The following is a 56,292-nucleotide window of genomic DNA, read 5'->3' as shown; positions in this document are numbered from 1 at the left end:
GCGCTGGAGGCATTGGGCTATGGCGGCCGCAAGATCGCGACGGCGGTGAATGGCCGCTTCGTGGCGGCGCCTGCGCGGCCGGTCACGCCGCTCAGCGACGGCGACCGCGTCGAAGTCGTGGCGCCCATGCAGGGAGGTTGAGATGTCCTTCTACGGCGTCGAACTTTCGTCGCGCCTGCTGCTCGGAACGGCTCGCTATCTGTCGCCCGCGATCCTCGCCGAGGCGATCAAGGCCTCGGGCGCCGAAGTCGTGACGGTGTCGCTCAGGCGCGAGAGCGGCGGCGAGCGCGCCGGCCAGAGCTTCTGGTCGCTGGTGCGCGCGCTGGGCGTGCGCGTCCTGCCCAACACGGCCGGCTGCCATTCGGTGAAGGAAGCGGTGACCACCGCCCACATGGCGCGCGAGCTGTTCGACACGACCTGGATCAAGCTCGAGGTGATCGGTGATGCCGACACCCTGCAGCCCGATGTCTTCGGGCTGGTCGAGGCGGCGCGGATCCTGTCCGAGGATGGCTTCGAGGTGTTTCCCTACACCACCGAGGATCTCGTGGTCGCCGACCGCCTGGTCGAGGCAGGCTGCCGCGTCCTGATGCCATGGGGCGCCCCGATCGGCTCGGCGCGCGGGCTCAACAATGTCTACGGCCTGAAGTCGCTCCGGGCGCACTTTCCCGACATTCCGCTGGTGGTCGATGCCGGGCTTGGCGTGCCCTCGCACGCGGCGGCGGCCATGGAGCTGGGCTACGACGCGGTGCTGCTCAACACGGCGGTCGCCGAAGCGGGCGATCCCGTGGCCATGGCACGGGCCTTTGCCCTCGCGGTCGAGGCCGGACGTACGGCCTATCTCGCCCAGCCGCTGGAGCCGCGGGACATGGCGGCGCCGTCCACCCCGACGATCGGCAAAGCGGCGCTCGGAGATTGATATGCTTGATCCGTTCTATCCCATCGTGCCCGATGCTGAGTGGGTGGCGCGTCTCGTTCCGGCAGGGGTCAAGCTGGTGCAGCTGCGCATCAAGGATCGACCCGACGACGAGGTGCGCCGTCAGGTCCGTGAAGCCAAGGCGGCTTGTGCCATACACGGCGCGCAGCTCATCGTGAACGACTACTGGCAGGCGGCCATCGACGAGGGCTGCGCCTGGGTCCATCTCGGCCAGGAAGACCTGGTCGATGCCGACATCAAGGCGCTGCGCCGCGCCAGCATCCGCATCGGCGTCAGCACGCACGACCATGCGGAGCTCGAGAAGGGGATGGCGATCGACCCCGATTATGTGGCGCTGGGGCCGATCTATCCCACCAAGCTCAAGCAGATGCCGTGGGCGCCGCAGGGCACGGCCCGGCTCGCCGAATGGAAGAAGCTGATTGGTGCCAGACCGCTGGTGGCGATCGGCGGGTTGACGCTGGAGCGGGCGCTGCTTTGCCTGAAGTCCGGCGCCGATGTCGCCGCCGTGGTCGGCGACATCGTCAACCATGCCGACCCGATCGCCCAGACACGGGCCTGGCTGGTGGCAACGCGGAGGGCGGCATGAACGATCGCTACGTCCGCCAGACCGTACTGCCGGAAGTGGGTGACGCCGGGCAGGCCCGCCTTGCCGGCGCTTCAGTGCTGATCGTGGGCGCCGGCGGCCTCGGCTGTCCGGTGATGCAGTATCTCGCCGGCGCCGGCGTGGGCCGCCTCGCCATCGTCGATCACGACGTGGTCGAGGAGACCAATCTCCACCGCCAGCCCCTCTACACCATGAGCGATATCGGCAAGCCCAAGGTCGAGGTGGCGCGCGTGGCGCTGCAGCGGTTCAATCCCGGCCTGCAGATCGAGGTCCACGCCGAGCGCCTGACGCCGCAGAACGCTGCCCGGCTCGTGGCCGGTGCCGACGTCGCAATCGATGCCGCCGACAGTTTCGCTGTCACCTACATCCTGAGCGACGCCTGCCAGGCCGCGGCCAAGCCACTGGTCAGCGCCTCGGTGATCGGCATGACGGGCTATGCCGGGGCCTTCTGCGGCGGCGGTCCGAGCTATCGCGCCGTTTTCCCCGAGGTGTCGGTCGATGGCAGCACTTGCGCTACCGTGGGCGTGCTGGGCACGGCCGTGGCGGTGCTGGGCGGGCTGCAGGCACACCTCGCGCTGCATCTGCTTCTTGGTCTCGTGCCCACGGTGCTGGGACGGGTCGTCACCTTCGACGCTCGCCGCCTGGCGTTCGGCGGCTTCGGCTTTGCCGGCAGCCCGGAGCCCGATGCCTTCGTGCCCTTCATCGCGCCCGATGCCGTGACGACCGACGATCTCGTGGTCGACCTGCGCAGCCTGGAGGAGGCACCGGCATCGCCGTTCGCCCGCGCCAGGCGGTTGGACGTGGAGACGGTCACCTCGCTTGCGACGCCATTGCCGTCGCGGCGTGTCGTGCTGTGCTGCCGCAGTGGCCAGCGCGCGCTGATGGCGGCGGACCGGCTGCGCGAACGGGGGATTGCGAATTTGGCCCTGGTGGCGTTGGGCTAGCAGAAAGAGTGTTGGCAAATCACCAAGTTGCAAGTTCAGCAGGTTTTGGGCTATATTTCTGGCAGGCTGGCGAGGATTGCGCCGGCCTCTTTCGTTCGTTCCGGCAAGACCTGCCCGCGGCCGTCCGCGGGTTCGCGCTTAGGCGCTTGGTGCAGCCGCCGCGATGTCCTTACTCGCGGGTCCAACAACCTCTGACCCCCTCCGCCCGCTACGCGGGCACCTCCCCCGCAGACGGGGGAGGCGTTAAATCGACCTCTTCCTCCTCCCCCGTCTGCGGGGGAGGTGCCCCGTCTTTCGGGGCGGAGGGGGTCGGACTCCGGGCCCAACTTCGGGCCCAACACTCCCACGTTTCAGGTGGGCCCGTTGAGCGGGGAAAAACCCCGGACCTATTGACTTTCCGGCGGTTTGGAGAGCCAATTTCTGACAGTCGAATTGGGCCAAATTTGAAAAGTTGGGCCCGTAAGGGCGACGCTACTTCTTGGCCCAGCGGGCGGCGGCGGCGTCGTCGCCCTCGTGGGCCTCGACCCATTTCTCACCGCCTCCTGTCTCCTCGAGCTTCCAGAACGGCGCCTTGGTCTTGAGCCAGTCGACGAGGAACTCGCAGGCCTCGAAGGCGGCGTCGCGATGCGGCGAGCCGACGGCCACCAGGACGATGCGATCGCCGGCTTCCAGGCGGCCGTAGCGATGCACGATCAGTGTCGCTTCCAGCGTCCAGCGCCGGCAGGCCTCGGCCTCGATCTCCTCTAGCGCCTTCTCGGTCATGCCCGGGTAGTGCTCGAGGGTGAGGGCGTCGATGCGCTCGCGGTGCAGGCCGTCACGCATGTGCATCTCGCGCACCAGGCCCACGAACACCGCCAGCCCGCCGATCCGCCGGTTGCCGGCGGTCAGGCCGTCGAGCTCGGCGCCGATGTCGAAGTCGGCTTCCTGGACGCGGACGGTCATTGCAGGGCCATGGGGATCTAGCCGCCGGTGAAGGGAGGAAAGAACGCGACCTCGCGGACGCCGGCGAGCGGCGCATCGAAGGATGCGGTGCGCTGGTCGACGGCGGCACCGAAGGCAGCACCTGCGGCCAGCGCTTCGGCGTGGCCGGCACTGCGGGTGCGCAGCCAGATCACCAGGTCGCCGACGGTCCTGACGTCTTCCGGCGGGGCGACCTCTTCTTCGGGCAGGCCAACGGTCCGCTTCATCCAGGCGAAGTAGCGCACTTTCATTTCTGGCCCCCGGACGGCGGGGCATCCTCGGCCATGTGCTTGAGGCCGGTGCGCAGGTAGTCGTAGCCGGTGATCAGGGTCAGCGCGGCGGCGATCCAGATCAGCACGATCCCGATCTGCGTGACGTAGGGCGAGGCGGCGTCGCCCACCAGCAGGGCGGCGATCGCCACCATCTGGGCGCCGGTCTTCCATTTGGCGAGCTGGCTGACCGGCAGGCCGACCCGGAGTTCGGCCAGGAACTCGCGCAGGCCGGAGACCAGGATCTCGCGCGCCAGGATGATCAGCGCCGCCAGCACGTTGACGCCGCGCAGCGTGCCGCTGTCGACCAGCATCACCAGGGCGGCGGCGACCAGCAGCTTGTCGGCGATGGGATCGAGGAAGCGGCCGAGGCGGGAGATCTGGTGGTAGCGGCGGGCGAAATAGCCGTCGAACCAGTCGGTCACGGCGGCGATCACGAACAGGATCATCGACAGCCACTGTGCCCAGCCGCGGTCGAGCCAGAAGCATGCGATGACCAGCGGAATGGCGGCGATCCGCGACAGTGTCAGCAGATTGGGGAGGTTGAACAACATGGATTGAGCCTGTGAGGCCACCTTAACGACCGCCCCTGAAGTGGTCATGGATTTTCTGGGCGATCGCGCCGGAGATGCCGGGCACCGACTTGATGTCCTCGAGCGTGGCGACGGCCACGGCACGGGCGCTACCGAAGTGGTTGAGCAGGGCGCGCTTGCGGCCGGCGCCGATGCCCGGCACCTCGTCGAGCGCCGAACGCGTGAGGTCAGTCGCACGGCGCGTGCGGTGAGTTCCAATCGCGAAGCGGTGCGCCTCGTCGCGGAGTCGCTGGAGGAAATAGAGAACCGGGTCGCGCGGCTCGAGCGAGAACGGCGGACGCCCGGGCATGAAGAAGCGCTCGCGTCCCGCATTGCGGTCCGGGCCCTTGGCGATGCCGACCATGACGATGTCCTCGAGGCCGAGTTCCACCGCCACCTGCCGCGCGGCCTCGAGTTGACCCTGGCCGCCGTCGATCAGCACAAGGTCCGGCCAATGTTCCTCGTCGCGTTCGGGATTTTCCTTGAGCGCGCGACCGAAGCGGCGGCTCATGACCTCGCGCATCATGGCGAAGTCGTCGCCCGCCGCGCCCTCGGTCTTGATGTTGAACTTGCGATAGGCGTTCTTCGTGAAGCCGTCGGGCCCCGCCACGATCATGGCGCCGATCGGGGCTGCGCCCTGGATGTGGCTGTTGTCGTAGACTTCGATGCGTTCGGGCGGCGACTCCAGCCCGAAGACGCGCGCCACGCCCTCCAGCAGCGTGCGCTGCGTGCCGCGCTCGGCCAGTCGCCGCGCCAGCGCCTCGCGGGCGTTCGAGACGGCCTGGTCGAGGGCGTCCTTCTGGTCGCCGCGCTTGGGATGGCGGATCTCGACCTTGTGTCCGGCGCCGATCGCCAGCGCGCTTTCCAGCAGCTCGCGTTCGGCGACGTCGTGGCTCGTCAGGATCAGCTTGGGCGCCGGCCGCGATTCGTAGAACTGGCCGATGAAGGCCGACAGCACGGCGGCTTCGTCGAGCTCGCGGGCATGACTCGGGAAGTAGGCGCGGTTGCCGAGATTCTGGCCGGCGCGCAGAAAGAACACCTGCACGCACACTTGGCCGCCGTCGGCATGGGCGGCGAAGATGTCGGCCTCCTCGATCGAGGGCAGGCTGATCGATTGATGCGACTGGATCTGGGTCAGCGCGCGGATACGGTCGCGCAGCACTGCGGCGCCCTCGAACTCGAGACTCGCCGAGGCCCGCTCCATGCGCTGCGAGAGCGCCTGCTGGATCTCGCGGTTGCGCCCGCCCAGGAAGCCGCGCACCTCGTCGACGATCGAGGCGTACTCGGCCTTCTCGATGCGGCCGACGCATGGCGCCGTGCAGCGCTTGATCTGGTATTGCAGGCAGGGCCGGGTGCGCGTCACGAAGACGCCGTCGGAGCAGGACCTGAGCGGGAAGGCGCGCTGCAGCGCGTAGAGCGTGCGGTTGACGGCGGTGGCCGAGGCAAAGGGGCCGAAATACTCGTTGCCGGCCTCGCGCGTGCCGCGGTGCTTGGCGAGCTGCGGCCATTCGGTGTCGCGGCGGATGACGATGTAGGGGAACGACTTGTCGTCGCGCAGCAGCACATTGAAGCGCGGCCGGAAGCGCTTGATCAGGTTGTTCTCGAGCAGCAGCGCCTCGGCTTCGCTGTCGGTGACCGAGAATTCCATGGTCGTGGTCGCCGAGACCATGCGCATCAGGCGCGTCGCCAGACGCGTCGGCTGGGTGTAGGCGGCAACGCGGCTGCGCAGCGACCTTGCCTTGCCGACGTAGAGGACCTCGCCGTCGCCCGCGATCATGCGGTAGACACCGGGCTTGCGCGGCAGGGTGCGCACGAACTCGGCGATGATCCGCATGCCGTCGGCAAGCGATCCCTCGCTGGATTTCTGGTCAGTGTCGGTTTCGGTGCTCACGGGGCGTGATCGCTCGGGCCGGATGGGCGCGCACAATGGGTCGGCCGGTGCCTGCCGACAAGACGGCAGAGGCATGTGGGGAAGTCTGTGAAGAAACCTGGCGTCTGCCTGGCGTTACGACAACGTCACTGTATTGACTCAATGGAAATGGGGTGGCAGTCGGCCATTATCTAGATCCTAACGCATTGAAATACATGATCTATTTACATTGTTTTCATTCCAAAATATCGCCTCGCGGCGGCAGACGTTCCTGATTCAGTCCGATCGTCTGCCGCGCTTCGATGTGTGGATAAGTTCAGTCGCTTTAGAGCACCGACAACATGCGACCGACCAGGGGGTGGCGGACGACGTCCTGGTCGGTGAGACGCACCACAGACACATCGTCGAGCCCATCCAGCTTCTTGCCGATCGACGCCAGGCCGGAGAGTTCCGGCAACAGGTCGGTCTGGTCGGGGTCGCCGGTCATGACCATGGTGGAGTGCCAGCCCAGACGCGTGAGCAGCATCTTGAGCTGGCCGTAGGTGCAGTTCTGCGCCTCGTCGATCAGGACGAAGCTGTTGTTGAGGGTGCGGCCGCGCATGAAGGCCACCGGCGCGATCTCGATCGTGCCGTCGTCGAGATGCTGGCGCAGGCGCTTGGCGCCCAGCCGGTCGTTCAGCGCGTCCCACAGCGGACGCAGGTAGGGATCGAGTTTTTCACGCATGTCGCCAGGCAGGAAGCCGAGGTTTTCGCCGGCCTCGACCGCCGGCCTCGACAGCACGATGCGCGACACGCTGCCTGAATCGAGCGCCTCGACGGCGGCGCAGATCGCCAGATAGGTCTTGCCGGTGCCCGCCGGGCCGAGGGCGACGGTGAGCGGTTTGGCCTCTATGGCCTCCATCAATATGCGTTGGTTGTCGCTGCGCGGTCGGACCTTGCGGATGTAGCTCTGATCCCTGTCGTTGGCCGGAGACTTGTCGAAGACGAGATTGTGAACACGGGCGCTATCGACGGCATGCAGCTTGGCGCGGCGTGTGGCTCGTTTTGCCATTTGCGTACTCCGGAGGCTGGGACAGAGGGACGGAACCGATCGCCGACAATAAAAAACGCCCCCGCAAGCGGAGGCGTCGACGATGGGCAGTACCGAAGGTGCGGCTCAGAGGGCACTCGGCGGATGTTCCACCGGTGATCCAGACTCCGTCGGGGCGCAAGCTCCTTGGACGGATAAACGACCTCCTTCAGCTACCGAGTAAATCGTACTCTGATCAAACCGCCCCGGCCACCATATTTATGGTGTGCCATCCAAATTTCACACTATGGGGAGGGGCTTGGGGGAGGGGCAGCGACCAGCTCCCTGGCATAAGCGAGGCGGCCGGCGACGTAGGTCGCCTGCACCGCGCGGTCGTCGCCCAGGGTCATCTGGATGAAGAGCTGCTCGGCGAAATCCTTGGCGCCGGCCATGCGGGCATCGATCAGCGGTGTCGATCGCATGTCGAGGACCACGAGATCGGCTTCCATGCCAGCGGCGAGGCTGCCGACCTTGTCGTCGAGATAGAGCGCCCGGGCGGAGCCTCGGGTGGCAAGGTAGTAGGCATGCGCGGCCGACAGGGACTGGCGGTTGAGCTGGCTGGCCTTGTAGGCGGCATCGAGCGTCGCCAGGATCGAGAACGACGTGCCGGCACCGATGTCGGTGCCCAGTCCGACCCGCACCGGCCGCTCCTTCCTGACGGCGCGCGTGAGGTCGAAAGCGCCGCTGCCGAGGAAAAAATTCGACGTCGGGCAATGGGCGATGGCGGCACCGCTCTCGTGCAGGCGCTGCATTTCGGGTTCGTCCAGCCAAATGCCGTGGCCGAACACCGCGCGCGCACCACACAGGCCGTGATGGTCGTAGACGTCGAGATAGTTCCGCCGCTCCGGGAACAGTTCCTTGATCCAGGCAACCTCGTCCCGCGACTCGGCGATGTGCGTTTGCATCAGGCAGTCGCTATGTTCCCGCCACAACGCGCCCGCAGCGGCGAGCTGCCCCGAGGTGCTGGTGCCGGCGAAGCGCGGGGTGATGGCATAGAGCAGCCGGCCGCGGCCGTGCCATTTTTGGATCAGCGCCTGCGACTCGTCGTAACCCGACTGCGCCGTATCGAGCAGCGCGTCGGGCGCGTTGCGGTCCATAAGCACCTTGCCCGCGGCAAGGCGCAGGCCGAGCGCTTCGGCTTCCTCGAACAGCGCATCGACCGACTGCGGATGGACCGTGCAGTAGACGCAACTCGTGGTGATGCCATTGCGCAGGTTCTCGCGCAGGAACAGTCGGGCGACGTCGCGCGCAAACACCTTGTCGGCGAATTTTAGTTCGGTCGGAAAAGTGTACTTGTTCAGCCAGTCGAGCAGCTGTGCGCCATGGCTCGCGATCATCGGCGTCTGCGGATAGTGGACGTGGGTGTCGATGAAGCCCGCCGAGATCAAGGCGTCGCGGCCGTAGTCGCGGACCTCGGTGCCGGCCGGCAGCAGCGGTGCGATCCGGCTCGCCGGTCCAAAATGGGTGATACGACCCTCGGCCATGGCGACGATGGCGTCGGGCTCGTGGACCATCGTGGCCTCGAGCCCGTCGTGGAAGGGATCGCCGGTGAAGCTGAGTGCCGGGCCGCGCACGGCGGCTGGTCGGGAAGTGGGAGCGGCCATCTGGCCTGCATCCTAGCGCGAACAGAGGACCGGCAGCTTCGAGATCAGGTCGATCGAGCAGGTCGCCTCGGGGAACAGGGCCCAGACGGCGCCGAAGGCGAACATCGCCAGCAGCACCGGCCGCAGGATCCGCACGACGGCGGGCACCGCCACGCGCAGCGCCCAATAGGCGAAGGCCAGGCCGACTGCGATCGCCAGAACCCGGTACTCGGGTGACCAAGCTTCCCAGGTGGCACCGAGGTTGGCCCGTCCGGCCAGTTCCTTCAGATAATCCATGCCGCTTTCATCTCGTCGCCTGCCGCAAAAATCGAAGGGCCCAGCCGTTGCCGGCCAGGCCCTTGATTTAGTTGGTGGAGCCAAACGGGATCGAACCGTTGACCTCTACAATGCCATCGTAGCGCTCTCCCAGCTGAGCTATGGCCCCGAAATCCTGGGTCGCGGCGCGAGGTATAATTCCTGCCCCCCCAACTGGCAACAGGGGACTGGCAATAGCCCTAGCGGTCGCCTTCGCCCTTGTCGTCCTCGACTTCCACCTCGACCTCGATGTCGTCGGTCTCATCGGCGAGATCGTCCGCCTCGAGCGCGTCGTCACCCTCCACATCGGGTATCTCGTCTCCGGCCAGCGCCGCGTCGTCGGCCTTCTTCTTGGCCGCCGCCTTAACGAGCGCCGCCGCTGCTGCGGTCGCCGCTGCCGCGGTCGCCGCCGCCGCCGCCGCCGCGCCGCGGCCACGGCGCACCTTCACGAAGTCCTCGCGATCATGCTCCCGGCCGCACTTGGGGCATTTGATCGGACTCTTGTTCAGGTCGTAGAAGCGCGCTGCACAGCTCTGGCAGGTGCGCTTGGTACCCCAGGTCGCCTTGACCACGCTGAATCTCCCGGAATTCCGCTAAATTCGGCCGAATCGGCCGCGAGGGAGCGCGTATGTCACGCGTCTTTCACCCTGTCAAAACCAAATTCCGGCATGCTACGAGGGCGCGCGCCGCATTTACGCCATCCCTCGTGGAGAGTGCCCTGTCCGCAAGAGCCGCAACGGCCCAACTGATCGCCCGCCCCGTCGCCCGATTGCACGGCCGGGTCCGTGCGCCCGGCGACAAATCGGTGTCGCACCGCGCTCTGATGTTCGGCGCCCTGGCACTGGGGGAGACCAATGTCAGTGGCCTGCTGGAGGGCGAGGACGTGCTGGCCACGGCGGCCGCGCTCCGGGCTTTGGGCGCCGTCGTCGAACATGTGGGTCCCGGACTGTGGCGGATCCGGGGCTTTGGCGTGGGCGGTGGTCGTGAACCGACTGACGTGCTCGATCTCGGCAATTCCGGCACCTCGGCGCGGCTGCTGTCGGGCATTCTCGCCAGCCATCCCTTCACCAGTTTCATGACCGGCGATGCCTCGCTCCGGTCGCGACCGATGCAGCGCGTCATCGAGCCGCTGTCGCGCATGGGTGCGCGCTTCCAGGGCCGCGAGGGCGGTCGCATGCCGCTTGCCGTGATCGGCACCGACGAGATGGTGCCGATCGAATACCGTCTGCCCGTTGCCTCGGCACAGGTGAAGAGTGCCATCCTGTTGGCCGGTCTCAACACGGCGGGCGAGACCACGGTGATCGAACCCGAGGCGACGCGCGATCACACCGAACGCATGCTGCGCCACTTCGGCGCCGAGGTGCGGGTGAGCGTTGCCGAGGGCGGCGGCAAGCGCATCACCGTCGTCGGCTGGCCGGAGCTGAAGGCGCGCGACATCGTGGTGCCGGGCGATCCTTCGTCGGCGGCATTCGCGGTGGTCGCGGCCGCGATCCGACCGGGCAGCGACGTCACGGTCGAGAATGTCGGCGTCAATCCGTTGCGGGCCGGCCTCTATCAAACGCTGCGCGAGATGGGCGCCGACATCGCCTTCGAGAATCCGCGCGAGGTCGGCGGCGAGCCGGTGGCTGATCTCCGCATCAAGGGCGGAGAGCTGAAAGGCATCGAGGTGCCGGCCGATCGCGCCCCGACGATGATCGACGAATATCCCATCCTCGCCGTCGCGGCCGCTTGCGCTGCCGGCACAACGCGCATGCTGGGCCTTGCCGAGTTGCGCGCCAAGGAAAGCGATCGGCTGGCGAGCGTGGCCGCCGGCCTCGCGGCAAATGGGGTACGCCACGAAATGGGCGCCGACACGCTGGCCGTGCACGGCACCGGCGCAGCGCCCGACGGCGGCGGCCTGGTCAAGACGCATCTCGACCATCGCATCGCCATGTCGTTCCTGGTGCTGGGACTGGCCGCACGCGAACCGGTCGCGGTCGACGACGGCTCGCCGATCGACACCAGCTTTCCCGGCTTCGCGGCCCTGATGAACGGCCTCGGTGCCAAGATCGAACCGGCGTGAACGGGGCGACATGAAAGGGCCGCTGGTCATTGCCATCGACGGGCCCTCGGCCGCGGGCAAGGGCACGCTCGCCCGCCGGCTTGCCGCCCATTTCCGGCTACCCCATCTCGATACCGGCCTGCTCTACCGGGCGGTCGGGCTTCTCGCCGAGAAAAGCGGTCGGCCGGCCGGCGAGGTCGCTGCCGGCCTTCAATCCTCTGACCTGGCCGATCCCGAGCTTAGGACCGACCGCGCCGGCCAGGCCGGCTCTAAGGTGGCAGCACTCCCGGAAATTCGAGACAAGCTCTTGAATTTACAGCGGAAATTCGCTTCCCAGGCCTCGGGGGCAGTGCTCGACGGGCGCGACATCGGCACGATCATTTGCCCCGACGCGCCGGTAAAACTGTTCGTGACGGCCAGCACTGACGCCCGGGCGGAGCGCCGGTACCAGGAGTTGCGCGAACGTGGGGTCGACACTATAAAACCGCGCGTTCTTGCCGAGATGGCGGAGCGGGACCGTCGCGACAGCGAACGGGCGGCTGCACCACTTAAAGCCGCACCCGATGCTTTCCTTCTCGATACCAGCGACATGGATGCCGACGCAGCTTTTGCTGCCGCCTTGGCGTTCATCGAGCGCAAGGGCTTTCGATCCTCCGGGCCGTAAGTCGCCGCCGGCGGATCGAAGACAACAAGCGGCGATTGCGAACGGGCGTGTCGCCCGGGCGTCGGTGTTTCAAAGGCAGTGGATCCGCCGGACTTAACCGGTTGGCCGACGGGCGCAGTGCAGCCCGGGATCGATGAAGGAGAGTACTACATGGCTAAGGGCAGCGCCCTTCGTAAACCCGCGAACGACACGTCTAGCGACGAGTTCGCAGCACTTCTCGACGAATCGCTGGGCGGTTCGACGAGCTTCGAAGGATCGGTCGTCAAAGGCACCGTCATTCGAATTGCCAACGATTTTGTCACCATCGATGTCGGTCTCAAGTCCGAGGGCCGAGTCGCTCTGCGCGAGTTCGCCAACGGGACGGGCGCGCCGGAGATCAAGGAAGGTGACGTGATCGACATCTTTGTCGATCGCATGGAGAACAAGGAAGGCGAGGCCGTCCTGTCGCGCGACAAGGCGCGCCGCGAGGAAGCCTGGACCGTCCTCGAGAAGGCTTTCACCGACCAGGAACGTGTCATGGGCACGATCTTCGGCCGCGTTAAGGGTGGCTTCACCGTCGATCTGAGTGGCGCCGTGGCGTTCCTGCCGGGCAGCCAGGTCGATGTCCGTCCGGTCCGCGACGTCGGCCCGCTGATGGGCCAGGCCCAGCAGTTCCAGATCCTCAAGATGGATCGCCGCCGCGGCAACATCGTGGTGTCGCGCCGTGCCGTCATGGAAGAGACCCGCGCCGAGGACCGCACGCGCCTGATGGGCGCGCTGTCGGAGGGCCAGGTTCTCGACGGCGTCGTGAAGAACATCACCGACTACGGCGCATTCGTCGATCTGGGCGGCGTCGATGGCCTGCTGCATGTCACCGACATCGCCTGGAAGCGGATCAACCATCCGTCCGAGGCGCTGACGATCGGCCAGCAGGTCAAGGTGCAGGTCATCCGCTTCAATGCCGAGACCCAGCGCATCTCGCTCGGCATGAAGCAGCTGATGAGCGATCCGTGGGATGGCGCCGGCGCCAAGTATCCGGTGGGCTTCAAGCTCAAGGGCCGCGTCACCAACATCACCGACTACGGCGCGTTCGTCGAACTGGAGCCGGGCGTCGAAGGTCTGGTCCACGTCAGCGAAATGAGCTGGACCAAGAAGAACGTGCATCCGGGCAAGATCGTCGCGACTTCCCAGGAAGTCGAAGTGATGGTGCTGGACGTCGACATGTCCAAGCGCCGCATCTCGCTCGGCCTCAAGCAGTGCATGGCCAACCCGTGGGAGAGCTTCGCCGAGAAGTATCCGGCGGGCACCGAGCTGGAAGGCGAAGTCCGCAACATCACCGAGTTCGGCCTGTTCGTCGGCCTGCCCGGCGACATCGACGGCATGGTCCACCTCAGCGACCTGTCGTGGGACAAGGCCGGCGACGAGGCGATCCGCGACTTCAAGAAGGGCGACCAGGCCAAGGTCAAGGTCCTTGACGTCGACATCGACAAGGAGCGCATCTCGCTCGGTATCAAGCAGCTCGCCAACGATCCGTTCGAGAAGGTGGGTGTCGTCGCCAAGAAGGGCGACGTGGTCACCGTCATCGTGGCCGGCATCCAGGACAACGGCATCGACGTCACGGTGCAGGACGGCATCCCGGGCTTCATCCGCAAGTCCGAGCTCAGCCGCGACCGCTCCGAGCAGCGCCCCGACCGCTACGCCATCGGTGACAAGCTCGACGCCAAGATCACCAACATCGACAAGGCCTCGCGCCGGGTCGTGCTGTCGGTCAAGGCGCGCGAAATGGACGAAGAAAAGAAGGCGATGGCCGATTTCGGCTCGTCCGACTCGGGCGCCAGCCTGGGCGACATCCTGGGAGCGGCGCTCAGCCGGGCCCAGAAGAAGGGCGACGACGACGAGAAATAGGTCGTTCGAGACATTCGCATAGAAGGCCGGCCCGCAAGGGCCGGCCTTTTCTTTTGCTTTCAAGGGCTTAGGCTTGACGATGCTGTTATTTAGTTTAATATCAACGACTTAAATACTTGATCCGGGGCCCTTGGGCTTCACCGTGGAACCGCGATGACCAAATCCGAGCTGATTGCCCGCCTGGCGGCCCGGAATCCGCATCTCTATCAAAGGGATGTCGAGCGGATCGTCGCGACCGTTTTCGACGAAATCTCCCAGGCGCTGGCCTCGGGCCACCGCGTCGAGCTGCGCGGCTTCGGCGCCTTCTCGGTGAAGAAGCGCGACCCGCGCACCGGCCGCAATCCGCGGACCGGCGAGCAGGTCGCGGTGGCATCCAAGCGCGTACCCTATTTCAAGACCGGCAAGGATCTGCGCGACCGGCTGAACAAGGAAGCGGCGCGCGCGGCGGGCCTGCTGCCGGCCGACGAAAAGGCGGGCGACAAGAAGTAGCCCTCTTCGGAGGTCGACTAACTCGCCTCCTGCCGTCGCGGTGTGCCATGCTGCCCTCCGCATGAAGATCCTTTCCCGCGCCCTGTTCCTGCTCTTCGTTCTGTTCGGCGTGCTGATCGCGGTCAGCAATTCGCAGCCGGTCGAACTCGCCCTGTGGCCGTTGCCGCATATCATCGCGATGCCGGTCTATCTGCTGGTCATCGGGTTGCTGTTGCTGGGCGTCCTGGCCGGGCTGGGGGTCGGTTGGTGGGCCGCCCGGCATCATCGCCGACGTGCGCGCGAGGCCGGCAGCGAGGCCGCACGGCTGGAGCGCGAGGCCGCCCGGCTGCGCAGCACTCTTGCCGCGCAGCCACCCGTGGCACCCGCCACGGGCCCGGCATCGCCGGGGCAGAAGGCGATCGAGCGCCAAAGCGCTCTGGTCGCGCCGGATCTTGCCGCCCCTGCCACGCGCGGCCCGTTTTCGTGAAAATTCTGTCGGCCGCCGAGGTCGATGCTGCTCTCGACGACCTGGCACTGATCTCCCGCCTCGAGGCACTCTTTCGCGCCGGCTGCGAGATGCCGCTGCGGCATCACCACGCGATCGAGGCGCCGCTCGGTCCGGGGTCGGCCGATGCCATGCTGCTCCTGATGCCGGCCTGGACCCGCGCGTCGCTCGCGTCCGATGTGGCGCCGCGGATCGGCGTCAAGATCGTGACGGTGTTCCCGGACAACGACCGTCGGGCGCTGCCGTCGATCTATGGCCAGTATCTGCTGCTCGACGGCACCACCGGCCAGACCCTGGCGATGCTGGACGGCACGATGCTGACCAAACGACGCACGGCCTGCGCCTCGGGGCTTGCCTCGCGTTATCTGTCGCGACCCGACTCGTCGAGGCTCCTGATGATCGGCACGGGGGCCTTGGCGCCCCAGCTCATCCGTGTCCATGCCAAGGTCCGGCCAATCCGCGAGGTCGCCATCTGGGGCCGAACCCCGGCCCGTGCCGAAGCACTGGCGGCGGAGCTTGCAGGCTCGCTGCCCGGGGCACTTGGCCGGCCGGTCGCGGTGCGCGCCGTGGCCGATCGCCGGGCGGCAGTCGCCGAGGCCGATATCGTCTCATGCGCGACGCTCTCGAAGACGCCGCTGGTCGAGGGCGCGTGGCTGCGCGAGGGCCAGCATCTCGATCTGGTCGGCGCCTACACGCCCGAGATGCGCGAAAGCGACGACACGGCCGCGTGGCGAGCGCGTCTCTACGTCGATACCCGCGCCGGTGCCCTCAAGGAGGCGGGCGACATCCTCCAGCCGCTGGCCAACGGCACCATCGAGGACGACGACATCATCGCCGACCTGTTCGAACTCGCCCGGGGTCAGCAGAGCGGCCGGCTGCCGGGCGATGCCACCACCGTCACGCTCTTCAAGTCGGTGGGTGCGGCGCTGGAGGATCTGGCGGCGGCGGAGCTTGCCGTCGGCCCCTAGTCTACGGACTGCAATCTTCAGTCGGGTTCGATCAAAGTGCCGGCCGCCTTCAGGGCTTCGATGTCGGCCGCGTCTACCCCCGCTTCGGCAAGAATGGCACGCGAATCGGCCCCTTGGAGCGGTGCCATCGAGCGGATCGCGGGTGGCGTCCGGCTCATCCGCATCGGTGGTTCGACCATCATGATCTCGCCCTCGCTGGGGTGCGGATATTTCTTGAAAAGCTGGCGCCAGACCAAGTGCGGGTCCTCGAACAGGTCGGCCGGGCGCGAGACCGGCGCGTTGGGGATCTGGCCCTCGTCGAGCAGCCTGACCCATTCGCCCGTGGTGCGGGTAGGGGCGAGCGCCTCGACCATCGCGTACATGTCCGAGATATGCATGGAACGGGCGTTCAGGGTCGAATAGCGCGGGTCCTTCAGGACCTCGGGCCGGCCGACGATCTCGAAGAAGTTCCGCCAATGCTTGTCGTTGTAGGGCAGGATCGCCATCCAGCCGTCCAGGGTGCGGTAGGGCTTGCGGCTGCGCGACAGCAGCCGGGTGTAGCCGACCTCGCCCTCGTCGCTGAAGGTGCGCTCCCACAGATGCTCGACCATCAGCCAGGCAGCCATGGTCTCGAACATCGGCACCTCGACGAACTGGCCCTCGCCGGTGCGCTGCCGGTGCATCAGGGCCGACAGGGTCGAGAAGGCGAAGGTGAGGCCCACGGTCTTGTCGGCGAGGATGGTGGGTGGATAGCGTGGCACGTCGTCGCCAGCGGCACGGCCCATCAGGTCGGCGATGCCGAAGCGGGCCTGGATGGCGTCGTCGTAGGCCGGCAGTTTTCCGTAAGGACCGTCGGCGGAATAGCCGTAGGCGCCAACATAGACGATGCTGGGGTTTACCTTCCGGATGTCCTCGTAGCCCAGCCCGAGGCCCTCGATGGCCTGCGGCCTGAGCGCGTGGACGAAGGCATCGGCCGTCGCCACAACCTTGAGCAGTGCTGCGCGCGCCGCCTTATCCTTGAGATCGAGGCAGAGCGAGCGCTTGTTGCGGTTCACGTAGAGATAGGTCGGCCCCATGCCGGGGTTCTTGCCCGGCTTGCCGATGTGGCGCACGGCGTCGCCCTCCGGTGCCTCGACCTTGATGACCTCGGCGCCCTGGTCGGCGAGCAACATCGTTCCATAGGGTCCGAGGATGATGTTGGTGAGGTCGACGATCTTGATGCCTTCGAGGGCGCCGGGCATTGAGCTGTCCTGTGATGGGGGAGGCGGGCGAGACTGCCACCGCCGTGGCGTCGCGTCACCGTCTGCGGCATGGCGACCGATCGAACTGCGGCTCCGGACGGCGTCACGCCGGGCTGGTGCGGTAGAAGGTTGCAGTCGATCGAGAGTCTCGCGCTGCCGCGCCCGCGCGAATGAGTCAAGAGCCCGCGATCATTCACCGCCGCAGCCGAGTGTTATGTGACCGTTGTGCGACGCGCGCGGCCGGTGTAGCCAAGGAACAACAGAGGCGGGGGCGATGCGAAGCAACGTCGCAAAAAAACAGCAAGAGCCAAAGTCGGCATCAAGTCCGGCATCGCGGCAGTACCGCATCGAAGAGCAAGTGGGTTACCTGCTGCGTCGCGCGCATCAACGCGCCAGCGCCATCTTCCAGGTCAGCATCGGCGATCCCAACATCACGCCGACCCAGTATTCGAGCATGGTGAAGCTGAACGAGTACACCGAGCTGTCGCAGAATCTGCTCGGCCGCCTCGTCGGCATGGACAAGGCCACGATGCAGGGCGTGGTGCGGCGGCTGAAGGAGCGCGGGCTCGTCGACTCGCGGCCCGATCCCGGCGACGCGCGGCGCACGCTGCTCAGCCTGACGACGGAAGGCCAGCGGCTGGTGAACAAGCTTCTGATCAACGGCCCCGCGGTGTCGCGCGAGACCATGAAGCCGCTCACCGCCCAGGAGCAGCGGCAGCTTTTAGAACTGCTCTCCAAGATCGTCTGAACCGGACTCAATTGTTTGACTCGCACGGCCTCTCTGGCCATCGTGCGTACACGAACGATATGGGTGATTACCTTCGTCCTCACCGCCTTGAGGAGGCGCTTCTCGCGTTGGCGCGGCCGCACGCCGTGCTGGCCGGCGGCACCGACTTCTATCCGGCGCGGGTTGGCCGGGCGATCGAGGAGGATGTCCTCGATATCGGTGCGATCCCCGTATTACGCGGTATTTCCAGTGTTTCCTCGGGCTGGCGGCTGGGCGCCACCACGACCTGGAGCGACCTTCTAGAGGCCGACCTGCCGCCCTTGTTCGATGGCCTGAAGCAGGCCGCGCGCGAGGTCGGCGGTCGGCAGATCCAGAACGCCGGTACCCTGGCCGGCAACCTCTGCAATGCCTCGCCGGCAGCCGATGGCGTGCCCTGCCTGCTGGCGCTCGACGCCGAAATCGAGATCGCCAGCAGCGCGGCGACGCGACGTTTGCCGCTCGACCAGTTCATCATCGGCGTTCGCCACACCGCGCTCGCTCCAGACGAACTGGTCGTCGCGATCCATATTCCGAAACCTGCGCATGAGGTGCGAAGCGCCTTCCTCAAGCTCGGCGCCCGACGCTACCTCGTGATCTCGATCGCGATGGCGGCCGCCACACTCGAGGTCGCCGACGGCCGCATCACCGCCGCCCGTATCGCCGTCGGCGCCTGCTCTGCCGTCGCCCGGCGATTGCCGGCGCTCGAAGCGGCCCTTGCGGGTACACGGGTCGATGGACATTTGGGCGACCGGGTCGACCGGGCCCATCTCGCGCCGCTCACGCCTATCGACGATGCGCGCGGCAGCGCTGGCTACCGCAGTGAGGCCGCCCTCGTGCTGCTGCGCCGCCTGTTGGCGGGGTTCGCGAGATGAAGGTGGCCTTCGTCCTGAACGGCGCGGCGGCGACCTGGACCGGCCCGCCGGTCACCCGGCTCGCCGCCGCCTTGCGCGACGATCTCGGCCTCACCGGCACCAAGGTCGGCTGCGACGCCGGTGACTGCGGCGCCTGCACCGTGCTGCTCGATGGCCGACAGGTCTGTGCCTGCCTGGTGGCGGTCGGGCAGGTCGAGGGCCGGGCCGTCGAAACGGTCGAAGGCCTCACCGGAGGCGACGGTACCTTGGCGCGTCTGCAAAAATCCTTCCTGGCGCATGGCGCCGCCCAGTGCGGCATCTGCACGCCCGGCATGTTGATGGCCGCCGAGGAGCTGTTGCGCCAGACGGCGCGGCCCGGCCGCGGCGAAGTCGAGGATGCGCTGGGTGGCGTACTTTGCCGGTGCACCGGCTACACCAAGATCGTCGATGCGGTCCTGGCTGCGACCGAGCCGGCGCCGATGGTGACGCCCGTGGTCGCGCCGGGGGCCGGTGCCGCCGTGGGCGCCCGCCTGCCGCGCGTCGACGGTCACGCCAAGGTCACGGGCGGTGACGTGTTCGGCGCCGACGGGATCCCGGCCGATGCGCTCTGGATCCGGGTGGTGCGCTCGCCGCATGCCCGCGCGCGATTCACGCTGGGCGACCTCGGGCCATTGCGCCGGCGGCTGGCCGCCGTACTGACGGCCGCCGACGTGCCGTTCAACGGCTTCGGCATCTATCCCGAGATCAAGGACCAGCCGGTGCTGGCCGATGGGATCGTGCGTTATCGCGGCGAGGCTGTGCTGGCGCTGGTCGGCGAGCGGGCGACAGTCCTTTCCATCCGCGACGACGAAGTGCCGATCGCCTGGACGGTGGAGCCACCGGTAACGGGCATCGATGCGGCAACGGCTGCCGAGGCGCCGCTGGTCCAGGCCGACCGGCCGAAAAACCTGCTGCTGGACGGCGGCGTCCGGCACGGGGATGCGGCGGCGGCTTTCGCCGGCTGCGCCGCGGTGGCCGACGGCGTGTTCGAGACGGCCTTTGTCGAGCATGCCTACATCGAGCCCGAGGCAGGTTGGGCCCAGCGGGTGGGCGACCGCATCGAAATCCACGTCTCCACCCAGACGCCCTATATGGACCGCGACGAGATCGCGAACGTCATGCAGCTCCGGCCCGAGAGCGTGCGCATCGTGCCGACTGCCTGCGGCGGCGGCTTCGGCGGCAAGCTCGATCTCTCGGTCCAGCCGCTGGTCGGGATCGCGGCGTGGCTGCTGAAGCGGCCCGTGGCCTGCGTCTACACCCGGCCCGAGAGCATGGCCGCCACCACCAAGCGCCATCCCGCCCGCATCTCGGCGAAGTTCGGCTGCGACGCCGACGGCAAGCTGGTGGCCTGCGATGTGTCGGCCAGCTTCGACACCGGCGCCTATGCCTCGTGGGGACCGACCGTCGCCAACCGCGTGCCGGTCCATGCCATGGGCCCCTATGCCGTGCCCCATGTGCGGACCTGGGGCGAAGCCTTCTTCACCAACGGCCCACCGGCCGGCGCCTTCCGCGGCTTCGGCGTGCCGCAAGCCGCCATCGCCCACGAAGCGATGATGGACGAACTGGCCGACAAGCTCGGCATCGACCGGCTGGAATTCCGGCACCGCAATGCGCTGCGGGCCGGCGACATGACGGCGACGGGTCAGGTACTGGCCCATTCCGCCGGCCTCGCCCAATGCCTTGATGCACTGCGGCCACACTGGCGCCGCGCCCACGAGGCGGCCGTGGCCTTCAACGACAAGGCGGGTGTCCGGCGGCGTGGCGTCGGCATCGGCTGCATGTGGTACGGCATCGGCAATACCTCGATGTCCAATCCCTCGCGCATCCGCGTCGGCCTGTCGCCCGCGGGAACGCTCACGCTCTACAACGGCGCCGTCGATATCGGTCAGGGCAGCAACACCATCCTGACCCAGATCGCGGCCGATGCGCTGGGCCTCCCCGCGGCGCAGTTCGCGCTGGTCCAAGGCGATACCGATCTCACCGCCGATGCCGGCAAGACCTCGGCGTCGCGGCAGACCTTCGTGTCGGGCCGGGCGGCCGAGGGCGCGGGCAAGGACCTCCGCCAGCAGATCCTGCGCCTGGCCAATGCTGGGTCCGACGCGGTGCTGTCGCTGGATGGCGGTAAGGTCATGGTGCGTGACGGCGCCGAGGTCCGCACCATCGACCTTGCGACGACCGGCGCATTGGTGGGCGAAGGCACGTTCGATCCGCCGACCACGCCGCTCGATGCCAACGGGCAGGGCATTCCCTACGCCACCTATGCCTTCGCCGCGCAAATGGCCGAGGTCGAGGTCGATATCGAGCTCGGCACCGTAAAGGTGCAGCGCATCGTGGCGGCCCACGACGTCGGCAAGGCGATCAACCCGACGTTGGTCGAAGGCCAGATCGAGGGCGGCATCGCCCAGGGGCTTGGCCTGGCCCTGATGGAGGAATTCCTGCCGGGTCGCACCGAGAACCTGCACGACTATCTGATTCCCACGATCGGTGATGTGCCCTTGATCGAGTGCATCCTGATCGAGGACCGCGAACCGCTCGGTCCGTCCGGCGCCAAGGGCGTCGGCGAGCCCGGGCTGGTGCCGACGGCGCCGGCCATCCTGGGCGCCGTCCATCATGCGACCGGCGTGCGCGCGCGGCGCGTTCCCCTGTTGCCGCACCGCCTGTACGAGGCCATCGTCTCCTTGAAGGGGACAGGGGCATGAGCGACGACATTTCGCTCACGGAGGCCGAACGCACCGCCGGCATCGTGCGTTGCGACGCCTGTCCCGTGCTCTGCCGCATCCGCCCCGGCCGCGCCGGCGCCTGCGACCGCTATGCCAACGAAAATGGCAAGCTGGTGCGGGTCGATCCGCTGGTGCTGCTGGCCAAGCCCGACGTGGCGCGGGTCGCCTTCGTCGAAGGCAGCGGCGCCTGGCGCGGCGAGCTCGGGCCCAATTTTCTCGGAGGGGGCGAGGGCGCGTTCGTCACCGGCATCGGCGCCACCACGACCTATCCCGACTACAAGCCGGCGCCCTTCATCGTCTCCTCGAAGCATGATGGCGTCGACATGGTCACGGTCGTGACCGAGGGCATCTTCAGCTACTGCGGTGTGAAGGTGAAGATCGACACCGACCGCTATCTTGGGCCGGAACAGGCCGCAGTGCGGGTGAAGGGCGAGGCCGTGGGTCACGTCACTACGGCGGAATACGGCTCGCAGATGCTGTCGCTGGGCGGGGTGCATCACCTCACCGGCGGCAGCAAGAAGGAGGGCGTCGTCACCTGCGACGCGCTCCTGGCGCTCTGCAATCGCGAGGCCGTCGAACTCACGATCGACGACGGCTCGACTGTCGTGGTGCAGGCCGAAAAGCCGCCGATCGTGAACGGCGTGATCGAAGAGCGAATGCGGGTGGGTTGCGGATCGGCCGCCATCGGCATGTTCGCGCCGCAATGGCACGGCCATGTCGACGAGGTGATCGTGGTCGACGACCACATCACGGGCGTGCTGAGCGAGCACCAGGGCGGTGCCTTCCTCGACATGAAGCCTGCCGGCATCCGCGTCCGCGGCCGCCGCTCGACGCCGGGCCGCTATTTCCAGGTAGCCGAACCCGGGCTGGGCTGGGGCGGCACCGATGTCAGCGATCCGCTGGAGATTATCGACCGGATCGACCCCAAGCAGGCGTGGCCGGGTCTCCGGTTGCTGATGGTCTCGACCACGGGCGAGCACTCGGCCTGGTTCGAACTCGACAAGAAGCTGAAGCCGCAGCCCGTGCCAATGCCGCAGCCGGTACGCCTCGTGGTCGAGCGGATCGCCGAGAATTGCGAGCCCGCGCTCTGCACCGTGCTGTTCATGGCCGGCGCTGGAGGCTCGTTGCGTGCCGGGGTCACGGAGAATCCGGTGCGGCTCACGCGGTCGGTGCGCGAGGCGCTGACCAAGGTCACCCTGGGCGGCGCACCGGCCTTCGTCTGGCCGGGCGGTGGCATCACGCTGATGGTCGACGTGGCGCGCATGCCGGAGAAGTCGTTCGGTTATGTGCCGACGCCGGCGCTGGTGGCGCCGATAGAGTTTACCCTGCGTGCCGACGACTATGCTGCCCTGGGCGGCTACAGCTCGCGCACCGTCACCCTCGAAGAGGCCATCGCCCACGCAGGCCACGTGCGCCTGGGTAAGGACGAGCGATGACCTGCGCGATTGCCGCGCGGTTGCCCGACGGTCGGCTGCATCTGCAGCAGGGTCCGATCGACCTCATCATCGAGGCCTTCGGTGCGGCCGCCGAGGTCGAACGCGCCTATGCCCAGGCCATCGGGCGCTTCGGCGATGTTCTTCCTGGCCTGGTCGGCGAACTGCCGGCGCTGAGACAGCCGGTCAGCGAGGCATATCCCCCGCTGCGGGGCCCGGTGGCGCGGCGCATGGCCGAGGCCGTGTGGCCGCATCGCGCAGTCTACATCACGCCGATGGCGGCGGTGGCGGGCGCGGTGGCGGACGAAGTGCTGGCGGCCCTGGTGCTCGGGCGCACGCTCGACAAGGCCTATGTCAACGACGGTGGCGACATCGCGATCCATCTCGCGCCGGGCCAGCAGCTGCGGGCCGGCATCGTCGCCGATCTCCAGGCGCCGCAACTATCGGGCTTTGCCACCCTGCACCACGACCGTCCGGTACGCGGCATCGCCACGTCGGGCCGCGGGGGACGCTCTTTTTCGCTCGGCATCGCCGATTCGGCCACGGTGCTGGCGGCGACAGCGGCGGCGGCCGATGCCGCGGCGACGCTGATCGCCAATGCCGTCAACGTCGACACCCCGTCCGTTCGCCGTCAGCCGGCGCGCGAGATCGATCCCGACAGCGACCTTGGCGATATTCCGGTGACGGTGGCGGTCGGCGAACTCTCGCCGGTGCTTGTCGCCGAGGCCCTGGACCGCGGCCTGCTCGAGGCACGACGGTTGCGCCTTTGTGGGCTGATCGACAGCGCGGCGCTCTCGCTGCAGGGGCAGTGGCGCATCGATGCCGGCGGCAGGGCGCTTGCGGATATGAGGACGGGATGAGCGATCTGGTGAAATTGCGGAAGTATGTCGCGACGGTCGAGGAGACGCGTCACGACGGCGGGCCGGTGCTGCCGCGCCCGGTCACCAAGGCCGTGGTCGGCGGCGTTATCGCCAACCCCTATGCCGGCCGGCACGTCGAAGACATCCAGCCGATGATGAAGGCGCTGGAGCCGCTCGCGGTCGATCTCACGGAGCGCGTCATGAAACTCCTGGGTGCCAAGGGGTCCGAGCTTGAAGCCTATGGCAAGGGCGCCATCGTCGGCCTGGCCGGCGAACTCGAGCACGCGGCGCTCTGGCATCAACCCAGCGGCTTCGGCATTCGTCATGCCATTCATCAATCCAAAGGGGGCGGCGCCAAGTCGATCGTGCCCTCGACCGTGAAGGTGGCGGCGGCCGGCGCACGCATCGACATTCCCCTGCATCATGTGACGGCGGCCTACGTGCGCAGCCACTTCGACGCCATCGAATTCTGCGTGCCCGACGGGCCCAAGCCCGACGAGATCGTGTTCATCGTCGCGGCTTCGATCGGCGGCCGCCCGTATGCGCGCGTCGGCGGACTGACACCGGCGGAAATCAAACTGGGGGACGGCCAACGATGAGCGATGCCCTGACGGCGGCGATAAAGGCCCTCGACGATTATATGGCGGCGCTGAACCGCGGTGACGAGCCGGCCATCAATGCGGCCTGCAACTTCCCCCATGTGCGGCTGGCTGGCGGCAAGGTCGTCGTCTGGCCCAACCATGGCGACTACAAGCTCCAGGATTTCGTTGCCCGGGCCGGCGATGGCTGGGACCACAGCAAGTGGGACGAGCGCACCGCCATCCATGTCGGCGACAAGAAGGTCCACCTGAAGGTGAAGTTCAGCCGCTGGAAGAAGGACGGTTCGTTGATCGGCCGCTTTGAGACGATCTACATCGTGACCCTTCAAAACGGTCATTGGGGCATACAGGCGCGGTCGAGTTTCGCCGACTGAGTGCTTCGGTGACGTCATCGGCTCTTGTGGGGTATGGGCCGGGCTCGCTACGCTCGGGTCAGGGAGTGTTTTCACAGATTCACGGAGGGGGATGTCATGCTGACCCGCAATAACCTGCTCGCCGGCACCGCGGCGCTCGTCGCACTGTCGCTGTTCGGCCCGGCCGGCGCGCAGACGCCGATCAAGATCGGCGAACTCAACAGCTACAAGGTCTTCCCGGCCTTCCTCGAGCCCTACAAGAAGGGCATCGAGCTCGCCGTCGAGGAGGTGAACGCGGCGGGTGGCGCGCTCGGCCGCAAGATCGAGATCGTGAGCCGCGACGACAACGGCAATCCCGGCGATGCCGTCCGCGTCGCCGAGGAACTGCTGAGCCGCGAGCAGGTGTCGTTCCTGATCGGCACCTTCCCGTCCAACGTCGGCCTCGCCGTCGCCGACTTCGCCAAGCAGCGCAAGGTGCTGTTCATCGCCGCCGAACCGCTGACCGACAAGATCGTCTGGGATGCCGGCAACGCCTACGCCTTCCGCCTGCGCACCTCGACCTACATGCAGACGGCGATGCTCATTGCCGATGCCGCCAAGCTCAAGAAAAAGCGTTGGGCCATCGTCTATCCCAACTACGAATACGGCCAGTCGGCGACGGCGGCGTTCAAGAAGCTCCTCAAGGAGAAGCAGCCCGACGTCGAGTTCGTGGTCGAGCAGGCACCGCCACTCGGCAAGATCGATGCCGGCGCGGTGGCGCAGGCGCTGGCTGACGCCAAGCCCGACGCGATCTTCTCCTCGCTGTTCGGCGCCGATCTCGCCAAGTTCGTGCGCGAGGGCCAGACGCGCGGCCTGTTCAAGGGCGTGGAGGTGTTCAACCTCCTGGCCGGCGAGCCGGAATATCTCGATCCACTGAAGGAGGAGGCACCCGAAGGCTGGTACGTCACAGGCTATCCCTGGAGCGAAATCAAGACTCCGGAGCACACCAAATTCCTCACCGCCTACCAGAACAAGTTCAAGGACTACCCGCGGCTGGGCTCGGTGGTGGGCTATGCCACCGTGATGTCGGCGGTCGAGGTGATCAAGAAGGCGGGCTCACTCGACCAGGACAAGCTGATCGCGGCGATGAGCGGCCTCAAGCTCATGACACCGTTCGGCATGGTCGAGTACCGCGCCATCGACCATCAATCGACGATGGGCGCCTACGTCGGCCGCATCGCCGTCAAGGACGGCAAGGGCTACATGAAGGACTGGCGCTTCGTCGACGGCAAGGATGCGCTGCCGAGCGACGCCGAGGTCCTGAAGATGAGGCCGAAGAATTGAGTCCCTGCGGACCGCGGATCCCGTGGATTCGCGGTCCGCATGATCTGACGTGACCTTCGCCTCCATCATCATCCAGCTCCTGAACGGGCTGGCCGCCGCGGCGTCCTTGTTTCTGGTGTCGGCCGGCCTGTCGCTGATCTTCGGCGTGACGCGGATCGTGAACTTTGCCCACGGTTCGCTCTACATGCTGGGGCTCTATGGCGCCTACTCGCTGATCCAGGCGCTGGGCCGCACGCCCATGGGCTTCTGGAGCGCGGTCGTGCTGGCGGCGCTCGCGGTCGGACTGGTCGGCGTCCTGATCGAGGTGCTGGTGCTGCGCCGCATCTACCGCGCCCCCGAGCTGTTCCAGCTGCTGGCGACCTTCGCCGTCGTGCTGGTGATCAAGGACATCGCGCTGTTCGTCTGGGGCGCCGAGGATCTGGTCGGCCCGCGCGCCCCAGGCCTGTCCATGGCCGTGGAAATCCTGGGCAAGCGCATCCCGGCCTACGACCTGCTGCTGATCGCCATCGGCCCCGTGGTGCTGGGCGTCATGTGGCTGCTGCTGACGCGCACGCGCTGGGGCGCGCTGGTGCGGGCCGCCACCCAGGACCGCGAGATGGTGGGGGCGCTCGGCGTCGACCAGGCCAGGCTCTTCACCTCGGTATTCTTCGTGGGCTCGGTGCTGGCGGGCCTGGGCGGCGCGCTGCAGATCCCGCGCGAGCCCGCCAACCTCGAGCTCGACCTCGCCATCATCGCCGATGCCTTCGTCATCACCGTGGTTGGCGGATTGGGCAGCATCGGCGGCGCCTTCCTGGCCGCCATCATCATCGGCGTCGCCAAGGCCTTCTGCATTGGTATCGGCACCGTCACCTGGTTCGGCTTCGAAATCTCCTTTTCCAAGCTCACCCTGGTGGTCGAGTTCCTGATCATGGCGGTGGTGCTGGTGGCCCGGCCCTACGGGCTTTTAGGCAAGCCACAGGCGGTGCAGCGCATCGCCGCTGACCTCGCGCCGCCGCTCACCGCGCCGTCATGGAAGATCGCCCTGGTCTGGGTGGTGCTGTTGCTCGGCGTGCCGCTGGTGGCCGACCGCTACATCACCATCATGCTGACCGACATCGTCTGCTTCGCGTTGTTCGCCGTCAGCCTGCATTTCATCATGGGCCCGGCCGGGATGGTGTCATTCGGCCACGCCGCCTATTTCGGCCTTGGTGCCTATGCCGCGGGCCTGCTCTTCAAGCGCGCCGGCCTGCCCATGGAGGCGGCCCTCCTGCTGGCACCGCTCTGCGCCGGCGCCTTTGCCGTCGTCTACGGCTGGTTCTGCGTTCGCCTGAGTGGCGTCTACCTCGCCATGCTGACCCTGGCGTTTGCGCAGATCAGCTGGTCGATCGTCTTCCAGTGGGATTCCGTGACCGGCGGCAGCAACGGCGTGTTCGGCATCTGGCCGTCCGCCTGGCTCGCCGGCAAAACCACCTACTACTATCTGGCGCTCGCCTGCTGCGGCACGGGTATCGCGCTCCTGTGGCGCGTCCTGTTCTCGCCCTTTGGCGCAGCCCTCCGCGCCGGCCGCGATTCGCCTTTGCGTGCCGAGGCGATCGGCATCGATCTGCGCGGCTTCCAGTGGGCGGCCTTCGTGCTGGTGGGCGCGCTCGCGGGCCTCGCCGGCTCGGTCTATGCCTTCTCCAAGGGCAGCATCTCGCCCTCGACCATTTCCATCGGTCAGTCGACCGACGGGCTGATCATGGTGCTGCTGGGCGGCGTCGAGACGCTGACCGGCCCGGTGGTGGGCGCGGCGGTCTACACCTGGGTGCGCGATGCCGTCGCCCGCCATACCGAGTTCTGGCGCGCCGTCATGGGCGGCATCATCCTGCTGATCGTGCTGCTCTTCCCGCAGGGGCTGGTCGGCGGCCTGAAGGCGCTGTTCCTGCGCTGGAAGGAGCAGCGCGCATGAGCGACGCCGTCCTCCAGGTCGAGGGGCTGCACAAGGCCTTCGGCGGTGTACAGGCAGTGGCCGACGTTTCCTTCGCCATCACGGCGGGCGAGATGCTGGCGCTGATCGGCCCCAACGGCGCGGGCAAGAGCACCTGCTTCAACATGCTGAACGGCCAGCTCGTGCCCGACGCCGGCATCGTGCGCCTGGCCGGCCGCGACATCGTGGGCCTGCGCCCGCGCGCGGTGTGGCAGCTGGGCGTCGGCCGGACTTTCCAGATCACCGCCACCTTCGTCTCGCTCAGCGTGCGCGAAAACGTGCAGATGGCGCTCTATTCCCACGCCGGCCGGCTGCGCTCGCTGCTGCATCGCTTTGGGGCGGCGTTCCGGGCCGAGGCCGACGCGCTGCTGGCCCAGGTCGGCATGCTCGACCAGGCGGAGCGGACTTGCGGCGTGCTGGCCTACGGCGACCTGAAGCGCGTCGAGCTCGCCATGGCGCTGGCCAACGAGCCCCGCCTGCTGCTGATGGACGAGCCCACCGCCGGCATGGCGCCGCGCGAACGCGTGGCGCTGATGGAGCTCACGGCCGGCCTGGCGCGCCGGCGCAACATCGCCGTGCTGTTCACCGAGCACGACATGGACGTCGTCTTCTCCCAGGCCGACCGCATCATCGTGCTCGACCGCGGCGAGCTGATCGCCGGCGGCACGCCGGCGGAGGTGCGCGCCAACCCCAAGGTGCGCGCCGTCTATCTCGGGAGCACGCACTGATGCTCCCCACCATGCTTCAGGTGAAGGACCTGCATGCCTACTACGGCCGCGCCCACATCCTGCAGGGCGTGTCGCTCGAGGCCCAGGCCGGCGAGGTCGTGGCCTTGCTGGGCCGCAACGGTGCGGGCAAGTCGACGGCGCTCAAGGCGATCATGGGCCTGGTGCCGCCCGCCCGGGGCGAGGTGAGCTTCGAGGGCAAGCGCATCGAGCGGCTGCCGCCCTATCGCATCGCGCGCCTCGGCCTCGGCTACGTTCCCGAGGAGCGGCGCATCTTCACCGACCTCACGGTGATGGAGAATCTCGAGGTCGGCCGTCAGGCTGGGCGCGGCGCCGCCCCGGTCTGGACCGAGGACCGGCTGTTCGCCCTCTTCCCCAACCTCGCCGGCATGCGCGACCGGCCGGGCGGCCGCATGTCGGGCGGCGAGCAGCAGATGCTCACCATTGCCCGCACCCTGATGGGCAACCCGCGCTGCGTGCTGCTCGACGAGCCGTCGGAGGGCCTGGCGCCCATCATCGTCGAGCAGATGGCGCAGTCGATCCGGACGTTGAAGGGCGAGGGGCTCTCGGTGCTGCTGTGCGAGCAGAACCTGCATTTCTCCCAAGCCGTGGCCGATCGCGCCTACATCATCGAGAAGGGCCAGATCCGCTTCGGCGGCACCATGGCAGAACTCGCCTCGGACGCTTCCCTTCGTGAACAGTATCTCTCGGTTTGATCATGTCATCAGAGCGTTCCCTCACGGTCGGCATCGACGTCGGCGGCACTTTCACCGATCTGCTGGCCATCGATTCCGTCTCGGGCGTGGTCAAGCTCGCCAAGGTGCCGACGACGGTCGACAACCAGGCCATCGGCTTCATGGCGGCGCTGGCCCAGGCCGGCGCCGATCCCGCCACCCTGCAGGCCGTGGTGCACGGCACCACCACCACCACCAACGCGCTGCTCGAACGCAAGATCGCCCGGGTCGGGCTGATCACGACCAAGGGCTTCCGCGACGTGCTGGAACTCGGCCGCCGTACAAGGCCGCAGCCCTATGGCCTGCGGGGCACCTTCAGGCCGCTGATCGAACGCGAGCTGCGCCTCGAAGTGGCGGAGCGCATGGACGCCGACGGCAAGGTGCTGATCCCGCTCGACGAGGCGGCCGTGGAAGAGGCCACCCGGAAGCTGCTGGCGCAGGATTGCGAAGCGGTCGTGATCCATTTCCTGCACAGCTACATCAATCCGACGCACGAGCGCCGCGCCGCCGAGATCGTGCGCGGCCTGTGGCCCAATCCCTATGTCACGGCGGGTCACGCCATTCTCTCGGAATATCGCGAATATGAGCGTGGCGTGACGGCGGCGGTGAATGCCTCGGTCCAGCCTGTGCTCGATCGCTATCTGACACGGCTGCGCACCGAGCTCTCGGCCAAGGGTTTCGATCGCGACCTGCTGGTGATGCAGGGCAACGGCGGCACCATCTCCTCGCAGCTGATTGCACATGCCGCGGTGAACACCGTCATGTCGGGCCCTGCTTCGGGCGTGATGGCGGCGGCCTACACCGGTCGCGCCTCCGGCCATCCCAACCTCATCACCTACGACATGGGTGGGACCTCGACCGACGTCGGGTTGATCGAGGACGCCGTACCGCAGGTCTCGGGCGAGCTCGAGCTCGAATACGCCATGCCGATCCATGTCCCCATGGTCGATGTGCACACCATCGGCGCTGGTGGCGGCTCGATCGCAAGTGTCGATTCGGCCGGCATGTTGCGAGTCGGCCCGGAGAGCGCGGGCGCCCGGCCGGGCCCGATCTGCTACGGCCGCGGCGGCATGGAACCCACCATCACCGACGCCAACCTGGTGCTGGGCCGTCTCAACCCCGATCGGCTGCTGGGCGTCGACCATCCGGTCACGCTCGACCATGTGCGCGCCATCGTCCTCGACAAGGTCGGCCAGCGGCTCGGTCTCGATGCCGAGGCGGCGGCCGCGGCCATCCTGCGCATCGCCAACGACCGCATGGCGGGCGCCATCCGCCTGGTCTCGCTGTCGCGCGGCCACGATCCGCGCGACTTCGCCCTGTTCGCCTTCGGTGGCGCCGGTCCCCTGCACGCCACGGCGCTCGCCCGCGAGTTGGCGATCCCGACGGTGCTGGTGCCAGCCCGGCCCGGCATCACCAACGCGCTGGGCTGCGTCGTGGCCGACCTGCGCCACGACTATGTCCGCACCGTCAACAAGCCGCTCTCAGGGCTCGACGATGCCACGGTGGCGCGCATCTATGCCGAGCAGTCGACCGAGGGCGAGACCACGATCGGCCGCGAGGGCGTGCCGGTGCGCGAGTTGCGCCGCGTCCATACCGCCGATATGCAGTTCCAGGGCCAGAGCCACATCCTCTCGGTCGGCGTCGACCGGCCCGACATCGGTGTCGCGGGGCTACACAAAGTTTTCGCGGCGGCCTATTTCCGCCGCTTCGGCATCGAGCTTGCGGAGATCCCGCCGGTCCTCGTCAATCTCCACACCGCGGTGATCGGCGTGCGGCCGGAGATTTCGCTCGCCGCTCTCGCCGCCACCGAACGCGCGCCGACGTTGAAGGCGGCCCAGGTCGGCGAACGCCGCGTCTGGTTCACCGACGGCTGGCGCCAAACTCCCGTCTACGCACGCGAGAAACTGCCGCGCGATGCGGTGTTCGAGGGGCCGGCGATCCTCGAGCAGCTCGACTGCACCACCGTCGTCGAGCCCGGCGACAGGGTCCGGCAGGACAAGCTCGGCAATTTGCTGATAACAGTCGGCTGACAAAATTCGGAGGAAACGACAATGAAGGTGACAGACATCGTCTGCCACATCCTGCAGTGCAAGGTGGAGAAGCCGTTCGTGTCGGCGCGCGGCTGGGTCTATGGCACGCGCTCGACCTGCCTGGTCGAGATTTCCACGGACGAGGGCATCACGGGCTGGGGTGAATGCTACGGCCCCGCCGCCGTCGCAAGAACCTTCGTCGAGACGCAGTTCAAGGCCCGCGTGATCGGCCGCGATCCGTTCGACGTCGAGGCGATCTGGGAGGATCTCTACAACAGGATCAAGGACTACGGCACGACCGGCATGGCGATCTCGGCCATCTCCGGCATCGACATCGCGCTCTGGGACATCATGGGCCGCGCCGTCAACAAGCCGGTGCACAAGCTGATCGGCGGCGCCTATCGCAGCGAGGTCATTCCCTACGCGACGGGCCTCTACTTCATCGACATGAACCGGCTGGTCGAGGAGGCCGTGGAAGAGGCGCTCGAATTCAAGAACGACGGCTTCCAGGCCATCAAGATGAAGATCGGTCTCGGCGATCTCAAGCTCGATGCCAAGCGTGTCGGCGCGGTGCGCAAGGCGATCGGCCCCGATGTGAAGCTCGCGGTCGACGCCAACCACTGCTTCTCGGTGCCCAACGCCATAAAACTTGGCCGCATGCTGGAGGAGCACGATATCCTGTGGTTCGAGGAGCCGATCAGCCCCGAGGACCACGACGGCTACATCGAGGTGACGCGCGCGCTCGACATGGCGGTGGCGGGCGGCGAGAACGATTTCACCCGCTGGGGCTTTCGCGACGTGATCGCGAAGAAGGCCATGGACATCGTGCAGCCCGACCTCTGCGCCGCCGGCGGCTTCTCCGAGTGCCGCAAGATCGCCACGCTAGCGAGCGCCTTCGGCGTCGAATGCGTGCCGCACGCCTGGGGCTCGGTCATCGGCCTCGCCGCGACGGTGCAGTTCCTGGCGGCACTTCCCGACCAGCCACCCGCCTTCCGGCCGATGCCGCCGATGCTCGAGTTCGAGCAGACGCCCAATCCGCTGCGCGACACCTTGGCCAATGAGCCGATCGAGCAGAAGAAGGGCATCGTGAAGGTCCCGACGGGTCCCGGCCTCGGCATCGAGATCGATCGCGAGATCCTGAAGAAGTACAAGGTCGCGTGATCCCATGAAAATCGTCGACGTAAAGGCCTACCCGACCAGCTACCGCGTGCCGAAGGAACTGCAGGTGTCGCTGGGCATCGGCACCATGACCAAGCGCGACTGCGTCATGGTGAAGGTGACGACCGAGGACGGCATCGTGGGCTGGGGTGAGAGCCATCACGCGCGCTCGCCGGGCAGCATCGGCCATCTGATCAACACGACGCTGAAGGGCTTCGTGGTCGGCATGGACGCCACCGACACGGTCGGCATCTGGGCCAAGATCTACAAGTTCCAGCTCGGCTCCCACGGCATGGGCGCGGCCACGGCGATGGCGATGAGCGGTCTCGACCAGGCGCTGTGGGACATCAAGGGCAAGGCCGTGGGCTGGCCGCTCTACAAGCTCTTGGGCGGCAGCAACAAGCCGGTGCCGGCCTATGCCGGCGGCATCTCGCTGGGCTACCAGGCGCCGGACTCATTGGCGGCCGAGGCCGTCCCGATGGTCGAAGCCGGCTACAAGGCGCTGAAACTGCGCGTCGGCGACAACGTGAAAGCCGACATCGCGCGCATGACGGCCGTGCGCCGGCGCTTCGGCGACGAAATCGTGCTGCTGACCGACGCCAACACCGGGTACACGGTCGAGGACGTGCGCCGCGTCATGCCGGCGATGGACGAACTCGGCATCGCTTGGCTGGAGGAGCCGTTCCCCGCGCATGACCATCGCTCCTACGCCATGGCCAAGGGCTGGGGGCGCACGCCGCTCGCCGCCGGCGAGAACCACTACACGCGCTTCGAGTTCCACCGCATCATCGAGGACGGCAACATCACCATCCTGCAGCCCGACCTTTCCAAGTCGGGCGGCGTCACCGAGGTCCAGCGCATCGCCGCCGCCGCCTCGATGTGGAAGCTGCCGATCCATCCGCACAGTTCCATGACCGGCCTCAACCATGCCGTCTCGATCCATTTCCTGGCCTCGATCGACAACGGCGGCTACTTCGAGGCCGATCTGTCGGTGGCCAACCAGTTCCGCGATGAGCTGGGCAGCGAACCCTGGCAGATCGGTAAGGACGGCACCGTCCGTCCGCTCGACAAGCCCGGCATCGGCGTCGAGATCGACGAGAAGTTTCTGATCGCCCACCCGGTGATCGAGGGGCCTGGATACGTCTGACCGCTACGTCTGAGCGATCAGGTCCGACGCCTTCTCCGCGATCACGTTGGTCGCGGCGTAGGTGTTGCCCGAGACCATGGTCGGCATGCACGAGGCGTCGGCAACGCGCAGGCCCTGCAGGCCGAGCACACGCATCGAGGCGGGATCGACCACGGCCCTGGGATCGGTGCCGAGCTTGGCTGTGCCGACCGGATGGTAGGTCGTCGAGCCAGTGGCACGGGCATGCGCCATCCATTGCTCGTCGGTCTGCACGTCGGGGCCGGGGAAGTTCTCGCGGATCACATAGTCGGCCAGCGGCGGCGTCGCGAGCAGCTTGCGCAGGTATTTCATCGCCGCCAGCAGCGCGTCGCGGTCGATCTGGTCGGCAAGATAATTGGGCTGGATCTCGGGCTTGGCCGTGGGATCGGCGGAGAGCGCCTTCACATGGCCGGTGCTCTCGGGACGAAGCTGGGCGGCACCCAGCGTCATGCCCGGCACGGTGTCGAGCTGGGTGGTGCCGTAGCGGCCGCCGCCGTAGCTCGCCGGCGCGAAGTAGAGCTGCATGTCGGGCGTGGCGAGACCGGGGCGCGTCTTGAAGTAGCCGCCGGCGTGGCTCGGCGCCGTGGTCAGCAGTCCTTTGCGGCTGATCGCGTAGCGCAGGACTTCGCCGACGAGGCGCAGGCCGCGGCTCTTCTCGTTGAGCGAGCCGGCGCCCTTCACCAGGGCCGAGACGCGGATGGCGTAGTGGTCACGGAAGTTGTGGCCGACGCCGGGGAGCGCATGCTTCACCGCCACGCCGATCGCGGCCAGGTCGTCGGGGTTGCCGATGCCGGAGATCTGCAGGAGCTGCGGCGTGTTGATGGCGCCGCCCGCCAGGATGACGTCGCGTCGTGCCTTGATCGTGTGCGACTGGCCGTTGTGGCGATAGGTGATGCCGGTGGCCCGCTTGCCTGAAAGGTCGACCCGCTCGACCAGCGCGCGCGTGATCACGCGTACGTTGGGGCGCTTCATCGCCGGCTTCAGGTAGGCGTCGACCGGGCTCCAGCGCCGGCCGTTCCGCATCATGTTCTGGTAGAGCAGCGTTCCTTCCTGGTCGCCGCAATTGTAGTCGGGCGTGCGTTTCAGCCCGAGCGCCTCGTTGGCGGCCATGTAGGCATTGCTCAGCACATGCGGATCGCGCTGGTCCTCGATGACGAGCGGGCCCGAGCGGCCGCGCACGGCGTCATCGCCGCCATCGCGCGACTCGGCACGCTTGAAGTAGGGCACCAGGTCGTCCCACGACCAGCCGCGGCAGCCGAGCTGCGCCCAGGTGTCGTAGTCGGCGGCCTGGCCGCGCACGTAGAGATGGCCGTTGATCGAGCCCGAGCCACCCAGCACTTTTCCGCGTGGAAATTTGATCCGGCGGCCGTCGATGTGCGGCCCCGGCGCGGTCTCGTAGCCCCAGTTGAGGCGCGCGTTGTAGACCGTCTTGTTGAAGCCGGCCGGCACCTTGATCCAGATGTGATTGTCGCTGCCGCCGGCCTCGATCACCGCGACGCTGTGCTTGCCGTCGGCCGACAGGCGGTTGGCCAGCACGCACCCCGCCGCGCCCGCACCCACGATGACATAGTCGAATTCTTCCACTTTTGAGCTCCCTAAGCAGCGACCACGAGAGTCGACGCGAGTTGGCGCACCGACTTCACCATCGCCATGGCGACCAGCTTGCCGGTCTTGCGGTTCTCGTCGCTGACGGCGACGTCCTCCATGAAGGTGAAGCGGCCGAAGGCGCCCTTGGCTTCGAGCTCGACGATGTGGGTGGTGATGGTCGGATCGGCCACGATCACCACGCGCGTCTTGTCGAGGCCGATACCGGCAATTGCGGCGGCGGCGGAAATGTTGACGTTCTGCGGATAGAGCTTCGCACCCTCGCGCACGGGGCCGTCGAACACGGTGTACGGTTGCCTCAGTCCGTCGAGATCGACCAGCTTTTCGGCCACCGTGCCTTTCCAGGCCGACGGGTCCTTGCGTACGGTGACGGTGACGCTCTCCAACCCACCGACCGCGGCGCTGCTCAGGATATCCAGGGCGCCGATGCCGGCCGAGGGCAGGATCAGGCGCACGCCATTGGCCTTGGCGGCGGCCAGCAGGCGATCGAACAGGGCGGTGTCGGTGAAGGCGCCAACCGAGGTCACGAGGAAATCAGTGCCGCGCTCCAGCACGCGCTGGCCGTGGGCCCGTACGGCCTCGTGCCCCGCACACTCCGCGACGGCGTCGAACGTGTGGCTGAAGAAGCGATCCGGCTCGTGCGTCAGCTTGCCGTCAGTGCGCGGTCGCTTCACGAGGACCGAGACGAGTTCGATGTTCTCCAGGCCCGCCGCCTCGACATGCTTGCCGATGGCGCCGTAGCCGATCATGCCCAGTTTGACGGTCACCTGAGCCGCGCCTCGATCCAGCGCGCCCAGGCGATTAGCCTGTCGTCGCTGCCGTGCTTGCCGATGAGCTGCACCGAGAGCGGCAGGCCGAACGGACCGGTATTGAAGGGCAGCGCAATGCAGGGCGAGCCCAGCAAGGTCCAGAAGCGGTTGAAGAGGGGATCGCCGGTGTTGCCGAGGCCCGACGGTGCCTCGCCCTTGGCCGACGGCGCCAGCAGCAGGTCGAACTTCTCCCAGGCCTCGTCGAGCTGGCCCACGGCCACCCGCTTGCGCTTCCGGGCGTCGACATATTGCCGGCGGTTCACGGCATCGCCGTCGACCATCACGGCCTTCATGATCGGCGAGAAGAGGTGCGAGAAGCGCGCGCGTTCCTTCGCGTAGGACTGCGTCGCCTCCTTGGTCATGATGCGGTTCTGCGCCTGGACCAGGCCGGTCCACGACTCGGGCGCCACCCACTCGCGCACCCGCGCGCCGGCCGCCCGCAGGGTGCGCGCCGCTTCCAGCATGTTCTTCTGATTGTATGGTTCGGCCACGTCCCACCACGGCGTGCGGACAAAGCCGATGCGCGGCGCCTGCCTGGCCGGATCGGCCGGCGCATGGCCATAGGCGGCGCGGATCAGGGCGAGGTCGTTCGCCTCGCGGGCGAAGAAGCCCAAGGTGTCGAGGCTCTTGGCGTAGGCTTTTACGCCCGCGAGGTCGGCCCAGCCGTAGGTGCCCTTGTAGGCGACCACGCCGTTGAAGGCGCCGGGCCGGATCACCGATCCCGCGGTCTGCGTGCCGTAGCCCACCGGCACCATGAAGTCGGCGACGGCAGCGGCCGAGCCCGAGGAGGAGCCGGCCGGGGTGTGGCGGAGATTGTGCGGATTGTGCGTCTTGCCGGCATGGCCGCCCGCGAACTCGGTGGTCACCGACTTGCCGAGCACGATGGCGCCGGCCTTCACGAGCTGGGTGACGCAGGCGGCGTCCTTGCCCACGACATGGTCTCGGTAGATCGGCGAGCCGCAGGTGGTGGGCATCACCTTGGTCGAGATGATGTCCTTTACGGCGAGCGGGATGCCGTGCAGCGGCCCAACGGGCCGCGCGCGCTTGTCGAGCATATCGGCACGTTTGCGGGCGCCTTCGGGATCGAGCGCCTCCCAGGCATGGACCTGGCCCTCGCGGTGCTCGATTCGGTCGAGGCAGGCTTCGACCAGGTCGCGCGCCTTGAGCCGCTTCTGGGCCATGCGCAGGACGGCCTCGCCGGCCGACAGCTTGTTGGGCGATTTCGCCATGCGTATCTTCCCCCTCATGCTCGCTTGGGTCCATGATGGCCGACCACAGCATTGGTGTCATCCCGAACGCAGTGAGGGACCTTTCGCGTAGCTTCAAAGGCCCCTCGGCCTCAAGGCCTCGGGATGACACCGGGTCTGTAGTGACGCTCCCAGACGGAGACTGAAGCCATGAGCACACCCTTCGCCGTCCAGAAGATCGGACATGCCGTCGTCTATGTGAGCGACCTCGAGCGTTCGAAGCGCTTCTACACCGAGCTGCTGGGCTTCAAGGTGTCGGACGTCTATCCCGGCACGATGATGCCGGGCGGCATGGTGTTCCTGCGCTGCAACGGCGACCACCATTGCCTCGCCTTGGTCGGTGACCGCGCCCCCGATGCCGGTCCGGACAAGAGCCTGCACCATCTCGCGTTCGAACTCGCCACGCTCGACGAGGTTTTCCGCGCCCGCGATCACCTGAAGGCGCACGGCGCCAAGCTCACCTATGAAGGCCGCCGCCGCGCCGGCTGCCAGGTCTCGGTCGAATTTCTCGATCCCGACGGCCATCACCTCGAACTCTACTGGGGTGTCGACCAGATCGGCGCCGATGGCCGATCGCGTCCGTGGGAGGAGTGGCGCCAGACCATGACCCTGGAGGACGCCGTGCGCATCGCGCCAGTAGGGCAGGACACGACCCTGCACGATGCGGCACTGCGCGCGCGCCTCGAAGCGGGAACCGACCGACCCTAGGAGAAGTCTCATGGCCGCAAGCGTGATGTTCCACGACGGCAATCGCCGCCTGCAGGACGACTTCGACAGCCGCCGCATTGCCGACCGCCTCGAAGAGAAGCTAACGCGCTTTGCCTTCACTGATCAGGACCGCGCCTTCATCGAGGGCGCGATGTTCTTCTTTCTCGCCACGGCCGATGCCGGGGGCCGGCCAGACTGCTCGTTCAAGGGCGGCACGCCGGGCTTCGTGCGGATCGTCGGCACCGACGAGCTCGCCTTTCCCGATTACGACGGCAACGGTATGTTCAAGAGCCTGGGCAACGTCGTGGCGAATCCCGCAGTCGGGCTGCTGTTCATCGACATGGGCGAGAAGCCGCGGCGGCTGCGCGTCAACGGTGAGGCCCGCGTCAGCCGCGACGATCCGCTGAGGGAGCACTTCGCCGGCGCCCAGCTGCTGGTGCGGGTCAAGGTGCGGGCGATCTTCCCCAACTGCCCGCGCTACATCGTGACGCCCGGCGCAACGGAACCCTCGACCTACGCGCCGCGGCCCGGCTACGCGCCGCCCGAACCCGCCTGGAAGGGCTTCGACGACTTCAAGGACTACATCCATCCGCGGCAGAAGACGCCGACGGAGAGTAGCTAGTGCGGCGGCTCTGCCGGCTGGGTGGTGGGGGCTGGCGCCTGGCCCAGCATGCCCTTGATCTTCTCGCGCCCGGTCTGGAAGGCAACGTAGAGGCCGGGGATGACGAAGATGCCGAGGAATGAAGCCGCGATCATGCCGCCGAACACCGCAGTGCCGACGGCGCGCTGGGTGGCGGCGCCCGCGCCCGAGGCGATCACCAGTGGCACCAGGCCCAGGATGAAGGCGAAGGAGGTCATCATCACGGCACGGAAGCGCAGCGCCGCGGCGGTGGTCGCCGCCGTCACGATGTCCTTGCCGCCGGCGCGCTCCGCCATGGCGAACTCGATGATCAGGATGGCGTTCTTGGCGGCGAGCGCGATCAGCACCACGATGCCGATTTGGGCGAAGATGTTGTTGTCGAGGCCGGAGACGAGCAGCGCGGTCACCGCGCCGAACAGCCCGACGGTCACTGACAGGAGCGCCGCGACCGGGATCGCCGTGCTTTCGTAGAGACCGACCAGGAAGAGGTAGGCGAAGACCACGGCCAGCGCCAGGATGAATCCGGTCTGTCCCGACGCGGCCTTTTCCTGCAGCGCGGTGCCCGTCCATTCGTAGCCGTAGCCGGCGGGCAGGGTGGCCTTGGCGAGCTTCTCCATGGCGGCGATCGCGTCTCCCGAGGAGTAGCCCGGCGCCGGGGCGCCGTTCACCACGACCGAGCGCAGGTTGTTGTAGCGCACGATCGAACTGGGCGCGGTCACCAACTCGATGTTGGCGACCGCCTGCAGCGGCACCAGCTCGCCGCTCGACGAGCGGACGCGCACACGGAAGACGTCGTTGATCGTGCTGCGGTCGGCGGCGTCGGCCTGGACCTTCACCTGCCAGGTGCGGCCGAACAGGTTGAAGTCGTTGGAATAGGCGCCGCCCAGCGCCGTCTGCATCGAGGAGAAGATGTCCGAGATCGACACGCCCAGCGCCTGGGCACGCTCGCGGTCGAGCTTGAGGTTGATCTGCGGCGTCGACGCGCCGTAGGTCGTGTAGACGCCGGCGAGCGTCGGCACTTCCTGCGCCGAGATCATCAGGCCGCGTGACACGGCCGCGAGGTCGGTGGGCGAGGCGCCGGACAGCGACTGGACCACGAATTCGAACCCCGACGAATTGCCCAGCCCCATAATCGGCGGCAGGTTGAAGGCGAAGACGTTGGCCGAGGCGATCTGGCTGAACGCGAGGTTGAGCTCCTTCAGGGCCTGGAACACCGACAGGTTGGTGTCCTTGCGCTCGGCAAAGGGCTTCAGGCCGACCACGACCAGTGCGCGGTTGGGGAGCGCGAGACCGTCGATCAGGCTGTAGCCGCTGACCGTGAACACGCTCTGCAGCCATGGCCGGCCGGCGATGGTCTTCTCGACCTCCTCGAGGGCGGCGAGCGTGCGGTTGGTCGAGGCGGCGTCGGGTAGCTGCAGTTCGGCCATGAAGGCGCCCTGGTCCTCGTCGGGCAGGAAGCCGCTCGGCACCAGGCTGCCGATGCCGCCGGTCGCCACGACAAAGCCTGCGACCAGCAGCAGGGCGATGATCCCGCGCCGGGCAAGCGGCGTCACCAGCCGGACATAGCCGTCGCGGCTCTTGTCGATGCCGTTCTGCAGCCGGGCCATGACGCCGCGCGGCTTCTTGCGGTGGCGCAGGATCAGCGAGCACAGCGCCGGCGACAGCGACAGCGCGTTGATCGCCGAGATCACCATCGAGACCGACACGGCGACGGCAAACTGGGAGTAGAGCTGGCCGGAGATGCCCGGGATGAACGCGGTCGGAATGAACACCGACAGCAGCACCAGGGTGATGGCGATGATCGGCCCGGTGACCTGGGTCATCGCCTTCTCGGTGGCTTCGGCCACGGTGAGATTGGGCTCATGCTCGAGGATGTGCTCGACCGCCTCGACCACGACGATGGCATCGTCGACCACGATGCCGATCGCCAGCACCAGCGCCAGCAGCGAGACGGTGTTGGCCGACATGCCCAGCGCCAGCATGACGGCGAAGGTGCCGATCAGCGCCACCGGCACGGCGATGATGGGGATGATCGTCGCGCGCAGGTTGCCGAGGAAGATGAAGACGACGATGGCCACAAGCACGAAGGCCTCGATCAGGGTGTGGATCACGCTCTCGATCGTGGCTTCGACGAACACGGTCGTGTCGTACATGACGTCGTAGGCGACATCGTCGGGGAAGCGCGGCTCCAGCGCCTTGATCGCCTCGCGCACACCCTTGGCGGTGGCCAGCGCATTGGCGCCAGGCAGCTGGTAGATCTGGATGCCGGCGGCCGGCTTGCCGTTGTAGCGGCCGAGCTGGTCGCTGGTCTTCGACCCGAGCTCGACCCGGGCTATGTCCTTGACCCGGACCAGCGCGCCGGCGGACGTGGCGCGCACGACGATGTTCTCGAATTCCTCGACCGTCGTCAGGCGACCCTGCGTGGTGATGTTGATCTGGAAGCCGACATCGTCGAGCAACGGTGCCGCGCCCACCAGACCGACGGCGGCCTGGACATTCTGTGCCTGGACGGCCTGGACCACGTCGTTGGGCGTGATGTCGAGGCTCGACATGCGGTCGAGGTTCAGCCAGACGCGCATCGAGTAGTCGAGCGCGCCGAACAGCGTGGCGTCGCCGACGCCGGGCACGCGGCGCAGCGTGTCGAGCAGCGTGATGGTGGTGAAGTTCGACAGGAACAGCCCGTCGCGCGTGCCCTTGGGCGAATAGACCGCGACCACCTGCAAGAGCGCCGAGGACTGCTTCTTGGTGGTGACGCCCAGCCGCTGCACCTCGGGCGGCAGCAGCGCCACCGCCTGGTTGACGCGGTTGTTGACGTTCACGGTATTGATGTCGGGATTGGACCCGACCTCGAAGCTGACGGTGAGGGTATAGCTGCCGTCGCCGCCGGACGTCGATTTCATGTAGAGCATGCGCTCGACGCCGTTCACCTGCGCCTCGATGACCTGCGCCACGCTTTCCTCGACGGCCTGGGCCGAGGCGCCGGGATAGGTCGCGGTGACGCGGACCTGCGGCGGCACGATATCGGGGAACTGCGCCACAGGCATCGCCGTCATGGCGATGATGCCGGCGATGGTGATGACGGTGGAGACGACGAAAGCCAGCCGCGGCCGGCGAATGAACAGCGACGAGATCGTCATGACTTACTGCTTCTGCGTCGAGGCAGAGGGTGGTGCCATGGTGGGATTGACCGTCATGCCGGGCCGCACGCGCTGCTGGCCCTGGACGATGACGCGCTCGCCGGCCTTCAGCCCCTCGGTGACGGCGACCAGCCCGTCGCGCGCGACGCCGACCTTGACGCGCTTCTGCTCGGCCACGTTCTTGTCGTTGACGATGAACAGATAGGGGCCGCTCTGGTCCTGGGCGATCGCGGCCTGCGGCACCGCCACCACGGTCGGGACCTTCTCGCCCTCGACGATCACGCGCACCGTCTGGCCGTCGGTCAGCAGGCCCTGCTTGTTGTCGAACACCGCCCGCACCACCTGGCCGTCGGTCTTGGCATCGGCGGTGACGTCGATGAAGTCGAGCTTGCCCTTGTCCTTGTAGAGGCTGCCGTCGGCCAGCCGCAGACGCACGAGGAGGCCGTCGCCCGATGTTCCTGAGTCGCGCCGAGCGTCGAGCAGCTCGCGCTGGGTGATCGAGAACAGCACGCGGATCGGGTTCTCGCTGACCACCGTGGCGAGCACGCCCGAATCGGGGCCGACGATGTTGCCCGGCGAGACGGCGGCGCGGCCGACGCGGCCGGCGATCGGCGACTTGATCTGGGTGTAGGAGAGCTGGATCTCGGCGTCGCGCAACTGGGCGGCGGCGTCCTCGAGCTGGGCCTTGGCCTGGAGCTGCTCCGACAGGCGCTGGTCGTAGGTCACCTGGGTCCCGGTCTTGCTGCGCAGCAGCTCCTCGGCGCGATGGAGCTGCAGGTCGGCGTTGGTGAGGGCGGCCTTGGCGGCATCGCGCTGGGCGACCTTCTGGTCGACCGCGGCCTGGTAGGGTTCGGGCTCGATGGTGAACAGGACCTGGCCTTCCTTCACCAGGTCGCCGTCGCTGAACTTGCGGGGGCCGAGGAAGCCCTTGACCCGGGCGCGCAGCTCGACCTTGTCGACCGCGGCGGCGCGGCCGATGAACTCGGCCTGGTCGGCAAGCGGCTTCAGCTCGGCTGCCTGGACCAGCACGGCGGGCGCCGGCGCGCCCTGCTGGGCGCCGGCCGGCAGGCCGAGAAATGCCGTCCCTAGGGCTGCCCCGAGAAGCGCCAAAACCCGTAAACGCTGCTCTCGCATTGTCATAGCCCCCAGTCGTCCGTAACGTCGGGACACTGCCTTAATTCGACAAAACGGTCACTGTATTTCCGGTCGGGAAAGGAGGGGTGTAATGGCAGTAATGCGCTGGTTTTGTCTCGTTCTGTCGCTGGCGCTCGCCTTTGCGGCCCCAGGCGTTTCCGCCCAGACGCGGAACAGTTTCGCCAATCCCGCCGAATACGACTCCTACATGACGGCGCTCAACACGCGCGACGCCGCCAAGCGCGCCACGGCGATGGAGGTCTTCGTTGCGTGGTACCCCAACAGCGTGCTCAAGACCGAAGCCTTCGAGCAGGCCATTGCCGCCTGGCATGCCGCCAACCAGCCGGCCAAGGCCGATTTCATAGCGGCACGGTTGCTGCAGGCCGATCCCGACAACGTGCGCGCGCTCGCCAACCGCGCCTATGCCGGACGAACGCGCGCCGCGTCGGGCGATGCGGTGGCGCTTGCGCCGGCGGTCGCCGCCGCCGAGCGCGGACTGGCGGTGCTGCCCAAGTGGCAGAAGCCGGTGTCACTCACCGATGCCGCCTTCGCGCGGGTCAAGGAACAGATGGCCGGAGTCTTCCACGGCACCCTGGGCTTCGCGGCGCTGCAGGCCAAGGACTACGACCAGGCGCGACGCCACTACCGCCAATCGGTCGCGGCCGAGCCCGACAACCTCCAGGACGTCTACCAGCTCGCCGTCGCGCAACTCGAGGGCACGCCGCTCGACGCGCTCGGGTTCTGGTACGCGGCGCGCTCGATCGTGATCGCGCGTGCGGCCAGGAACGAGGTGGCGGCGAACGACATCGATCGCTATGTCCGCTCGCGATACCGCATCTATCGCGGCAGCGAGGAGGGCTGGGCCGAGTTGGTCGTCCGGGTCACGGCCGGCGAGCGCACGCCGCCGGACAATTTCGCGAAGTCGATCCCCCGCATGCTGACGCCGCCCGAAGCGGCGCTGGTGCTGGTCGAGGACAACGATCCGGCAACGCTCTCCTTCGCCAACTGGGCGCTGGTGCTGCGCCATCGCGACGCGACGCCCGCCAACAAGGCCGCGGCCGAGAAAGTCTGGCAGGCGATCCTCGACAAGCAGAAAGGCGGCGGGACACGCCTCAAGATTCCGGTGAAGGTGATCTCGGCCACGCCCGATCGCATCGAGGCGGCGATCACCGAGGAAAGCCAGGCCGGCAGTATCGTCGACCTCGTCGTGATGATGGCGCGCCCGCTCAGCCCGCTGCCCGCCGTCGGCTCCGGCATCTCGATCGTCGGCATGTTGAGCGACTATCGCGCCCAGCCCTTCGCCTTCCTGATGACGCGGGGCGAGCTGGCGCCGGAATCGCTGCCCGTCGCCGGCGGCCCCTGCGCCGATCCCCGCCCGCAGATGTGCACCCGGGACTACCGGCCGGCCTGCGGCCTCCGTCGGGACGGCAGCCGCATGACCTACGGCAATGCCTGTAGCGCCTGTGCCGACCCCGACGTGGTGACCCAGGGGGCCGGCGCCTGTCCCTGAGGCTTCAGTGCGCCATCAACAGGGGCACGCGGCAGGACGAGATCACCTTTCCGGTGGCGCCGCCGAGACCGAGGAAGCTCATGACCTGGCCGCGGCCGTAGGCGCCCATGACCAGAAGGTCGGCGCCCTTGCCGTGCGTGTAGTCGAGCAGGGCGCGGCCACGGGCGCGGCCCGATACGATGCCGGGATCGATCGCGTCGATGGTGGCGGTGATGCCGTGCCGGCCGAGGTTGCGCGCGAGATATGACGCGCCGACGTCGTCGGGCTTGTTGCCGGCCACCAGGATCGTGACCTTGGCCGCCGCCTTGAGGAACGGCAGGGCATATTCGACGGCGCGTGCCGCCTGGAAGCTGCCGTTCCAGGCCACGATCACCGAGCCGAAGGCGCCCGTCCCGGGAGTGGGCGGGGCGATCATGACGGCGCGGGCGCATTCGTAGATGGCGGCTTCGACCGTGGCCGGCGCCACGTTCTCGGGATCGGCGCCGGGCCGGCCGAGCACCAGGATGTCGGCGCAGCGGCCCATCGCCACCAGCGTATCGAGCGTGGCGGTCTTGGCCGCCGTATAGGTGGCGCCCTTGGTCGGCGCCACGATCTCCTTGTAGGCGCGCTCGGATTCCTTGGCGCGCGCCTCCAGCCGCTCGTCGTCGATGTCGATCAGGAGCGGCATCGCCTCGCCGCTCATCGCCAGACCGCCGACGATGCCGCCCGCGGGACCGACCGGCAGATGAAGCGCGTCCACGGCCCCGTCGAAGTTGGCGGCCACGCGGGCAGCCAGACGGAACGACATGGCGGCGTCGGGGCCGCCTTCGGACACGGCCAGAACGGACTTGATCATCGCGGACTTCTCCTCGGGGCAACTGGACGCGCGATTAAGAAGCGACGGCGCTCGGCGTGCAAGCCGAGACTTTCGTCAGGCGCAGGTGGCGTCAGGCGCGAGCGGCCTTCAGGCGTGCGCGGATCTGGCCAGCGCCACCATCGTCTCGCCGACGGGCTCCAGGTTCTGGCCGGCCCGCATGGCCGCCGTCAGTACCGCGTCCAACGACTGCCCGGCGGCGATCGAGGCAGCGCCCCACAGCAGCGACGAGCGCATGCCGCTCTTGCAGAAAGCCACGATCCGTCCGGGCCGTCCGGCCAGCAGGCGGGCGAAGGCCCGCACCTGTTCGGGCGTGGCGCGCGGCCCGGAGAAGGGCAGGTCGAGGAACACGAGTCCGGCCGCTTCGGCGGCCTTGCGGAGATCGGCCGTGCGCGGCTGGCCGAACATCGCCTCGCCGTCGGGCCGGTTGTTCACCACCGCGACAAAGCCCGCGGCGGCGATCTCCGTCATGTCGCCGGGTTGGAGCTGGCCGGCGACGGCGACGCGCTCGTCGAGGGCGAGGAGGGCGGGCGACATGAAGGATCTATTCCACGATGGTGTGCTGGTCGATCTCGCGCTTCCTGATCCAGTGCACGACCGGCAGCGCCAGCAGCACCATCCATAGTTTTCCGAGGATCTGGCCGGCGAGATAGTCGAGGCTGCCGAAGGCCAGCCACAGGAAGAGCACGCTGTCGACGACGAGCCCGACGACGCTGCTCGCCAGCACGGCCAGCACCAGGCCGCGCGACTGCAGGGGCGTGTAGACCGCGAAGTCGGCCAGTTCCGAGAGCAGGAAGGCCGCGGCGGAGGCCACGATCAGCTGGGGCGGGGCGACGGCGCCCGACAGGGCCGCCCCGGCCACGATCGCGGTGATCGCCACCGCGCGGCCGAGCCGCCGTTGCACCAGGTCGCGCAGGACCAGGGCAAGGCCGATCATCAGCACCCCCGAGGGGGCCATCAGCGGCTGCCCGCCGGGGCCCCACGGCGCCACCGGCACCAGGCAGGGGCCATGCGGGACGCAGACCGTGCCGACATGGCCGATCATCCAGTTGGCGGCGGGAATGCAGGCGATGAACGCCAGGAAATAGCCGAGCGCTTCGGCCTTCTTTCGGAACGTCGTCATATGTGGCGCTCCCTAGCAGGTCTTTTGCGGATCGGGAACCCGGCCCGGGCGGGGCCGTTATCTGCGTACACCTTCTAGGAGAACCCAAGATGCTGATCGCCCGCCGCGCTGCCTTGAAACTTGCCCTGACGGCCGTTCCGGCCGCCTATGTCTCGACCGTCTTCGTGTCGAGCGCCCATGCCGTCGACGCCCTGCCGGATGCCCGCTTCGTCGGCTGGGCCGAGGCCGTCAACGATTTCGAGGTTGCCTCGGGCAATCTCGCCCTCTCCAGGTCGGGCAACGAGATCGTGCGTGGCTATGCGACGCGCATGATCGCCGAACACATCGAGGCGGCTTCGTACCTCGTGAAGTCGCGGGCCGAGGCAGGCGTCTCCTACGCGCCCGATCCGGCGGCCCCGCCGAACACCCACGCCATCCTGCGGCGGCTGAGTGGGCTGCAGGGCCCCGAGTTCGACACCTCCTACGCCAATGCCCAGCTCGGCATCCAGACCGATGCCGTGGCGCAGTACGGCGCCTACTCGCAGAACGGCAACAGTGGTCCGCTGAAAAAGTACGCCCAGATGATGTACCCGAAGTCGCAGGAATTCCTCGAGTACGCCAAGCGCATGGCCGGCGGCCGCTAGACCACCTTTCGGCCCTCGCGCCACGCGACGTAGCCCCGTTTGCGCAAGACGCAGGCGGGGCATTCGCCGCAGCCCCGGCCCCATTCCTCGCGCGGCCCGCGCTCGCTCTGATAGCAGGTGTGGGTGTGCTTGAGGATTATGTCGATCAAGGTCGTGCCGCCCAGCTTCTGGGCGAGCCCCCAGGTTTCGGACTTGTCGAGCCACATCAGCGGCGTGTGCAGCACGAAGCTCCTGTCCATGCCGAGGTTCAGTGTCACCTGCAGCGCCTTGATCGTGTTGTCGCGGCAATCGGGATAGCCGGAGAAATCCGTCTCGCACATGCCGCCCACAAGGTTGCGGATATCGCGCCGCCAGGCGACGGCGGCGGCGAAGGTGAAGAACAGGAGATTGCGCCCCGGCACGAAGGTGTTGGGCAGCCCGTCCTTTTCCATCTCGAAGGCGACGTCGCGGGTAAGCGACGTCTCGCTGATCTGGCCCAGCACGCCCATGTCGATGAAATGGTCGTTGCCCAGGCGAGTTGCCCACCGCGGGAAGCGGCGCCGGACCTCGTCCAGCACCACAAGCCGTTGATCCAGCTCGATTCGGTGCCTCTGACGGTAGTCAAAAGCGACCGTCTCGACATGCGCAAATCGCTCTAGCGCCCAGGCCAGACAAGTGGTGGAATCCTGGCCACCGGAGAACAGGACGAGGGCAGATCGAGCGTCGTTCATGAGGGCTTTATGGCCCGCAACCTTTCTCCGCGCCACAGCGTTGCGCTACGCACTTGACTGACCATTTGCCCAGACCATTTGCCACGAGAAGGGGGGAACCATGTTCGTCTCCGATATTCTTTCGCAGAAGGGCGGCTTTGTCTTCACGGTGACGCCCGGCACCTCGATCGCCCAGGTATCCCAGCAGTTGAGCGTCCGGCGCATCGGCTCCGTCCTGGTGCTCGACGAGGAAGGCGCGGTCGCCGGCATCGTGTCCGAACGCGATCTTGTGCGTGCGCTGGCCAGCCACGGCGCCAAGGCGCTCGAACTCGAGGCCAGGCAGATCATGACCCGCGATGTCGTGACCTGCGATCCCGACGATTCGATCGATCAGGTGATGGAGAGCATGACCCGCGGACGCTTCCGCCACCTGCCGGTCGTGCGTCATGGCGAGCTGCTCGGCCTCGTGTCGATCGGCGACGTGGTGAAGTGGCGGCTCGAGGAGACCCAGCACGAGGCCGAGGCGCTGAAAGCCTACATCGTTGCCGGTTAGGCCGGGGCGTTCCCGGACGGTACGGCCGCGAGCCATTTGCGCGCGGCCTTGACCGTCTTGAAGATCTTCAACGGCCGGTCGGCCGGCGCCAGTGTCGCGAACAGGCGGGCTTGCTGGCGGACCGCGGTTGCCGGCGCGACGATGGCCAGAGGGCCGATCGGTCCCAGCCCCGTATAGGCGCTCAGGCGGGCACCCAGCATCATCATGTCGTCGTCGCCGAGGCCGGATGTGACCTGCGACGCGTCGAAAAGCTTGCGATAGGGCAAGGCGTCCGAAACCATGACGTCGTCGAGATAAAGCTCGATGTCCTGCAGCCCGGCGTGCCCGTTGGCAACGGCTTCCACCATTCTGTCGGCGTGGGAGATCGTCCACATGAGCGGCATCGTTGACAGCCCCTCTCGCTGATGCGATTTGGCGGCGGAATTTGCCCGCCAATGCGCTTCAAGTCAGCAGCTTTTTTGCGCCTCGCTTGCTTCGGTGGAGGCGCAGCATCGCCCCTCATACATGGTGAACCCAGGCGTCATGCCGACAATTCCGAACGCAAAGCGCCTGGCGCGCCTTGCCCTGCTCGCCCTCTTGATCGGCTGCCCCTTGGCCGCCGGCGCGCAGGACGTGCCGACGGTCAAGATCGGCCAGGCGACCAAGAAGACGGTCGGTACCGTCACCGCCACGAACAGCGGCGACATCGCCTGCTATCTCACGCTCAAGGACGACCGTGGCGTGGTGTTCGAGGAGATGGCGGATTTCGAGATTTGTGACCAGAAGCCGCCGCTCGAGGGCAAGCGGGTGACACTCACCTATTCGTTGCAGAAGGTAATGTCCGACGAGTGCCAGGGCGATCCGGCCTGCAAGAAGACCCGCACGGTGGCCCTCGTCACCGCCGCGCGCATCATCAGCGCCGGCAGCACGACGAGCACCGCGGCCAAACCGGCTGCCCAGCGGACATCGTTCTGCACGCCGGCGGAGACGATCGTCTTCGCCTGCCGCACCGGCGCAAAGATGGCCTCGGTCTGCGCGTCGAAAGATACCGGCCCAAAAGCCACCCTGCAGTATCGTTTTGGCAAGCTCGATGGCAGTGAGCCGCTGGAGCAGGTCCTGCCGGAAGGCGGCCAGGTCGCCGCGGCGCGGGCAGCGAACGGCGAGAGCGTGCCGTTTTCCGGCGGCGGCGGATCGTGGCTGAGATTCACCAAGGGCCGGTTCACCTACACCGTCTATACCGGCATCGGGAACTGGGGGCCGAAGGGCGAGAAGCGAACCAAGGCCGGGCTGCATATCGAACATGCCGGCAAGCCATTGGCGACGCTGAAGTGCCAGGAAGAACCGATCAGCCTGCTTGGACCCGACTGGTTCGAGAAGGCCGGCGTGAAGCGCGGCAACGAAGACTTCGACTTCCCGGACTGAGTTTCGTCGTTTGGCAGGAAATGGAATGCGGTCCCCGGTCGTCCTGTTCATGCTTCTGCTGCTCGTGTCGTCGGTGTCGGCGCAATCGTCGGGCGGCTGGCTGCGTGACGATCTGACCGGGTGCCATGTCTGGAATTCCAACCCTGAGATCGGCAAGACATTTAATTGGTCCGGAAACTGTTCCAACAACGTCGCGGATGGGCCCGGGGTGCTGCAGTGGTATGTGAGCGGTTCTCCGAGCGGCCGCTATGTCGGCGAGTACAACGATGGCCGCATGAGCGGTCGGGGTATCTTCGAGTATCGCAACGGCGACCGCTACGACGGCGAGTTCAGTGACGACGAGCCGAACGGCTACGGCACGCTCACGCACGCCAACGGCACCCGCTACAGCGGCTTGTTCCGTGACGGTCATCCGGTCCAGGACGAGGCGGCGCCGGCCGACAGTAAGAGCTCTGTGGCCGAGCCTCGCGACCCGTTCGCGACCCGCGGCGAGACGACCTTCGCCGACGGCAGCCGCTACGAAGGCGACTTCCACGACGGCAAGATGAGCGGCTGGGGCGTCTTCACGACCAAGGCAGGCGACCGCTACGAGGGCGAGTTCGCCGATAACAAGCCCAACGGCTTCGGCACCTACAAGGAGGCCGACGGCAGCACCTATGCCGGGCTGTGGACGAACGGCTGCTTCCGGCAGCGCGACCGCGCGGCCGCGGTCATGGCGACCGAGAAGGAATGCAGCTTTGGTGTTAGAGGTAGACCGTACTAGGGCTCACGCGGGGGATATGCAGGTGGCGACACAGGACAAGGCACTGCACGGCAAGGTCGCGCTGGTGAGCGGCGCGGGCAAGAACATCGGCCGGGGCATCGCGCTCGCGCTCGCCCGCGACGGCGCTGCCATCGTGGTGAACGGGCGTGCCGACAAGGCCGCGGTCGATGCGGTGGTGGGTGAGATCGAATCCCTGGGCGGCAAGGCCGTGGCCGCCATGGGCGACGTCTCCGATCCCGCGGTGCCGCCGCGGCTGGCGGCCGAGGCCGCCAAGGCATTCGGCGGTGTCGACATTCTCGTCAGCAACGCGGGCCTGCGTCGCCAGACCTCCTTCCTCGACATGTCGTTCGACGAATGGCGCGAGATCATGTCGGTGGCGCTCGATGGCGCCTTCCTGCTGGGCAAGGCGATCGTGCCGCAGATGGTGGCGCGGGGCGGCGGCGCCTTCGTTGCCCTCTCCGGCGTCTCGACCCACGTCGGCGCGCCCAACCGCTGCCATGTCTCGGCGTCCAAGTCGGGTCTCGAAGGCCTCATGCGCGCGCTCGCGATCGAACTGGCGCCGCACAAGATCACCTGCAATGCGCTGGCGCCCGGTGCCATCGACACCGCCCGCGGCGCCGCGGCGGGGCCGCGGCCCGTGGGGAATCGGCCGATCCCGCTAAAACGCTTTGGTACCATCGACGAGATCGCCGCCATGGTGCGCCTGCTGGTCGGGCCGGAGGGCACTTTCATTACCGGCCAGACGATCCATGTGAACGGCGGCGAGTTCCTGACGTGAGGAACCTGATCACCGACGTGCCGGGCGTGCTGGTCGGCAACGCCCAGGACATGCGCGCGGCGACCGGCGCGACGGTTGCGATCTTCGAGCAGGGCGCGGTCGCGAGCGTGGCGACGTTGGGCGGCGCACCGGGCGATCGCATGGTGACGTCGCTGGAACCCGAGATGGTGGGCCAGATGATCGACGCGGTCGTGCTGTCGGGCGGCTCGGTCTACGGGCTCGACGCCGCGGGTGGCGCCTCGGCGGTCCTCTGTCAGCGCGGCCAGGGCCGCACCTTCGGCGGCCTCGCTATTCCCGTGGCGGTGCAGGCGATCCTGTTCGACCTGATCAATGGCGGCGAGAAGGACTGGATGCGCGAGCCCGTCGCGAAGAAACCGCCCTACTGGGATCTCGGCCGCGATGCCGCCCTCGTGGCGGCGCACGATTTCGCCCTGGGCACGGCCGGCGCCGGCGTCGGCGCCACGACCGCCGGCCTGAAAGGTGGGCTGGGCTCGACCAGCGCGAAGACCAGCCAGGGTTTTACCGTCGGCGCGCTGGTCGCGGTGAATGCGGTGGGCTCGGCCACGATCGGCACCGGCCCGCATTTCTGGGCCGGCGCCTATGAGCGCGGCAACGAGTTCGGCGGCCTCGGCTGGCCGGCCAGGCTGCCCGACGATGCGCTCAGAATCCGCTTCAAGGGACAGCCGCTGCCGGCGACGGCGACCACCATCGCGCTGGTGGCGACCGACGCCGCCCTCACCAAGGCCGAGTGCAAGCGGTTCGCCATCATGGCCAACGACGGTCTATCCAAGGCGCTGCGCCCGGTGCACGCCCCCAACGACGGCGACACGGTCTTTGCTGCCGCGACCGGCAAGGCGGGACGCGGCGGCGAGCCGCCGGTGCTGACCGAACTCGGCACCGTGGCCGCCGATTGCCTGGCCCGCGCCATCGCGCGCGGCGTCTACGAGGCGACGGCGCTGCCGTTTGCGGGCGCGGCACCCGACTGGAAGACCCGTTTCGGAGGCGGTCGATGATGTCCTATCTCGTGGTGTTCGTGGGCGCCGGCATCGGTGGGGCGGCCCGGCACGGCATGAACATCTGGGTCGCACGCCTGATGGGCACGCACTTCCCCTGGCACACGCTGACGATCAACATCCTGGGCTCGATCCTGATGGGCGCGATCATCGGCTGGTTCGCCGAGAGGCTGGGGGCCGCCGGCCATCTGCGCCTGTTCCTCGCCACCGGCATCATGGGCGGCTTCACCACCTTCTCGGCCTTCTCGCTCGACGCGGTGCTGCTGTGGGAGCGGCACGAATATCTGATGGCGGCGCTCTATGTTGGCGGCTCGGTGGCGGGCGCGATCGCGGGCCTCGCCGTGGCGCTCTGGATCATGGGCAAGGCACTGGCGTGAGCCGGGGCCCCATGACGTCGAAGGCGTTCGACGTCGTCGTTCTGGGCGCCGGCGCCGCCGGCCTGATGTGCGCCATCCGCGCCGGCCAGCGCGGCCGCAGGGTGCTGCTGCTCGATCACGCCGACAAGGTCGGCAAGAAGATCCTGATCTCGGGCGGCGGGCGCTGCAACTTCACCAATCGCGACAGCCGGCCCGAGGCGTTCTTGTCGAACAACCCGCATTTCGCCAAGTCGGCGCTGGCCCGCTACACGCAGCACGATTTCATCGCACTCGTTGAAAAGCACGGCATCGCCTGGCACGAGAAGACGCTGGGCCAGCTTTTCTGCGACGGCTCGGCGCGGCAGATCGTGGCCATGCTGCTGGCCGAGGCGGACGCCGTGGGCGTCGATGTCCGCGTGGCGCATAAGATCACGGCGATCGAAAAATCCGACCGCTTCGTCGTGCACACGGATCACGGCGATTTCGATGCCGCCTCCGTCGTGCTGGCGACCGGCGGTCTGTCGATTCCCAAGATGGGTGCAACGGGCTTCGCACACGACACGGCGCGCCGCTTCGGCCTCGCCGTCACCGAGACGCGGCCGGGGCTGGTGCCCTTCACCGCCCGCGTGCCGGACATCGCAGGCGTCTCGCTCGACGTCGTGGCCAGCGTCGGCCGCGTGAGCTTCCGCGAGGCCATGCTGTTCACCCATCGCGGCCTCTCAGGCCCGGCGATCCTGCAGATCTCGTCCTACTGGCGTCCCGGCCAGGAGATTGCCATCGACCTGCTGCCCGACAGCGACGACCCTGCGATCTTCCTGAAGGGCCGCAAGCGGCTCCGGCCCAAGGCCGAGCTGCGCAACATCGTGGGCGACCTGATGCCGGATCGCCTGGCACAGGCGCTGGCACCGGAAGGCGTGATCGGCGAACGGCGCGACAAGGAACTCGAAACGCTGGCGGCGGAGCTCAAGCGCTGGCACGTGACGCCCACCGGCACCGAAGGCTACGCCAAGGCCGAGGTCACCGTGGGCGGTATCGACACCAACGAACTTTCGTCGAAGACGATGGAAGCCAGGAAGGTGCCGGGCTTTTACGCGATCGGCGAGGCGGTCGACGTCACGGGATGGCTCGGTGGCTACAATTTCCAGTGGGCCTGGTCGAGCGGCTGGGTGGCGGGCGAGGCGGCTTAGCGCCTGTACTCACAACCGATGACCGGCATGTCCGAAATTGCTTCCGAAGCGGACATTTCGCGACATGACAAAATCGACGCGAATGACCCGAAGTAGATATTTGAACCTGCGCCGGTCCTGGGTCAGTCGTGCTTCTCCCGGCGCATTGGCATGAGGCCTCCACCGGTTGTGGCCCTTGTCAACCCGGTCTCGCCGGATGATGGTTGCGCGTCCCCGCAGCCGAAGGAGCGAGCACTTGGCCCGCGAGCAAAGACGACTTGCCGCCATCGTTTCATCGGACCTCGCGGGCTATTCCCGTCTGATGGCCGAGGACGAAAGCGGCACTCTGGCCGCACTGAAGGCCGCTCGGCGCGAAGTGGTCGATCCAAGTATTGCCCAACACGGTGGACGCATCGTCAAGACGACGGGGGATGGCCTTTTGCTGGAATTCGCGAGCGCCGTTGACGCGGTGCGCAGCACCATCGAGACACAGCTTGCAATGGCGGCCTTCAACGCCGATCGGCCAAAGGAGCGCCGCTTAGACTTCCGCATCGGCGTCAATGTCGGCGACATCATCATCGATGATGACGACATATTTGGTGATGGCGTCAATGTCGCCGCCCGACTCCAGGAGATCGCCAAACCGGGCGGCGTCTGCCTGTCGGACTTCGTCCATCAGGAAGTGCGAGGCAGGATTAACGCCAAGTTCGACGATCTCGGTGAGTTGAGGGTCAAGAACATCGCGAGACCGGTTCGAGCCTGGGCGGTTCGTATCGACGCCCAGTCGGCTTCAATTCCTCCGCGCCCGGCTTCAGATCAGGCGCCGATGGGCGAGCGCGCTTCGCGGCCCAGCCTTGCTATCCTGTCGTTCGACCACATGGGAGGCGATGCTGACACGGAAGCACTTTGCAAAGGCCTGTCGGAGGATCTGATCACGGCGTTATCGCGATTCCGATGGATGCGCGTTACATCGCGCGTGTCGAGCGTTGCTTATGGCAGCGCGCTGCCTGACGTACGTCAGGTCGCGAGCGAACTGGGTGTCCGCTACGTGCTGGAAGGCAGCGTGCGGCGAGTGGCCAAGCGCGTGCGCATCAATGCCCAGCTCATCGATGCCTCCTCCGGCAGTCACGTCTGGGCGCGGCGCTACGATCGGGAGATTGCCGATCCGTTCGACCTGCAGGACGAGGTGATCCGCGACGTGGTCGGTGGTGTCGAATATGCGCTGTGGCACGTGCTCGTGCGGGGCGAGGGCAAGCCTCCCGATCCCAATGTAAGTCCGCTGCGAGCCGCGGGTTGGCACATCACGCAGGTCACCGCCGAGGACGCGCGGGCGGCAATCATGTGCAGCCAGCGCGCGTTGGTAGCCAATTCGCGCAGTGTCGCTGCCTATCAGTATACTGCGTTGGCCTACAGCGTCCTGATGAGGTGCGGCTGGAGCGTCGACTTTGTGGCCGACGCCGCTGCGGGACTAGAGGCAACTCGGCAAGCTACTCGGCTCAGCCCCGGCGACGCACTGAGCCATGGATTGCTTGCCTATGCATTGTGCGACATTGGCGATGCGAAGAATTCGATCGAAGCTGCCAGGCGCGCGCTCGAGCTCGACAGCAACTCCGTCCAGGCGTTGGGACCTGTCGCTCTCACAACGTCTTTTGTGGGCGATCCCCATGAGGCACTGAAGCTCATGGAGCGTGTGCTGGATCTGGCGCCAGCGCACTACGGTCGTTCCAACTTCGTATCGATCACCGCTTTGGTACATTGGAAATTGAGAAATGTTGCGCGCGCCGTGGCGCTGGCGGACGAGGGCGCCGACCTGCAGCGCGACTCGCTGTTGGGTCCGCTCGTACAGGCGGTCACTTTGGTTGGCGCCGGTCGATTGGACGACGCTAGGGCAGCACTGACCAGGGCTCGCGCCCTAAGACCCGATCTCTCGCCCGCCATCGTGCGTGGTGTAGTGCCGTTTGCCGATCCGGCCGACCGTGCGGCGGTCCTCGATGCTTTGCGGCAGGCAGGACTGGACAGCGCGTAATTTGTGGGTTGCGCGGCGATCAAACACGAGCAGCCCTCCTGCGAGCGGCGTTCGAATCTATGTATCCGCTTCTGGCACTTCTGCGACATGGCAGGGGACGCGGCCGGGGTCCGCCTTAACATTGGAAGCGGACATCATCTAATCAGGCCAGGGCAAAGTCCGCTTATGAGTTCAGGGCTTGATCGAAAATGATGAGTTGCAGGTTCAGCAGATTTATGGCTATATTTCCTATAGGCTAGGGTGAAAACCCAATAGATGTGTTGATGGTAAGATCGGTTGGTGATTCTCTGCGGTCAACGTTGAGAGTATCCAGCAGGATCTGCATGACTTGTGCTTGCGCCATTATCAACGCCTGAATTGACGGATCCATAAAAGCCCTCAAGACGTTACTGCTCAAATTGATGAATAGAATTGGTATGTTGATCATAGCAGCACAAGGCGGTCGCCGCCCGATCTCGCATTCAGATTGAAAACCAGGGATTGCCGCCTTCCTCGACTGTCAAATGCCCCACATGCTGGCCGTTGTAATAGACGGAGACGGACATCGAGAGGCGCGCTGCAATGGCGAAGCAGCAAGCAGTTGCGGC

At 67.2% G+C, this 56,292-nt stretch carries 55 protein-coding genes and 1 tRNA gene (1 of these 56 only partly in view); 36 read left to right on the top strand and 20 right to left on the bottom strand.

What is annotated here, in order from left to right; all coding sequences use genetic code 11:
- The 4 genes in view from thiS to EPO55_RS22790 are tightly spaced (at most 1 nt apart) and all read left to right on the top strand, a layout consistent with a single transcriptional unit that may run on beyond the window.
- A protein-coding gene (gene thiS, locus EPO55_RS22805; RefSeq protein WP_296339650.1) for a sulfur carrier protein ThiS crosses the window boundary here: on the top strand, positions 1-141 show its 3' portion. The gene continues 57 nt to the left of window position 1, outside the view; 141 of the gene's 198 nt are visible here — the last part of the coding sequence; the start codon falls outside the window, past its left edge; its stop codon occupies positions 139-141.
- 1 nt (position 142) lies between these two features.
- The gene (locus EPO55_RS22800) at positions 143-916 is read left to right on the top strand and encodes a thiazole synthase (protein ID WP_296339649.1); all 774 of its coding nucleotides are present in this window, start codon (positions 143-145) and stop codon (positions 914-916) included.
- A gap of 1 nt (position 917) precedes the next feature.
- Entirely contained in the window at positions 918-1,520 is a 603-nt protein-coding gene (locus tag EPO55_RS22795; protein ID WP_296339648.1) for a thiamine phosphate synthase, read from the top strand.
- A complete protein-coding gene (locus EPO55_RS22790) occupies positions 1,517-2,482 on the top strand; it encodes a HesA/MoeB/ThiF family protein (protein WP_296339646.1) in 966 nt (321 codons plus the stop codon). Before EPO55_RS22795 ends, EPO55_RS22790 begins: the two co-directional genes overlap by 4 nt.
- A 471-nt stretch (positions 2,483-2,953) precedes the next feature.
- On the opposite strand, the gene EPO55_RS22785 is transcribed toward EPO55_RS22790, so the two are convergent.
- From EPO55_RS22785 to EPO55_RS22745, 9 genes are all read right to left on the bottom strand, one after another.
- A complete protein-coding gene (locus tag EPO55_RS22785; RefSeq protein WP_296339644.1) occupies positions 2,954-3,424 on the bottom strand; it encodes a molybdenum cofactor biosynthesis protein MoaE in 471 nt (156 codons plus the stop codon).
- 17 nt (positions 3,425-3,441) lie between these two features.
- A complete protein-coding gene (locus tag EPO55_RS22780; RefSeq protein ID WP_296339642.1) occupies positions 3,442-3,693 on the bottom strand; it encodes a MoaD/ThiS family protein in 252 nt (83 codons plus the stop codon).
- On the bottom strand, positions 3,690-4,265 hold the full coding sequence (gene pgsA, locus EPO55_RS22775) for a CDP-diacylglycerol--glycerol-3-phosphate 3-phosphatidyltransferase (RefSeq protein ID WP_296339641.1): 576 nt from the start codon (positions 4,263-4,265) through the stop codon (positions 3,690-3,692). The genes EPO55_RS22780 and pgsA overlap by 4 nt, the downstream gene beginning before the upstream one ends.
- 22 nt (positions 4,266-4,287) lie before the next feature.
- A complete protein-coding gene (uvrC, locus tag EPO55_RS22770; protein WP_363719695.1) occupies positions 4,288-6,174 on the bottom strand; it encodes an excinuclease ABC subunit UvrC in 1,887 nt (628 codons plus the stop codon).
- Between the two features lie 304 nt (positions 6,175-6,478).
- On the bottom strand, positions 6,479-7,204 hold the full coding sequence (locus EPO55_RS22765) for a PhoH family protein (RefSeq protein WP_296339640.1): 726 nt from the start codon (positions 7,202-7,204) through the stop codon (positions 6,479-6,481).
- A 263-nt stretch (positions 7,205-7,467) separates the two neighbouring features.
- Positions 7,468-8,826: a guanine deaminase gene (guaD, locus tag EPO55_RS22760; protein ID WP_296339639.1), complete on the bottom strand. Its 1,359-nt coding sequence runs from the start codon at positions 8,824-8,826 to the stop codon at positions 7,468-7,470.
- Positions 8,827-8,838: 12 nt separating this feature from the next.
- Positions 8,839-9,102, bottom strand: coding sequence for a hypothetical protein (locus EPO55_RS22755; protein ID WP_296339638.1), 264 nt, complete (start codon positions 9,100-9,102; stop codon positions 8,839-8,841).
- Positions 9,103-9,174: 72 nt separating this feature from the next.
- A tRNA-Ala gene (locus tag EPO55_RS22750) sits at positions 9,175-9,250 on the bottom strand.
- Positions 9,251-9,320: 70 nt separating this feature from the next.
- Complete coding sequence (locus EPO55_RS22745) at positions 9,321-9,692, bottom strand: TIGR02300 family protein (protein ID WP_296339637.1); 372 nt, start codon at positions 9,690-9,692, stop codon at positions 9,321-9,323.
- A 197-nt stretch (positions 9,693-9,889) separates the two neighbouring features.
- On the opposite strand from EPO55_RS22745, the gene aroA reads away from it, so the two are divergent.
- From aroA to EPO55_RS22715, 6 genes are all read left to right on the top strand, one after another.
- A complete protein-coding gene (gene aroA / locus EPO55_RS22740; RefSeq protein ID WP_296339635.1) occupies positions 9,890-11,182 on the top strand; it encodes a 3-phosphoshikimate 1-carboxyvinyltransferase in 1,293 nt (430 codons plus the stop codon).
- 22 nt (positions 11,183-11,204) lie between these two features.
- On the top strand, positions 11,205-11,825 hold the full coding sequence (locus EPO55_RS22735; RefSeq protein ID WP_296339676.1) for a d(CMP) kinase: 621 nt from the start codon (positions 11,205-11,207) through the stop codon (positions 11,823-11,825).
- A 150-nt stretch (positions 11,826-11,975) separates the two neighbouring features.
- Positions 11,976-13,709 (top strand): 30S ribosomal protein S1, encoded by a 1,734-nt coding sequence (rpsA, locus tag EPO55_RS22730; RefSeq protein ID WP_296339633.1) that lies wholly within the window; start codon positions 11,976-11,978, stop codon positions 13,707-13,709.
- 153 nt (positions 13,710-13,862) lie between these two features.
- Positions 13,863-14,198 (top strand): integration host factor subunit beta, encoded by a 336-nt coding sequence (gene ihfB, locus EPO55_RS22725; protein WP_296339632.1) that lies wholly within the window; start codon positions 13,863-13,865, stop codon positions 14,196-14,198.
- 61 nt (positions 14,199-14,259) lie between these two features.
- Positions 14,260-14,664 carry a lipopolysaccharide assembly protein LapA domain-containing protein gene (locus EPO55_RS22720; RefSeq protein ID WP_296339631.1) on the top strand — a complete coding sequence of 135 codons (405 nt, stop codon included), beginning with the start codon at positions 14,260-14,262 and terminating at the stop codon, positions 14,662-14,664.
- Positions 14,661-15,650: an ornithine cyclodeaminase family protein gene (locus EPO55_RS22715; protein ID WP_296339630.1), complete on the top strand. Its 990-nt coding sequence runs from the start codon at positions 14,661-14,663 to the stop codon at positions 15,648-15,650. The genes EPO55_RS22720 and EPO55_RS22715 overlap by 4 nt, the downstream gene beginning before the upstream one ends.
- A 17-nt stretch (positions 15,651-15,667) precedes the next feature.
- Here EPO55_RS22715 and EPO55_RS22710 read toward each other — a convergent pair whose 3' ends face one another.
- Positions 15,668-16,870 (bottom strand): CoA transferase, encoded by a 1,203-nt coding sequence (locus EPO55_RS22710; RefSeq protein WP_296339629.1) that lies wholly within the window; start codon positions 16,868-16,870, stop codon positions 15,668-15,670.
- A 358-nt stretch (positions 16,871-17,228) separates the two neighbouring features.
- Between EPO55_RS22710 and EPO55_RS22705 the strand changes: the two genes are divergently transcribed.
- The 14 genes from EPO55_RS22705 (at position 17,229) to EPO55_RS22640 (ending at position 33,553) form a co-directional block, all read left to right on the top strand.
- Positions 17,229-17,618 (top strand): MarR family winged helix-turn-helix transcriptional regulator, encoded by a 390-nt coding sequence (locus EPO55_RS22705; RefSeq protein WP_296339628.1) that lies wholly within the window; start codon positions 17,229-17,231, stop codon positions 17,616-17,618.
- A gap of 59 nt (positions 17,619-17,677) precedes the next feature.
- On the top strand, positions 17,678-18,508 hold the full coding sequence (locus EPO55_RS22700; protein WP_296339627.1) for an FAD binding domain-containing protein: 831 nt from the start codon (positions 17,678-17,680) through the stop codon (positions 18,506-18,508).
- A complete protein-coding gene (locus EPO55_RS22695; protein ID WP_296339626.1) occupies positions 18,505-21,225 on the top strand; it encodes a molybdopterin cofactor-binding domain-containing protein in 2,721 nt (906 codons plus the stop codon). Before EPO55_RS22700 ends, EPO55_RS22695 begins: the two co-directional genes overlap by 4 nt.
- Positions 21,222-22,682: a 6-hydroxynicotinate reductase gene (locus EPO55_RS22690; RefSeq protein ID WP_296339625.1), complete on the top strand. Its 1,461-nt coding sequence runs from the start codon at positions 21,222-21,224 to the stop codon at positions 22,680-22,682. Before EPO55_RS22695 ends, EPO55_RS22690 begins: the two co-directional genes overlap by 4 nt.
- Complete coding sequence (locus EPO55_RS22685; protein WP_296339623.1) at positions 22,679-23,539, top strand: UPF0280 family protein; 861 nt, start codon at positions 22,679-22,681, stop codon at positions 23,537-23,539. Before EPO55_RS22690 ends, EPO55_RS22685 begins: the two co-directional genes overlap by 4 nt.
- Positions 23,536-24,138 carry an amino acid synthesis family protein gene (locus EPO55_RS22680; RefSeq protein ID WP_296339622.1) on the top strand — a complete coding sequence of 201 codons (603 nt, stop codon included), beginning with the start codon at positions 23,536-23,538 and terminating at the stop codon, positions 24,136-24,138. Before EPO55_RS22685 ends, EPO55_RS22680 begins: the two co-directional genes overlap by 4 nt.
- The gene (locus tag EPO55_RS22675) at positions 24,135-24,512 is read left to right on the top strand and encodes a hypothetical protein (RefSeq protein ID WP_296339621.1); all 378 of its coding nucleotides are present in this window, start codon (positions 24,135-24,137) and stop codon (positions 24,510-24,512) included. Before EPO55_RS22680 ends, EPO55_RS22675 begins: the two co-directional genes overlap by 4 nt.
- A gap of 96 nt (positions 24,513-24,608) precedes the next feature.
- Positions 24,609-25,814 (top strand): ABC transporter substrate-binding protein, encoded by a 1,206-nt coding sequence (locus EPO55_RS22670; protein ID WP_296339620.1) that lies wholly within the window; start codon positions 24,609-24,611, stop codon positions 25,812-25,814.
- Between the two features lie 49 nt (positions 25,815-25,863).
- The gene (locus tag EPO55_RS22665; RefSeq protein ID WP_296339619.1) at positions 25,864-27,741 is read left to right on the top strand and encodes an ABC transporter permease; all 1,878 of its coding nucleotides are present in this window, start codon (positions 25,864-25,866) and stop codon (positions 27,739-27,741) included.
- A complete protein-coding gene (locus EPO55_RS22660; RefSeq protein WP_296339617.1) occupies positions 27,738-28,487 on the top strand; it encodes an ABC transporter ATP-binding protein in 750 nt (249 codons plus the stop codon). Before EPO55_RS22665 ends, EPO55_RS22660 begins: the two co-directional genes overlap by 4 nt.
- A complete protein-coding gene (locus EPO55_RS22655; RefSeq protein WP_296339616.1) occupies positions 28,487-29,200 on the top strand; it encodes an ABC transporter ATP-binding protein in 714 nt (237 codons plus the stop codon). The genes EPO55_RS22660 and EPO55_RS22655 overlap by 1 nt, the downstream gene beginning before the upstream one ends.
- 2 nt (positions 29,201-29,202) lie before the next feature.
- Positions 29,203-31,248, top strand: a complete 2,046-nt coding sequence (locus EPO55_RS22650; protein WP_296339615.1) for a hydantoinase/oxoprolinase family protein — start codon at positions 29,203-29,205, stop codon at positions 31,246-31,248.
- Positions 31,249-31,269: 21 nt separating this feature from the next.
- Positions 31,270-32,409, top strand: a complete 1,140-nt coding sequence (locus EPO55_RS22645; RefSeq protein ID WP_296339614.1) for a mandelate racemase/muconate lactonizing enzyme family protein — start codon at positions 31,270-31,272, stop codon at positions 32,407-32,409.
- Positions 32,410-32,413: 4 nt separating this feature from the next.
- On the top strand, positions 32,414-33,553 hold the full coding sequence (locus EPO55_RS22640) for a mandelate racemase/muconate lactonizing enzyme family protein (protein WP_296339613.1): 1,140 nt from the start codon (positions 32,414-32,416) through the stop codon (positions 33,551-33,553).
- Positions 33,554-33,556: 3 nt separating this feature from the next.
- Here the strand turns inward: EPO55_RS22640 and EPO55_RS22635 are convergent, their stop codons facing one another.
- From EPO55_RS22635 to EPO55_RS22625, 3 genes are read right to left on the bottom strand one after another with little or no spacing between them, the layout of a single operon-like run.
- A complete protein-coding gene (locus EPO55_RS22635) occupies positions 33,557-35,155 on the bottom strand; it encodes a GMC family oxidoreductase N-terminal domain-containing protein (protein WP_296339612.1) in 1,599 nt (532 codons plus the stop codon).
- An 11-nt stretch (positions 35,156-35,166) separates the two neighbouring features.
- Positions 35,167-35,943 (bottom strand): aspartate dehydrogenase, encoded by a 777-nt coding sequence (locus EPO55_RS22630; protein WP_296339610.1) that lies wholly within the window; start codon positions 35,941-35,943, stop codon positions 35,167-35,169.
- Positions 35,940-37,214 carry an amidase gene (locus EPO55_RS22625; protein WP_296339609.1) on the bottom strand — a complete coding sequence of 425 codons (1,275 nt, stop codon included), beginning with the start codon at positions 37,212-37,214 and terminating at the stop codon, positions 35,940-35,942. Before EPO55_RS22625 ends, EPO55_RS22630 begins: the two co-directional genes overlap by 4 nt.
- A gap of 168 nt (positions 37,215-37,382) precedes the next feature.
- Here EPO55_RS22625 and EPO55_RS22620 point away from each other — a divergent pair, with 168 nt between their 5' ends.
- Positions 37,383-37,940 carry a VOC family protein gene (locus EPO55_RS22620; protein ID WP_296339608.1) on the top strand — a complete coding sequence of 186 codons (558 nt, stop codon included), beginning with the start codon at positions 37,383-37,385 and terminating at the stop codon, positions 37,938-37,940.
- A gap of 10 nt (positions 37,941-37,950) precedes the next feature.
- The gene (locus tag EPO55_RS22615; RefSeq protein WP_296339607.1) at positions 37,951-38,562 is read left to right on the top strand and encodes a pyridoxamine 5'-phosphate oxidase family protein; all 612 of its coding nucleotides are present in this window, start codon (positions 37,951-37,953) and stop codon (positions 38,560-38,562) included.
- On the opposite strand, the gene EPO55_RS22610 is transcribed toward EPO55_RS22615, so the two are convergent.
- Positions 38,559-41,717: a multidrug efflux RND transporter permease subunit gene (locus tag EPO55_RS22610; RefSeq protein WP_296339606.1), complete on the bottom strand. Its 3,159-nt coding sequence runs from the start codon at positions 41,715-41,717 to the stop codon at positions 38,559-38,561. The two genes, EPO55_RS22615 and EPO55_RS22610, sit on opposite strands and share 4 nt — an antisense overlap.
- Before the next feature lie 3 nt (positions 41,718-41,720).
- Positions 41,721-42,851 carry an efflux RND transporter periplasmic adaptor subunit gene (locus tag EPO55_RS22605; protein ID WP_296339605.1) on the bottom strand — a complete coding sequence of 377 codons (1,131 nt, stop codon included), beginning with the start codon at positions 42,849-42,851 and terminating at the stop codon, positions 41,721-41,723.
- Between the two features lie 91 nt (positions 42,852-42,942).
- On the opposite strand from EPO55_RS22605, the gene EPO55_RS22600 reads away from it, so the two are divergent.
- Entirely contained in the window at positions 42,943-44,361 is a 1,419-nt protein-coding gene (locus EPO55_RS22600) for a hypothetical protein (protein ID WP_296339604.1), read from the top strand.
- 4 nt (positions 44,362-44,365) lie between these two features.
- Here the strand turns inward: EPO55_RS22600 and EPO55_RS22595 are convergent, their stop codons facing one another.
- The 3 genes from EPO55_RS22595 to EPO55_RS22585 form a co-directional block, all read right to left on the bottom strand.
- A complete protein-coding gene (locus EPO55_RS22595; protein ID WP_296339603.1) occupies positions 44,366-45,196 on the bottom strand; it encodes a universal stress protein in 831 nt (276 codons plus the stop codon).
- Between the two features lie 108 nt (positions 45,197-45,304).
- A complete protein-coding gene (locus EPO55_RS22590) occupies positions 45,305-45,751 on the bottom strand; it encodes a TIGR01244 family sulfur transferase (protein WP_296339602.1) in 447 nt (148 codons plus the stop codon).
- A 7-nt stretch (positions 45,752-45,758) separates the two neighbouring features.
- Complete coding sequence (locus EPO55_RS22585) at positions 45,759-46,337, bottom strand: VUT family protein (RefSeq protein WP_296339600.1); 579 nt, start codon at positions 46,335-46,337, stop codon at positions 45,759-45,761.
- 89 nt (positions 46,338-46,426) lie between these two features.
- On the opposite strand from EPO55_RS22585, the gene EPO55_RS22580 reads away from it, so the two are divergent.
- Complete coding sequence (locus EPO55_RS22580; RefSeq protein ID WP_296339599.1) at positions 46,427-46,960, top strand: DUF4142 domain-containing protein; 534 nt, start codon at positions 46,427-46,429, stop codon at positions 46,958-46,960.
- Here EPO55_RS22580 and queC read toward each other — a convergent pair.
- On the bottom strand, positions 46,957-47,670 hold the full coding sequence (gene queC / locus EPO55_RS22575) for a 7-cyano-7-deazaguanine synthase QueC (protein WP_296339597.1): 714 nt from the start codon (positions 47,668-47,670) through the stop codon (positions 46,957-46,959). The two genes, EPO55_RS22580 and queC, sit on opposite strands and share 4 nt — an antisense overlap.
- A 100-nt stretch (positions 47,671-47,770) precedes the next feature.
- Here queC and EPO55_RS22570 point away from each other — a divergent pair, with 100 nt between their 5' ends.
- Positions 47,771-48,202 (top strand): CBS domain-containing protein, encoded by a 432-nt coding sequence (locus EPO55_RS22570; RefSeq protein WP_296339596.1) that lies wholly within the window; start codon positions 47,771-47,773, stop codon positions 48,200-48,202.
- On the opposite strand, the gene EPO55_RS22565 is transcribed toward EPO55_RS22570, so the two are convergent.
- Positions 48,199-48,576: a hypothetical protein gene (locus tag EPO55_RS22565; RefSeq protein WP_296339595.1), complete on the bottom strand. Its 378-nt coding sequence runs from the start codon at positions 48,574-48,576 to the stop codon at positions 48,199-48,201. The two genes, EPO55_RS22570 and EPO55_RS22565, sit on opposite strands and share 4 nt — an antisense overlap.
- Before the next feature lie 148 nt (positions 48,577-48,724).
- Between EPO55_RS22565 and EPO55_RS22560 the strand changes: the two genes are divergently transcribed.
- The 7 genes from EPO55_RS22560 (at position 48,725) to EPO55_RS22530 (ending at position 55,705) form a co-directional block, all read left to right on the top strand.
- Positions 48,725-49,603 (top strand): hypothetical protein, encoded by an 879-nt coding sequence (locus tag EPO55_RS22560; RefSeq protein ID WP_296339594.1) that lies wholly within the window; start codon positions 48,725-48,727, stop codon positions 49,601-49,603.
- A 25-nt stretch (positions 49,604-49,628) separates the two neighbouring features.
- Positions 49,629-50,366 carry a hypothetical protein gene (locus EPO55_RS22555; RefSeq protein ID WP_296339592.1) on the top strand — a complete coding sequence of 246 codons (738 nt, stop codon included), beginning with the start codon at positions 49,629-49,631 and terminating at the stop codon, positions 50,364-50,366.
- Positions 50,367-50,388: 22 nt separating this feature from the next.
- Positions 50,389-51,144: an SDR family oxidoreductase gene (locus tag EPO55_RS22550; RefSeq protein ID WP_296339590.1), complete on the top strand. Its 756-nt coding sequence runs from the start codon at positions 50,389-50,391 to the stop codon at positions 51,142-51,144.
- Positions 51,141-52,157, top strand: coding sequence for a P1 family peptidase (locus EPO55_RS22545; RefSeq protein ID WP_296339589.1), 1,017 nt, complete (start codon positions 51,141-51,143; stop codon positions 52,155-52,157). The genes EPO55_RS22550 and EPO55_RS22545 overlap by 4 nt, the downstream gene beginning before the upstream one ends.
- Complete coding sequence (gene crcB, locus EPO55_RS22540) at positions 52,157-52,534, top strand: fluoride efflux transporter CrcB (RefSeq protein WP_296339675.1); 378 nt, start codon at positions 52,157-52,159, stop codon at positions 52,532-52,534. Before EPO55_RS22545 ends, crcB begins: the two co-directional genes overlap by 1 nt.
- Before the next feature lie 11 nt (positions 52,535-52,545).
- A complete protein-coding gene (locus EPO55_RS22535; protein WP_296339588.1) occupies positions 52,546-53,700 on the top strand; it encodes an NAD(P)/FAD-dependent oxidoreductase in 1,155 nt (384 codons plus the stop codon).
- A 235-nt stretch (positions 53,701-53,935) separates the two neighbouring features.
- Entirely contained in the window at positions 53,936-55,705 is a 1,770-nt protein-coding gene (locus EPO55_RS22530; RefSeq protein WP_296339587.1) for an adenylate/guanylate cyclase domain-containing protein, read from the top strand.
- The last annotated feature ends 587 nt before the right edge of the window (positions 55,706-56,292 follow it).

Origin of the sequence: Reyranella sp. (assembly GCF_004296935.1) — a bacterium.
Classification (GTDB): domain Bacteria; phylum Pseudomonadota; class Alphaproteobacteria; order Reyranellales; family Reyranellaceae; genus Reyranella.
This window is presented reverse-complemented; position numbering and strand designations above follow the sequence as displayed.

Coding starts and splice junctions, on each gene's coding strand:
- EPO55_RS22800 (WP_296339649.1), top strand. CDS start 143: ATGTCCTTCTACGGCGTCGAACTTTCGTCGCGCCTGCTGCTCGGAACG.
- EPO55_RS22795 (WP_296339648.1), top strand. CDS start 918: ATGCTTGATCCGTTCTATCCCATCGTGCCCGATGCTGAGTGGGTGGCG.
- EPO55_RS22790 (WP_296339646.1), top strand. CDS start 1,517: ATGAACGATCGCTACGTCCGCCAGACCGTACTGCCGGAAGTGGGTGAC.
- EPO55_RS22785 (WP_296339644.1), bottom strand. CDS start 3,424: ATGACCGTCCGCGTCCAGGAAGCCGACTTCGACATCGGCGCCGAGCTC.
- EPO55_RS22780 (WP_296339642.1), bottom strand. CDS start 3,693: ATGAAAGTGCGCTACTTCGCCTGGATGAAGCGGACCGTTGGCCTGCCC.
- pgsA (WP_296339641.1), bottom strand. CDS start 4,265: ATGTTGTTCAACCTCCCCAATCTGCTGACACTGTCGCGGATCGCCGCC.
- EPO55_RS22765 (WP_296339640.1), bottom strand. CDS start 7,204: ATGGCAAAACGAGCCACACGCCGCGCCAAGCTGCATGCCGTCGATAGC.
- guaD (WP_296339639.1), bottom strand. CDS start 8,826: ATGGCCGCTCCCACTTCCCGACCAGCCGCCGTGCGCGGCCCGGCACTC.
- EPO55_RS22755 (WP_296339638.1), bottom strand. CDS start 9,102: ATGGATTATCTGAAGGAACTGGCCGGACGGGCCAACCTCGGTGCCACC.
- rpsA (WP_296339633.1), top strand. CDS start 11,976: ATGGCTAAGGGCAGCGCCCTTCGTAAACCCGCGAACGACACGTCTAGC.
- ihfB (WP_296339632.1), top strand. CDS start 13,863: ATGACCAAATCCGAGCTGATTGCCCGCCTGGCGGCCCGGAATCCGCAT.
- EPO55_RS22720 (WP_296339631.1), top strand. CDS start 14,260: ATGAAGATCCTTTCCCGCGCCCTGTTCCTGCTCTTCGTTCTGTTCGGC.
- EPO55_RS22710 (WP_296339629.1), bottom strand. CDS start 16,870: ATGCCCGGCGCCCTCGAAGGCATCAAGATCGTCGACCTCACCAACATC.
- EPO55_RS22700 (WP_296339627.1), top strand. CDS start 17,678: ATGGGTGATTACCTTCGTCCTCACCGCCTTGAGGAGGCGCTTCTCGCG.
- EPO55_RS22695 (WP_296339626.1), top strand. CDS start 18,505: ATGAAGGTGGCCTTCGTCCTGAACGGCGCGGCGGCGACCTGGACCGGC.
- EPO55_RS22690 (WP_296339625.1), top strand. CDS start 21,222: ATGAGCGACGACATTTCGCTCACGGAGGCCGAACGCACCGCCGGCATC.
- EPO55_RS22685 (WP_296339623.1), top strand. CDS start 22,679: ATGACCTGCGCGATTGCCGCGCGGTTGCCCGACGGTCGGCTGCATCTG.
- EPO55_RS22680 (WP_296339622.1), top strand. CDS start 23,536: ATGAGCGATCTGGTGAAATTGCGGAAGTATGTCGCGACGGTCGAGGAG.
- EPO55_RS22675 (WP_296339621.1), top strand. CDS start 24,135: ATGAGCGATGCCCTGACGGCGGCGATAAAGGCCCTCGACGATTATATG.
- EPO55_RS22670 (WP_296339620.1), top strand. CDS start 24,609: ATGCTGACCCGCAATAACCTGCTCGCCGGCACCGCGGCGCTCGTCGCA.
- EPO55_RS22660 (WP_296339617.1), top strand. CDS start 27,738: ATGAGCGACGCCGTCCTCCAGGTCGAGGGGCTGCACAAGGCCTTCGGC.
- EPO55_RS22655 (WP_296339616.1), top strand. CDS start 28,487: ATGCTCCCCACCATGCTTCAGGTGAAGGACCTGCATGCCTACTACGGC.
- EPO55_RS22650 (WP_296339615.1), top strand. CDS start 29,203: ATGTCATCAGAGCGTTCCCTCACGGTCGGCATCGACGTCGGCGGCACT.
- EPO55_RS22645 (WP_296339614.1), top strand. CDS start 31,270: ATGAAGGTGACAGACATCGTCTGCCACATCCTGCAGTGCAAGGTGGAG.
- EPO55_RS22640 (WP_296339613.1), top strand. CDS start 32,414: ATGAAAATCGTCGACGTAAAGGCCTACCCGACCAGCTACCGCGTGCCG.
- EPO55_RS22625 (WP_296339609.1), bottom strand. CDS start 37,214: ATGGCGAAATCGCCCAACAAGCTGTCGGCCGGCGAGGCCGTCCTGCGC.
- EPO55_RS22620 (WP_296339608.1), top strand. CDS start 37,383: ATGAGCACACCCTTCGCCGTCCAGAAGATCGGACATGCCGTCGTCTAT.
- EPO55_RS22615 (WP_296339607.1), top strand. CDS start 37,951: ATGGCCGCAAGCGTGATGTTCCACGACGGCAATCGCCGCCTGCAGGAC.
- EPO55_RS22610 (WP_296339606.1), bottom strand. CDS start 41,717: ATGACGATCTCGTCGCTGTTCATTCGCCGGCCGCGGCTGGCTTTCGTC.
- EPO55_RS22605 (WP_296339605.1), bottom strand. CDS start 42,851: ATGCGAGAGCAGCGTTTACGGGTTTTGGCGCTTCTCGGGGCAGCCCTA.
- EPO55_RS22600 (WP_296339604.1), top strand. CDS start 42,943: ATGGCAGTAATGCGCTGGTTTTGTCTCGTTCTGTCGCTGGCGCTCGCC.
- EPO55_RS22595 (WP_296339603.1), bottom strand. CDS start 45,196: ATGATCAAGTCCGTTCTGGCCGTGTCCGAAGGCGGCCCCGACGCCGCC.
- EPO55_RS22590 (WP_296339602.1), bottom strand. CDS start 45,751: ATGTCGCCCGCCCTCCTCGCCCTCGACGAGCGCGTCGCCGTCGCCGGC.
- EPO55_RS22585 (WP_296339600.1), bottom strand. CDS start 46,337: ATGACGACGTTCCGAAAGAAGGCCGAAGCGCTCGGCTATTTCCTGGCG.
- EPO55_RS22580 (WP_296339599.1), top strand. CDS start 46,427: ATGCTGATCGCCCGCCGCGCTGCCTTGAAACTTGCCCTGACGGCCGTT.
- queC (WP_296339597.1), bottom strand. CDS start 47,670: ATGAACGACGCTCGATCTGCCCTCGTCCTGTTCTCCGGTGGCCAGGAT.
- EPO55_RS22570 (WP_296339596.1), top strand. CDS start 47,771: ATGTTCGTCTCCGATATTCTTTCGCAGAAGGGCGGCTTTGTCTTCACG.
- EPO55_RS22565 (WP_296339595.1), bottom strand. CDS start 48,576: ATGTGGACGATCTCCCACGCCGACAGAATGGTGGAAGCCGTTGCCAAC.
- EPO55_RS22560 (WP_296339594.1), top strand. CDS start 48,725: ATGCCGACAATTCCGAACGCAAAGCGCCTGGCGCGCCTTGCCCTGCTC.
- EPO55_RS22555 (WP_296339592.1), top strand. CDS start 49,629: ATGCGGTCCCCGGTCGTCCTGTTCATGCTTCTGCTGCTCGTGTCGTCG.
- crcB (WP_296339675.1), top strand. CDS start 52,157: ATGTCCTATCTCGTGGTGTTCGTGGGCGCCGGCATCGGTGGGGCGGCC.
- EPO55_RS22535 (WP_296339588.1), top strand. CDS start 52,546: ATGACGTCGAAGGCGTTCGACGTCGTCGTTCTGGGCGCCGGCGCCGCC.